Origin of the sequence: Sphingomonas sp. Leaf62 (assembly GCF_001421915.1) — a bacterium.
Classification (GTDB): Bacteria; Pseudomonadota; Alphaproteobacteria; order Sphingomonadales; family Sphingomonadaceae; genus Sphingomonas.
Map to the genome: position 1 here is coordinate 17,060 of NZ_LMLN01000012.1, position 55,238 is coordinate 72,297.

Genomic DNA, 55,238 nt, shown 5'->3' on the forward strand with positions numbered 1-55,238 from the left:
GTCGACGACGAATATATGTTCGGATCGGCGTTTCTCGTCGCGCCGGTCACGCAGTTCCGCGCGACCAGCCGGTCGGTGTATCTGCCGGCCGGGGCCGACTGGTACGACTTCACGACCGGTGCCTATGTGAAGGGCGGGCAGACGATCACCGCCGCTGCCCCGATCGCGGTCCTGCCGCTCTATGTCCGTGCCGGATCGATCGTGCCGACGGGCGCGGCGGTGCAGTCGACTGCCGAGAAGCTCGATGCGCCCTATGTGTTGCATGTGTTCACCGGCAAGGACGGGGCATACTCGCTGTTCGAGGATGACGGCCTGAGCGAGGGCTATCGCAAGGGGCAGTCATCGCAGATTCCGCTGACGTGGAACGAGGCGACAAAGACGCTGACGATCGGCGCGCGCAAGGGCAGCTTTGCGGGGATGGCGGCGAAGCGGTCGATGTCGGTGCGCTTCCACACGCCGGGCAAGGCGGTCGCGCCGGACTTCGCCGACAATGCGGCGACGGCGTTCGTCTATGACGGGCGGGCGGTGAGCGTGCCGTTGTCGGGGCGGCCGCAGACGCGATAAACCCCCCGTCCTTCCCGCGAAGGCGGGAATTCATATACGCTGTCGCTGCGCAAGGGTCGCATCGTCGGCGGCAATGGATCCCCGCCTGCGCGGGGATGACGGGCGGTTTGGGAGACGGGGTATGATGGACGCGAAACGCATTCCCTTCGGCACGCTGGACGGCGCGCCCGCCGAGGCGATCGAGCTTCGCGCGGGGTCGCTGTCGGCGCGTATCCTGCCGTTTGGAGCGACGCTGCAATCGCTGTGCGTGCCCGATCGCGACGGGGCGGTGGCCGATGTCGTGCTGGGGTTCGACGACGTGCAATCCTATCGCGACCGGCCGTCATGGTTCGGGGTGACGGTCGGCCGCTATGCCAACCGGATCGCGGGCGGGCGGTTCAGCCTCGACGGGCGGACCTACACCCTCGAAACCAACAACGCGCCCAACCATCTGCACGGCGGGTCGGACGGGTTCGACCAGCGGCTGTGGGACGTGGCCGAGATCGGCAACGACGACGATGCGGCGTGGGTGCGGCTGACGCTGACCAGCCCCGATGGCGATGCCGGCTATCCGGGCACGTTGCGGGCGGGCGCGACCTATCGCCTGACGTCGCAGGCGCTGACGATCGACTATGATGCGACGAGCGATGCGCCGACGGTCGTCAACCTGACCAACCACGCGTTCTTCGACCTGGGCGGGCGGGGCGAGGCGCTGCGCCATTTGCTGACGATAGAGGCGGACGCGTATCTGCCGGTCGATGCGACGTCGATCCCGACCGGCGAGCAGCGCGGCGTCGCGGGCACCCCGTTCGACTTCCGCACCCCCCATGCGATCGGCGACCGGGTGCGTGACGGGCAGGACGAGCAGATCGCGATCGGGCGCGGCTACGACCATAATTTCATCGTGCGCGGGGACGCGGGTACGTTACGTGCCGCCGCCGTGCTGGCCGATCCGGAATCGGGCCGGGTCATGACGCTGTCGATCACCGCGCCGGGGCTGCAACTCTATTCGGGCAATTTCCTCGGCGGGGCGGAGCCGGGCAAGGACGGGCGACTGTACCGGCAGGGCGATGCCGTGTGTCTGGAGCCGCAGGCATGGCCCGATACGCCGAACCGGCCGGAATTTCCGTCGGCGCGACTGGACCCGGGCGCGCGGTGGAACAGCGGCATGCGGTTCGCCTTTTCCGCCGCCTGACCGGGCGTGCCACGCCGCGACGGGCGGCCATTGCGCGGTGCACAACCCTGCTTGACGAAAACGTTTGCGTTTGCGAACGGCTTTAATCCTATGAAGCACCCCCTTCTCCTTGCCGCCACTGCCGCGGCCTTCGCCCTTTCGGCCTGCGGTCAGTCGCAGCCGGAACAGCTCGACACCCGCGCCGCCGATCCGCTGGCCGCCGAAGTCGCCAACCGCGCACCCGTGGAACTGCCGCCGCCCGTCAAGGCGAGCGTGACGTTCCGCTGCAAGGACAACACGCTCGTCTATGTCGACTTCTTCGATGGCGACACGCAGGCGAATTTCCGCAGCAAGCAGGGCGACATGCCTGTCCGCCTGAAGGCCGAGGAAAAGGGCAAGCCGCTGACCGCCGAGGGCGGCTACAGCCTGACCGGTAGCCCGAAGAGCATCACCCTGACCCAGCCGGGCAAGGCGGCGCAGGCCTGCAACGCATGATGTGATTGCCGATGCGGCCACCTTCCGGGCCGCAACTCGGAAACCGTGCCTGACGGCCGGCGGAGCGATCCGCCGGCCGTTTTCTTTTGGGGAGCTTTTACTCCCCTCCCTTGGCAGGGAGGGGGCAGCCTTCAGTACTTCACCCGCGTCGCCCGCAGCTTGTAACGCTTGAGCGCGTCCTGCACGCTGCCGGTGCCGGCCAGATGGCCCGCGCCGACCGCGACGAAGACGGTGCCGGGGCGCTTCATCCGTTCCTCGATCCACTTCGCCCAGCGGGCGTTGCGGTCGGTCAGCAGGACGCGGCGCAGTTCGGGGGAGACGGTCATGTCCTCGTTCATCGTCGCGGCGAGCGCGGCTGGATCGCCCTTGGCCCATTGGTCGACCATCTTGTCGATCTGTTCGCCGGCGGTCGGCAATTCCTTGATCGTTTCGCTCAAGAAAGTGACCTGCGCGGCATCGGACAGGGCGTCGAAGAAGCCGAACTGCTGTTCGAGCGTTTCGAGGCCGGTGACCGGCTTGCCCGCGACCTTCGCCGCCTGCGAGATGGTCTGTTCGGCACCGCTTTGGGGATCGTAGCCCTGCTTCTGCAAGGTCACGAGCGTGAGCGTCGAGGCAGCGAACCACGGATCGAGCTGTTCGAGCGCCCCCGCCGGCAGGCCGGCATCGGCCACCGCCCTGGCATAGGCGTCGCGTTCGGCGGCGGGCAGCTTTTCGCTGAGCTTCGGACCGGTCACGTTGACGGCGGACTTCATCACCGCCGCCTGCGCCTGTTCGGGCGTCGGCATCGGAATTTCGAGCACGACCTCGTTCGATTTGTCGAAGGCGGTCTTCACCGCTTCGTCGAACCACGACAGGCCGGGTTTCAGGACGTGGATCGTCCCGAACAGATAGATGGTCGTGTCCTTGTCCCTGACCACCCACAGCGCCGGATCGGCTTCGCGCGGGGCAGCGGCGGCGGGGTCGGCGGAGGTGGTATCGGCCGGGGCTTCGGCGGCCGGGGCCGGTGCGGTCTGCGCCATGGCGGGCAGGGCGGTCATCAGGCTGAACGCGGCGCCGAAGCGCAGCAGGATCGAGGGCATCGGCGTCTCCAAAGCACCGGCGAACCGGCAGTCCCGCTTGCATAGCAGCGGCCGGCCCCATGCGACAGGCCGCAGGAACGGACGCGGCAGACGCTTCGTTGGGTTTGCATCTCCGCCCGTCTTCAGGGCCTTGCCGGGACCTCCGCTATGCCGAACACCACCGCCGCCCCCGATCGACCCGATGCGAAGGGGGCGGAGGCCGCGATCGGACCCGTCGCGGCATTGCTGGCGGAAGAAATGGCGACGCGTTCGGTGCTGTTCATCGCCTCCGACGAACTGCGCGCCGGCGCGATCGCGGCGGCGCTGACCGCGTTCGCACCCGATGTGGAGGTGGTCCACCTGCAGTCCAGCGACGCGCTGCCCGGTGACGATGCTCCGGCATCGCCCGGCAATGCCGGTGCGCGGGTCGCGGCGCTGCGCCGGTTGCGGCGCGCATCGGTCACCAGTCGCCGCGTCGCGTGCATCACCACGCCGGAAGCGACGGCGGTGCGGGTTGCCGCCCCGGACGATTTCGACGCCGCGCCGCCGGTGCTGCGGATTGGTGATGCGATCGACATGACGGACTTTGCCGAACGCGCGGTCGAGCTGGGCTATGTCGTCGACGACCGGGTCGACGAACCGGGCGAGGTCGCGGTGCGCGGCGGGGTGGTCGACATCTTTCCCGCCGATGCGATCTGCCCGATCCGGGTGACCGTCGAGGACGGCGCGATCCGCACGATCCGGAGCTATGATCCGGTCACGCAGCGCGGCGATGCCGATCTGGGCGAGGTGACGATCGGCCGCGCCGCCGAGCCGGTGACGGCCGAGGGCGTGTCGCTGCTGGATCATCTGCCCGAAGCGGCGGTGGCGATGGACCCGGATGTCGAGCGCCGCAGGGCGCGTTTCCTCGATCTCGCCGAGGATGCGACGCGCCGGCGGCGGCGCGGTGCGGCGGCGCTGGTCGACCGGGCGGCATGGGAGCAGTTGCTCAAGGGCCGCGACCGGATCGAGGTGCCGGCGGATGCCGCGCCGCCGCCGCGCTTCGTCACCAGCCGGGCACCGACGCGTGCGTTCGGCAAGTTCGCCCGCGAGGTGCTCGACGGTGGACGGCTGGTGCTGGCCGGCAGTCCGCGCGACCTGCGTTTCCTGCGCAAGCGGCTGGCGACGCTGGGCCGGACCGAACCGGTGACGATCGGGTCGTGGGACGAAGCGGTTCGTGCCGAGCCGGGCAGCGCGATGCTGCTGGTCGCACCGATCGATCGCGGTTTCGTGGCCGATGGCGTGACGGTGGTGACCGGCGGCGACCTGCTCGGCGGGCGGGCGCGGGGTGACGAGCTGGCGGCGGCAAGCGCCAATCCGTTGTTCGCCGAAGCGGGCGAGTTACGGGTCGGCGACGTGATCGTCCATGAGGATTTCGGCATCGGCCGCATCGTCGGGCTGGAGCAACTGCCCGGCGAGGAAGCGGGCGACGCCGTCGTGCTGGAATATGCCAAGGGCGCGCGGCGGCTGGTGCCGGTGGCAGAGGCCGACCGCATCTGGCGCTATGGCGCGGACGGTGATGCGGTCACGCTCGATGCGCTCGACGGATCGAGCTGGCAGAAACGGCGCGGCGCGATCGACGCGGCGATTGCCGAGAGCGCGCGCGAACTGGCGGCGATCGCGGCGGCGCGCGATGCGATCGAGGTCGCGGCCGTGGAGGCCGATATCGCCACCTATGAACGCTTCGCCGCCGGCTTTCCGTTCACCGAAACCCCCGATCAGGCGCGCGCCATCGCCGCCGCCCGTGCCGATCTGGCTGCGGGGCGACCGATGGACCGGCTGGTCATCGGCGATGTCGGCTATGGCAAGACCGAGGTCGCGCTGCGCGCCGCCGCGATCGTCGCGCTGGCGGGGCGGCAGGTCGCCATCGCCGCGCCGACCACGGTGCTGGTCCGCCAGCATGTCGAAACCTTTCGCCGCCGGTTCGAGGGAACCGGGATCGAGGTCGCCGGCCTGTCGCGCCTGTCCGATGCAACCGAGAAGAAGCGGGTCAAGGCGGGGCTTGCCGACGGATCGATCGGCGTCGTGATCGGGACTCAGGCGGTGGCGGGCAAGGATGTCGACTATCGCGATCTGGCACTGGTGGTGATCGACGAGGAACAGCGGTTCGGCACCAAGGACAAGGCGCGCCTGCGCGACATTGCCGACCATGTCATGACGCTGTCGGCGACACCGATCCCGCGCACGCTGCAAAGCGCGTTGATCGGGTTGCAGCAATTGTCGGTCCTCGCCACCCCGCCGGCGCTGCGCCAGCCGATCCGTACCGCGGTGACCGCGTTCGACGAGGTGACGGTCCGCACCGCGTTGCTGCGCGAACGGACGCGCGGCGGGCAGAGCTTCGTCGTGGTGCCGCGGATCGAGGATATCGCGCCGCTGGAGGAACGGCTGCGCAAGATCGCGCCCGAACTGACCCTGACCGTCGCGCATGGCAAGATGCCGGCGGCGGAGATCGACGCGGCGATGGTCGGCTTCGCCAATGGCGAGGGTGACGTGCTGCTGGCGACCAACATCATCGAGGCTGGGCTGGACGTACCGCGCGCCAATACGATGATCGTCCACCATGCCGACCGGTTCGGCCTGTCGCAGCTGCACCAGTTGCGCGGGCGCGTCGGACGCGGCGGGCGGCGCGGGCAGATCCTGCTGCTGACCGATCCCGAGCATTCCATCGCCGAGGCGACGCTGAAGCGGCTGCGGACGTTGCAGGCGTTCGACCGGCTGGGCGCGGGCTTCGCGATCAGCGCGCGCGACCTCGACCTCCGCGGGGCGGGCGATCTGGTCGGCGAGGCGCAGGCCGGGCATATGAAGCTGATCGGCATCGATCTGTACCAGTATCTGCTCGGTCGTGCGCTGCGCGCGGCACGGGGCGAGGTGGTCGACCGGGTCGTGCCCGAACTGCATCTCGGCATTGCCGGGCGCCTGCCCGAGGGATGGATCCCCGAAACCGAGATGCGGCTGATGCTCTATGGTCGTCTTGCGCGGATCGAGGATGCCGGCACGCTCGATGCGTTCGAGGAGGAGCTGGAGGACCGGTTCGGCACCCTGCCCGAGGAAGCGCGGTTGCTTATCGATCTGGCGCGCATCCGGTTGCTGGCGCAGGCGGCGGCGGTGGCGAAGGTCGATGCCGGCCCGGCGGCGATCGCCCTGACGCCGCAGGGGGGCAGCGACGTGCCCGATGTGGACGGGCTGACCGAAAAGAACGGGCGGTGGATCGTCGCGGCGCGGATCGACGATGCCGGCGAACGGCTGACCAGGGTGCGCGACGTGCTGGAGACGGTGGCGGCCTGAGAATCGGTTCGAAAACGCGCGATTGCGCGTTTTGCGGGCCGGTACCGCCTTGAAACTCGCCCTTTTCGCGCGTTTCCAGACCGACGCTGAAAACCGTTGGCATCGTTGCCGTTCCTGTCCGATGCTGCGGGGATGAACGCGATATTCATCACCGGCGGCGGGTCGGGTATCGGGCGGGCGGTGGCGCAGTTGTTTGCCGGCCGGGGCTGGCGGATCGGGCTGGCGGACGTCAATGCCGCGGGACTGGCGGAGACGGCGGCGTTGTTGCCCGGCGGCGCGGCGACGTTCGTGTTCGATGTGACCGACCGTGCCGCGTGGGATGCGCCGCTCGCCCGCTTTGCCGGAGACGGCATTGACGTGCTGTTCAATAACGCCGGCATCGCGTCTGGCGGCGTCTTTGCGGAGATGACGCCCGCCGCGATCGAACGGACGATCGCTGTCAACCTGACCGGGGTCATCCACGGCGCCCATGCCGCGCATTCGTTTCTGAAGGCGAGCGGTGGCTGCCTGCTGAACACCGCATCGGCGGCGGGGATTTACGGGACGGCGGGGGCGGCGGTCTATTCGGCAACGAAGTTCGGGGTGCGTGGGCTGACCGAGGCCCTCGACGGCGAATGGGCGGCGGACGGCATCCGCGTACGCTCGCTGATGCCGGGGTTTATCGACACGCCGCTGCTCGACGCGCCTCTGGCGGGGAGCAATTACAACGTCCGCCAGCAGGTCCGCGCGGCGGGGCTGGAGTTTACGCCCCTAGAGGTGGTGGCGCAGGCGGCGTGGGACGCGGTCCATGGCGAGGCGATCCACACGCCCGTCGGGCCGACCGCGAGGCGGATGCGCTTCGCCGCGCGCTGGATGCCGGGGAAATTACGGCAGCAGATGCGGCGGCGATAGTATCGCACGATTTCCGTCATCCCCGCCTGCACGGGAATGACGATCTGCCTATTCCACCAGCGCGTCGATCGCCTGCGCCATGTCGATATCGCGGTCCGACAGCCCGCCCGCGTCGTGGGTGGTGAGCAGAATGTCGACGCGGTTGTAGACGTTCGACCATTCGGGGTGATGGTCGGCCTTTTCCGCCAGCAGCGCGACCTGCGTCATGAACGCGAACGCTTGGCTGAAATTGTCGAAGGTGAAGCTGCGCACGATCGCGTCCCGCCCGCCATCATGGTCCCAGTCGGGCAGGCCGTCGAGCGCATCGGCGCGTTCGGCTTGGCTCAGCGGTTCCATCGTCGCTCCCTTGTCTCGTGGTGGCGGCAAGGCCTATTGCGTGGACCATGTCCGATCAAGCGCGAACCGCCCCGAGTGCCGCCGAGATGGAAGCGTTGGCGCGCGCCGCGCTGGCGCGCATCCCCGAACCGTTCGCCGGCCATCTGTCCGACATCGTCCTGCTGGTCGAGGAATTTGCCGACGAGGAGACGCTGGCGGCGATGGAGATGGAGCCGTACGAGCTGACCGGCTTGTATCATGGTAGCCCGGTCGGCGAAAAATCGATGTTCGACGGGATGCGCCTGCCCGATCGCATCCATCTGTATCGCCAGCCGCTACTCGCCGAATGGTGCGAGACCGGCGTCGATCTGCGCGACCTGATCCGGCATGTCGTGGTGCACGAGGTCGGCCATCATTTCGGCCTGTCCGACGACGACATGCATGCGCTGGAAGATGCGGATTGAGCCTGCTGGCGTTCGACCGGGTCAGCGGGGCGCGGGGACAGTGGGTGCTGTTCGCCGACCTGTCGTTCGATCTGGGCGCAGGCGGCGCGCTGCTGGTGCAAGGGCCGAACGGGGTCGGCAAGTCGACGCTGGTGCGGATCGCCGCCGGGCTGTTGCCGCCGACCGAGGGTGACGTCACGCGCGGCGGAGCAGTGGCGTTGCTGGGGGAGGCGGCGGCGCTCGACCCGCAAGTGCCGCTGGCCAGGGCACTCGGCTTCTGGGCCGGGCTGGATGGGGCGCGGGACGGGGTTGCAGCGGCGCTGGCGTCAATGGGGATCGGGACGCTGGCCGAGGTGCCGGTGCGGATGCTGTCGACCGGGCAACGGCGGCGCGCGGCGATCGCGCGGGTGATCGCCAGCGGGGCACCGATCTGGTTGCTCGACGAACCGGCCAACGGATTGGACGCGGCATCGCTCGAACGGCTGGAGGCGGCGATCGCGGCGCGAAGAGCGGACGGCGGGGCGGTGCTGGTCGCCAGCCATGTGCCGGTGGCGTTGCCCGGTGCCGTCATGGTGACGCTGTGATCGCGCTGGTCGTCCGCGAATTGCGGATCGCGTGGAGCGGGGGCGGGCTGCTGTTGCCGGTCGCCTTCTTCCTGCTGGTCACGACGCTGTTTCCGTTCGCGATCGGGCCGGACGCGGCGCTGCTGGCGCGGATCGGCGGCGGGGTGGCGTGGGCGGCGGCGCTGCTGGCGGCGTTGCTGCCGATCGAGCGGCTGGTCGCGCCCGATGTCGACAGCGGGGTCGTCGATCAACTGGTCGTGCGCGGTTGGAGCGACAGCGGCATCGCGCTGGCCAAGACCATAGGCCACTGGCTGGGCTTCGCGCCCGCCGTGATGCTGGCGGCGGCTTTGTCGGCGGCGCTGCTGGGGATCGATGGCCGCACGCTGGTGATGCTGGAGGCGGGGTTGCTGATCGGCACGCCGGGGCTGGCGGCGCTGAGCGTGGCGACGGCGGCGCTGGTCGCCGGGCTGCGCGGCGGCGGCGCGGTGGCGGGGCTGGTGATGCTGCCGCTGGCGTTGCCGATCGTGATTTTCGGTGCGGGCGGGCTGGAGGGTGGCGCGGGGGCGATGAAGCTGCTGGCAGCGACCAGCCTGTTGCTCTGCGCGGGCGGGCCGGTGGTGGCGGGCGCGGCGCTGCGGATCGGGCGGACGTAAAAATCCCCCCCCGTGCCGGGGAGGAGTTAGTCTCTGCGCCACCGTGCGAAAATGGCAGTCGGCAGGGTCAGCCCGCGCGTTTCCTCACGCACGCCCAGCTCGCCGCATTCGACCCGCCCGCCCAGATCGCCGAGCGACTGGCGCAGCAGTTCGCCGATCGCCAGCGCCGACATCCGCACGGCATAGACGGTGAGGAACAGGAACCGCGACTCGCTGTCGAGCAATTGGCGACAGTCGGCGATCATCGCGGGCAGATGCTCCTCGAGCTTCCACACCTCGCCATTCGGCCCGCGGCCCCATTTGGGCGGATCGAGGATGATGCCGTCATAGCGCCGTCCGCGCCGCACCTCGCGCGCGACGAACTTCGCGGCATCCTCGACCAGCCAGCGGACCGGCTTGTCGGTCATCTCCGACAGCGCGGCATTGGCGCGCGCCTGTTCGACCGATTTCTTCGACGCATCGACATGGACGACGCGCGCGCCGGCCGCCGCCAGCGCCAGCGATCCGACGCCGGTATAGCCGAACAGGTTGAGACATTCGGGATCGTTCGCCCCGTCCAGCTGCCCGCGCATCCAGTCCCAGACCGGGGCCATGTCGGGGAAGAAGCCGAGATGGCGGAACGGCGTGTTGCTCGCCGAAAACCGCACCTCGCGCCATGTCAGCGGCCAGTCGCGCGGCGGTTGTTTGAAGAACTGCCAGCGGCCGCCGCCATCCTCGTCCGAACCGGGCACGAATTCGCCATGCGCGTCCCAATCGGCCAGCGCCGGTGCCCACATCGCCTGCGGTTCGGGCCGGATGAAGTGGAACGGGCCATAGCGTTCGAGCTTGCGACCATGGCCGCAGTCGATCAGCCCGTAATCACCCCATGGTTCGCCGATAAGTGCGATCGGGTCCATTATGCGCGGGGCGTCGCCCGTTCGGCGATCCAGCTGGTTACCGCCTCGAACGTCGCGGGCAGGGTGACATAGCGTTCCTCGCGATCGAACAGGTCGCCGACGCGCGACGGCAACGGCGCGCGGGTGCCGATCGCGCGTTCGACCGCGTCGGGGAATTTGGCCGGGTGCGCGGTTGCCAGCGTCACCATCGGTGCGTCGATGCCGCTGTCGAGCGCGGCTGCAAGCGCGATGGCGGTGTGTGGGTCGATGATCTGCGCGGCATGATCGCGTGCCCAGCGCATCGCCCGCGCCATGCCCTCGCCATCGACGCGCGCGCTCTGGAACAGCGATGCCGCACCCTGTTGCTGCGCATTGGTCAGCCGCATCGCACGGCTCGATTCGAACCCACGCATCTGGTCGCCCAGCGCTACGCCGTCGCGCCCGCCCAGATCGTAGAGCAACCGTTCGAAATTCGAGCTGACCTGGATATCCATCGACGGCGTCGCGGTCGGCGTGACCTCTGCGCTGGAATAGTCGCCGTTGGTGAGGGCACGGTGGAGGATGTCGTTGACGTTGGTGGCGACGATCAGCTTGGCGATCGGCAGCCCCATCTGCGCCGCAACGAATCCGGCGAACACATCGCCGAAATTGCCGGTCGGGACCGAGAAGGCGATCGCCTTGTCCGGGCCGCCCAGCCGCACGGCGGCGTAGAAATAATAGACGACCTGCGCCATCAACCGCGCCCAGTTGATCGAGTTCACCGCCGACAAGCGGAAGCGACCCGAGAAGCCGGGGTCGTTGAACATCGCCTTGACCAGCGCCTGCGCGGTGTCGAAATCGCCATCGATCGCGATATTGTGGACGTTGGGCGACAGCACGGTCGTCATCTGCCGCCGCTGCACGTCGGACACGCGGCCGGCGGGGTGCAGCATGAAGATGTCGATATGCGCGCGCCCGGCGACCGCATCGATCGCCGCCGATCCGGTATCGCCGCTGGTCGCGCCGATGATCGTCAGGGGATCGGTCGTGCCGGACAGGAACCGTTCGAAGAACAGCCCCAGCAATTGCAGCGCCACGTCCTTGAACGCCAGCGTCGGCCCGTGGAACAGTTCGAGCAACCACTGGTCATGGTCGATCTGTACCAGTGGGGTCACCGCCTTGTGGCTGAACCGGCCATAGGCGGTTTCGCACAGCGCAAGCAGTTCGGATCCGGACATCGCATCGCCGACGAACGGTGCCATCACCTTTGCCGCGGTCTCGGCATAGCTCAGGCCCGCCAGCGCGGCGATCGCTTCATGGGTCAGCGTCGGCCAGGCATCGGGCAGATACAGGCCGCCGTCGCTGGCCAAACCGGCCAGCGTCGCGCCGGCGAAGTCGAGGTCGGGCGCATGGCCCCTGGTGCTGACATACCGCATGGGCTGTGCGGTTAGCGGCTGCGACGGCGAAGTGCCAGCAAGTATATGATGACCGCGGCCAAGGCGAAGGCGAACCACTGGATCGCATAGGCGAGGTGGTTGTCGGGCAGGCTGGCGGGATCGGGACGGCGGCTGGCCTTCAGCTCGGGGGCGGGCGTGTCCGATACGATCATCGGCGCGGGGGGCGCGGCGCGGCCGGTCATCCGGTCGAGCAGCGTCGGCCCGCCCGGTGCGTGGCTGAGCGTGCCGGTCACCGCGCCACCGGACCACGCCGGATGCAGCTTCGGATCGGCAGCGACGCCCAGGTCGACGCGGAACACCTGACCGGTCGGACCGGTACACGTTGCGATATGACGATAGCCAGAGCTGTCATCGACCGCGCGGCCGGCACCCATCGTCCAGTCGCCGACCCGCGCACAGGTGGCGGTCACCCGCGCGAACAACAGGTCGTCGGTGATCTGCGCCGGCAGGGGCTGCACCGGCCGGTCGAGATTGGCACTGGCATGAGCGATCAGTGCCGCCTTTTCGGCACGGCGCTGCAACTGCCACAGCCCGAGTGCGATCATCGCCGCGACCGCCAGCAGCACGACCAGCGTGGAAAGGATCGGCAGGCGTTTCATGGGCGCGGGTCGATCCGGCCTTCGCCAGCGCCGCGCCGGTATTCGAGCGCGATCAACATACCCTTGGCGATGCGCAGGCTGCCGACCACGCCGAGGATGGTCAGCGGCACCCACAGCAGCACATGCACCCACCATGGCGGCCCCGCGGCGAGTTCGAGCCAGATGGCGAGGACAGTGATGATCGTGCCGATGCCGAGCGTCAGAAAGGCCGCTGGACTGTCACCGACGTTGAACGCGTCGAAATCGAGGCCGCAGACCGCACAGCGACCGGCGAAGGCGACGGGACTGCGGAACAGGGTCGGCGCGGCGCAACGTGGACACAGGCCGCGCACGCCGCAGTCGAAGGGCGCAGGGGCACCCGCGCCCGGTTGGCCGGGCATCAGCCGCCGTGGATCGGCGCGCCCCAGCCGCCCCAGACATAGATGACGACGAACAGGAACAGCCACACCACGTCGACGAAGTGCCAATACCATGCCGCCGCTTCGAAACCGAAATGCTGCTTCGGGGTGAAGTCGCCCTTATAGGCACGGATCAGGTTGACCGCGAGGAAGATGGTGCCGACCAGCACGTGGAAGCCGTGGAACCCGGTCGCCATGTAGAAGGCCGCGCCATAGTTCAGCCCTTTGAACGGCATCGGCGCATGGACATATTCATAGGCCTGGATGCACGAGAACAGCGCGCCGAGCAGGACGGTCAGCCACAGCCCCTTCTTCACGCCGTCATTCTCACCCACGCCGATCGCGCCCCACAGCCCCTTCATCGCGCCACCGCGCTGGTTGTGGATCAGCGCGTGATGCGCCCACGTCACGGTGGTGCCCGACAGCAGCAGGATGAAGGTGTTGAGCAGCGGCAGTTCGAAGGCGTTGAGCACTTCGAGGCCCGCCGGCGGCCATTGCGCGACGACGGCGGTATTGCCCGCCTCGATCAGCGAGACGCCGTCTTCGTGATTATACTGGACCGCGGCGGGGAAGAGCGAGAAGTCGAACCACGACCAGAACCAGCCGACGAAGAACATCACTTCGGACGCGATGAACAGGATCATGCCATAGCGCAAGTGCAGCTGCACCACCGGGGTATGATCGCCCGCCTTCGCTTCGCGGATCACGTCGGCCCACCAGAAGCCCATGCAGGACAGGGTTGCGATCAGGCCGGCACCGAACACGAATCCGCCGAGCGCCGCTTCGTTGAGATACATGACGCCGCCCGCCGCCATCATGAAGGCGGCCATCGAACTGGCAAGCGGCCAGATGCTGGGGGGCAGGATGTGAAAATCGTGGTTCTTCGCGCCTGCCATCATCCGTCCCTAAGCTGTTCGCGCCTTTTGCGGAGCGTGTTTGCGCGTGATCCTAGCTGGTCGTCGCGCCCGAATCCACCGGGTAAAATGTGTAGGAGAGGGTGATTGCGCGAATGTCCTTCGCGTCGGGATCGTCATGGATCTTGGGATCGACGAAGAAGATCACCGGCATGCGCACCTTCTCGCCCGGTTGCAGCGTCTGCTGCGTGAAGCAGAAGCACTGGATCTTCGTGAAATATTTACCCGCCTGGCTCGGCGTCACGTTGAAGGTGGCGGTGCCGGTGACCGGGCGACCCGACACGTTCTTCGCGGTGAAGAACGCCATGTCGCGTGCGCCGATATCGACGGTTTCCGACGCGCGTTCGGGCTTGAACTCCCATCCCAGCGCCGGATTGGTATTGGTGTCGAACCGCACCACGACCTTGTCGCCGATGCCGCCGGGGGCCACCTGCCCACGCTGGGTCGTGCCGTTGAAGCCGGTCGCCTGACAGAACATGCGGTACAGCGGCACGCTGGCGAAACCGACGCCGGTCATGCCGACCACGCCCGCCACCGCCAGCAACGCCACGCGCAGGTTGCGGGTCACGCGCCCAGCCCCGCCTGAATCTTGACGATGGTGATCGCGAACAGCAGCACGACGAACGCGCCGAGCAGCCACGCCATCACCTTGGCCCGTTCGCGCTGCCGGGCACGGATGCGGTCGTCGTATTCGCTCATGTCAACATCCACCGGTCGGCGACCAACGCGCCGAACATCGCGAAAAGATACAGGATCGAGAAGGCGAACAGCCGCTTTTCGGGCTTCATCCTGTCGTCGACCCCGGTCGAACGCAGCGCGACCTGCACCGCCAGCAACCCGAAGGTCGCGGTCAGCAGGCAGGCGGCGATGCCGTAGATCGGACCGGTCAGCCCCAGCGGCCACGGCGCGACCGCGACCGCCGCCATCGGAATGGTGTACAGCCCGATCTGGGTCCGCGTCGTCCGTTCGCCCGCCACCACCGGCAGCATCGGCACGCCGGCATTGGCGTAATCGGTCTTCACGAACAGCGCGAGCGCCCAGAAATGCGGGGGCGTCCAGAGGAAGACGAGGCTGAACAGCAGGAACGGCAGCAGCGCGACGTCGCCGGTCGCCGCCGCCCAGCCGATCAGCGGCGGAAACGCGCCCGCTGCCCCGCCGATCACGATGTTCTGCGGCGTCCGGCGTTTCAGCCACACGGTATAGACCAGCACGTAGAACAGGATCGACACGGTCAGGATCGTGGCGGAAGCGAGGTTCACCGCCAGCCCCATCAGCACGACCGAGAAGATCGCGAGGCCGACGCCGAAATGCAGCGCCGATTGCCGGTCCATCCGGCCGGCGGGAAGGGGCCGGCCCTGCGTCCGCTTCATCTTGGCGTCGAGATCGGCTTCGTACCACTGGTTCAGCGCCCCCGCCGCGCCCGCGCCGAGCGCGATGCACAGCACGGCGGTGAAGCCGATCACCGGATGGATCGCGACCGGCGCGGCCAGCATCCCGCACAGCCCGGTAAAGACGACCAGCGACATCACGCGTGGCTTGGTAAGAGCAAGGAAATCGCGCCATTCGGCGGGCAGGGTGATCGTCTGCGCGGTCATCGCCGTCGTATAGGCGGTTGTGGGGGCGGGGGAAAGCGGTGTGAGGCCATCCGACATTCCGCACCTACCAGGAAGGCGAGGAACCGACCTGCATCGGTGTCCGATTCACCACCGGTGCAGGCGTGGGCCCCCGGCCGGCGTGAGGCGGACGATCGAGGCGGCGGGACGCTTGCATCCTGCATCGCGTCCCGTCCTGGCCGAAAGGACGGGAAGGTGTCTCCCCCGCAGCGATCAGACGAACCCCTGGCCCCAGCTCGACTTGTCGTAATTGCCGATATTCGGAAGTACGGTCGACATGTCCCCGTCCGACACGCCGAACCAGCGCGCCAGCGTCGATGCATATTGGTCGACCGACATGGTCGGGATCAGCCGCCCCTGACCGACATCGTCGGTGGTGTTGGTGCCGACCAGCGGCGCGGTGCCGTAGAGCCGCTTGCCCTTGACCGCGCCGCCCATGACGAAGTGCATCGATCCCCAGCCATGGTCGCACCCATTGCCGTTCGACGGCAGCGTCCGCCCGAAATCCGAACCGGTAAAGGTCGTTACCTTGTCCGCGACGCCCAGCGCGGCGGTGGTGTCGTGGAATGCGCGCATCGCGTCGGCCAGTTTGCCGAGCAGGCGCGGCTGGTTCGACGCCAGATTATCGTGCAGATCGAACCCGCCCATCGACACGAAGAACACCTGGCGCTTCGTCCCCAGATCGCCCGAGATCGCGATCATCCGCGCGACCATCCGCAGCTGGTCGGCAAGGCCGTTGTCGTCGGGGAACAGCGGGAAATTCGCCTCCGGAACGCCGGCCAGACCGTTGGCGAGCTGGACCTGCGTATCCATCGCCCGCTTGTTGATCCGTGCATATTCGCCGCCGAACATATGCGGATTGGCGTCGGTCATCATCTGTCGCAGCGTCTGCGCAGCGACGCTCGACCCGTAGAGCGACGACGCGTTGCGCAGCAGCGGGACAGGCCCGCCGGTGCCGACGTTATACTGGATCGCGTTGCGACCCGACAGGAAGACGGCATTGCCCGATGCATTGATGCAGGTGACCGCCGACGTGCCGTTGCCCGACTGGAACAGATCGCCGATCCGGCCGCCCCAGCCCGAGCCGGCTCCTTCGGGGCTCGACGCCTGAAAGAAGCTCTGCTGGTCGTTATGGCTGAACAGCTTGGGCGGCAGGCGCACCGACCTGTTCTGATATTGCGCCTTGGTCGTCGGCTGGATCAGCGTGCCGACGTTCATCGCCACCGCCATCCGCCCGGCATCGAACAACGGGCTGAGCGGGGCCATTGCCGGCGCGAGCGCATAGGCCCGCCCGCCAAGATCGGCGGTCGGCAGCAGGACGGTGGGCGCCAGCGCCTCGCGCGAGAAGGCAAGCGCGCTGCGCAGCGACGCATATTTGGCGTGGCTGGTCGGGTCGTAGGGGACCAGCGTGTTGAAATGGTCGTTGCCGCCCGCGAGGAAGATGCAGACGAGCGCCTTGTAATCGCTGGCGGTGGCCGCCGCCGCCTCGCCGATCGCGCCGAGGCTGGTGACGAACGGGGCCGCGACCCCGGCCAAGCCGAACAGGGCGGAGCGTTGCAGGAACGCGCGGCGGGATACGTCGGTCAGGATGGTCGGAGCGTTCATTTCAGCACCAGATAATCGGGCGAGGCAAGGGTCAGCAGGATCGCGACCCCGGTTCGGTTGAGCGTGGCGTTGTTCGCGGTCAGCGGGATGCTGTCGACTGCGGCCCGGATCGACGCAACGGTCGCCGCGCGCAGCTGTCCGGCGGCAAGGATCAGGTTGACCTCGTCGACCAGCTTCGCGCTGTCCGACGCCAGCGCCATCATCGGCGCGTAATCCGCCTTGGTATCGCCGGTGCCGCCGCCGACCAGCGACTGCATGTAATTGATGTACGCGATGTTGGTCTGTTCGCTCGACATCAGGAATTCGGGTGCGGTCAGCCCGGCCTGCACCATCGCCGTGCCCGGCGGGGTAAAGCCCGGCCGGACGAAGCCGAATACGCTGGCGGCGCGCCCGATGCCCTGCCCCAGCCGGGTGGTCGTGCTGGTCGTATCGCCGATGGCCCATGCATCGCTGGGCGAGGTGACGCCGAACGCGCGCGCCCAGTTGGTCAGCCGCAGCACCGGCTCGCGCAGGCGACCGGCGGTGGTGCTGGCCAGCGCGGCGGCTTCGTCGCGGGCTTCGGGGTCGAGCAGGATCGCGCGGATCACCGCCTTCATGTCGCCGCGCACGCCGCTGCCGTTATTGGCGAAGGCGGCCGAGACGCGCCCGACATAGGCGGGACTGGGGTTGGAGGTGACCATCCGCTGGATCAGCTGCTTCGACACGAACGGCGCGACGTTGGGATGGCGGAAGATGACGTCGAGCGCCGCGTCGAGCGCGGCCATGCCGCCCCCCGAAACCGTCGCGCCGAGGAAGGTCGCCGATCCGGTTTCGTTGTTCGCCGCGTTCAGGATCAGCGGCTGGCGCATCCGGTCGGGGGTCGTCGTGTCGCTGCTCGCCAGCTGCAATCCGGTGAAGATGCGGGCCAACTGCGACACGTCGTCGAGCGTATAGGTTTCGAGCGCCTGTCCGTTCGACATGCGGACGGTGCCGTCCTGTTCGAGCTGATTCACGCCGAGCGTGAACAGCTGCATCAGTTCGCGCGCGTAATTCTCGTCTGGCAGGCTGCCGGTCGACGGATTGCCCTTCTTGCTGTTCACGAACGTCAGGAACATGCCCATCGCCGCGTTCCGGCTGATCGCGCCCAGCAGGTCGCGGTAATTGCCGAACGCGTTGTCGGCCAGCACGTCGGTGTACGCCGCGACCGCCAGCGACCGCCAGCCGATGTTCAGCGCGCCCATGCCGACCACCAGATAGTCGAGCAGCGCCACCGTCACCCGTTGGCGCAGCGCATCGGGGCCGGCGATCACCTGCCGCCAGACGCTGGCGTCATAGCCGCTCTGGACGTTGATCTTGTTCGCCTCGGCATAACCGTTGGCGACCATCCAGTCCCAGTGGCTGGTTGGGCGGGGGACCGCGAACTGTGTCTCGATCCACGCGGCGATCCCGGTGTTCAGCACCGAATCGATGCCGGTGCGGGTCGCGCCCATCGTCGCCTGCGCGAGGAAGCGGCTGGCGCTGCGGGCGTTCAGGGCGGCGATGGTCGGGGTCGGGGTCGGCGTGGGGGCGGGCGTCGGCGTGGGACTGGGGCCGGCGACGGTCACCGTGCCGGGGCCAGAGCCGCCTCCGCCGGAATCGCATGCCGCCAGCAAGGCGGCGGCGGCGACCATGCCGTGCTTCGCCGCGAAGCCCGAAGCGGGCGCGGCATCGACGGGCAGCGCCCGCGTCGTCTGTTCAGAAACCAGTGTCCGATCAGCGGTGTCGATGATCGTTTCGTCGCCCAACATGGCAATCCCCTGTACGCTGACGACGGGGATAGCGGCCTATGGTTGGGGAATGATTAACATGCGGGTTTTCCTGTGGATTCATGGTTTACCGGCCGTTAACGCGACAGTTGCGCAACCGTATCGAGCCCTGTGAAACCCACAAAAAAACGCCCCGGATCGCTCCGGGGCGTTGCTGTTTTGGGCCAGCCGTCGGGTCAGTCGACCTTGGGCAGGGTTTCGAACTGGTGGAAGGGCGGGGGCGAGGATAGCGTCCATTCCAGCGTCGTCGCGCCGTCGCCCCATGGATTGTCCGCCGCCTTGCGCCCGCCGATCAGCGAGATGACGACGTTGACGAAGAAGAACACCATGCCGATCGCCATGATGCCGTATCCGGCCGAGGCGATGTGGTTGAAGAAGGCATAGGCGTCCGGATAGTCCGGGTAGCGCCGCGGCATGCCCTGCGCGCCAAGGAAGTGCATCGGGAAGAACATGACGTTCACGCCGATGAAGAACACCCAGAAGTGCAGCTTGCCGAGCAGTTCGTTGTACATCTTCCCCGACATCTTCGGGAACCAGTAGTAGAAGCCGGCGAACAGCGCGAACACCGCCCCCAGCGACAACACGTAATGGAAGTGCGCGACGACATAATAGGTGTCGTGCAGGACGTCGTCGACACCGCCATTGGCCAGCACGACGCCGGTCACGCCACCGACCGTGAACATGAAGATGAACCCGATCGCCCACAGCATCGGCGTGGGGAAGCGCAGGCTGCCGCCCCACATCGTCGCGATCCACGAGAAGATCTTGATGCCGGTCGGCACCGCGATGATCATCGTCGCGGCGGTGAAGTACATCTTGGTATTTACGCTCAGGCCGGTCGTGAACATGTGGTGCGCCCACACGACGAAGCCGACCGCCCCGATCGCGACCATGGCATAGGCCATGCCGAGATAGCCGAATACCGGCTTGCGGCTGAACGTCGCGACGATGTGGCTGATGATACCGAAGCCCGGCAGGATCATGATGTACACTTCGGGGTGGCCGAAGAACCAGAACAGATGCTGGTACAGGATCGGATCGCCGCCGCCGGCCGGATCGAAGAAGGTGGTGCCGAACTTGCGATCGGTCAGCAACATGGTGATCGCCGCGGCGAGCACCGGCAGCGCGAGCAGCAGTAGGAAGGCCGTAACCAGCACCGACCACACGAACAGCGGCATCTTGTGCAGGGTCATGCCCGGCGCGCGCATGTTGAAGATGGTGGTGATGAAGTTGATCGCCCCCAGGATCGACGACGCACCGGCAAGGTGCAGCGACAGGATCGCCATGTCGACCGACGGTCCCGGTTCGCCATAGGTCGACAGCGGGGCATAGACCGTCCAGCCGGTACCCGCACCGCCGCCGAACATCGTGCTGCCCAGCAGTAGCGCGAAGGCGGGGATGAGCAGCCAGAACGAGATGTTGTTCATGCGCGGGAACGCCATGTCGGGCGCGCCGATCATGATCGGGACGAACCAGTTGCCGAAGCCCCCGATCATCGCCGGCATGACCATGAAGAACACCATGATGAGGCCATGCGCAGTGATCAGCACGTTCCAGAAATGGAGCGCCTGATCGCCCTCATGTCCCGACAGCCAGGGCAGCCACTGAATGCCCGGTGCCGCGAGTTCGAGGCGCATCACCCCCGAAATCGCCCCGCCGATGATCCCCGCGACGATCGCGAAGATCAGGTACAGCGTCCCGATATCCTTGTGGTTGGTCGACATGAACCAGCGGGCGAAGAACGCCGGCTTGTGGTCGGCATCGTGGTGATGCGCGTCGTGGCCGTGCCCGTGCGCGTCGAACGCGTGGTGGCCGGAAAGGGCGGAATCGGTCATCTTACTGGTCCACGTTGCCGACGCCGCCGCCGTTGCCGGTGGCGCGCTGGGTGGAGGGAGAGGCGGCTTCGGTCGCGTTGACGACCGGCGTCGACGCGTCGCTGGCGGTGTTGCCGGCTTCCGACGTGGCGTCGGCGGCATCGGCACCCGGCTGCGGGATCACGGCACTGGTGGGGGCGGCGGCCTGCGCGGGGTTGGGCAGCGTGCCGCCCTTGGCGCGGATCCACTGGTTGAACTGCGCGACCGGCACCGCTTCGACCGCGATCGGCATGTACGCATGGCGCGCACCGCACAACTCACTGCACTGGCCGAAATACAAACCCGGCTTTTCGATCGTGAAGCTGGTTTCGTTCAGCCGTCCCGGTACCGCGTCCAGCTTGATCCAGAAGGCGGGCATCGCCCAGCTATGGATCACGTCGGTCGCAGTGGTGATCAGGCGGATCGGCACACCGACCGGCAGCACGATGCGATTGTCGACCGCGAGCAGGCGGGGGCCGTCGGCATCGGTGCGGAACCGCTGGCCCGGACCGACTTCGCCCCGTTCCTTCAGCATGTTGGCGGTCACCGACACGCCGCCATAATCGGGATATTCGTAGGACCAGAACCACTGGTTGCCGATCGCCTTCAGCGTCACCGCATTGTCGGGCGCGGGCTTGAACTGGCGTGCGAGCAGCCCGATCGACGGCACCGCGATCGCGGCGAGGATCAGCACCGGGGCGGCGGTCCAGATGATTTCGATGACGGTGTTGTGAGACGTCTTCGACGGAACCGGGTTCGCCTTTTCGCGGAAACGGAACGCGACATAGCCGAGCAGGAACAGCACCAGCAGCGAGATAATGACGATTACCGGCATCAGGATGTGGTTGTGGAACGCTTTCCCCTCGCGCCCATTCGGCGTGACCTGCGTCTGAAGGTCGATCGTGCGGTCGGTCGGCTGGCCGACATTCGGCGTCGCGACCATCCGCGGCGATCCGTCAGCGTTCAGCGTCGGGTCCTGCACCGCGGGCGGCGTCGGCGCCGCGGCGGTCGCCGGCGGCGTCACCTGTCCGGTCGGATTGGCCTCCGCCGATCCGGGGGGCGGGGCCCCTGCCTGCGGCGCGGTCGCTACCGCGCCCGTGCCCGGCGTTACTGCCGCTGGCTGCTGCGCATAGGCGGTTCCCGCCAATGCCGCGGCGGCCGCGTAAACAAACATCCTCATCCCAATGCTTCGCATCGTGTCGTGTCACCCCGTTACAAGTTATGCTGCACGCTTCTTGACCGGCGTGGTCGCATAGGGCGGGCGTTTGGAAACCCTAACCCTCCGGGCTATACGCGGCATGTCGCCCGGCCTCAAGCGATGGTTGCGAACGTACCCGGTGCCGGACTAATGCGGCGCGCGACGGCAACCGGCGGGACGACAACCATGAACGACGACGCGATCCTCGATGAATTCCGGCAGGCGGAAGCGCTGCTGGAGGGACATTTCATCCTGTCGTCGGGCCTGCGCTCGTCCCGCTATCTGCAATGTGCGCGCGTGTTGATGGACCCGCGCCGTGCCGCACGGCTGTGCGACGAACTGGCGGCCCGCCTGCCCGCTGATGCGCGCGAATCGATCGATGTCGTGATCTCGCCGGCGATGGGCGGGGTGATCGTCGGGCATGAGATGGGCCGGTCGCTGGGCGTGCCTGCCATGTTCCTCGAACGGCCGACGGGCACCTTCGAACTGCGCCGCGGTTTCCGCATCGATGCCGGCACCCGCGTGCTGATGATGGAGGATGTGGTGACCACCGGCCTGTCGTCGCGCGAGGCGATCGCCGCGATCGGGGCGGCGGGCGGCAAGGTCGTGGCGGCGGCGTCGCTGGTCGACCGGTCGAACGGCGGTGCCGATCTGGGCGTGCCGTTCTTCCCGTTGATCCGTCTCGACGTGCCGAGCTACCAACCCGATGCGCTGCCCGCCGATCTGGCGGCGATCCCGGCGATCAAGCCGGGGAGCCGCGCGGCATGAGCGAGCCACTGCGCCTCGGCGTCAACATCGATCACGTTGCGACCGTCCGCAACGCACGCGGCTCGGGCTATCCCGATCCGGTACGCGCCGCGCTGCTGGCGGCCGAGCATGGCGCGGACGGGATCACTGCCCATCTGCGCGAGGATCGCCGCCACATCACCGACGACGATATCGCCCGGCTGTCGGCGGAACTGACCGTACCGCTCAACCTCGAAATGGCGGCGACCGACGAGATGCTGGGCATCGCGCTGCGCCATCGGCCGCACGCCGCCTGCATCGTGCCCGAAAAGCGCGAGGAGCGCACGACCGAGGGCGGGCTGGATGCGGCGGGGCAGCACAACACGCTGGCCCCGATGATGCGCGAACTGGGCGCGGCGCGGATCCGGGTGTCGCTGTTCATCGAACCCGATGCGGAGCAGATCGCCGCGGCGGTGGCGCTCGGCGCACCGGTGGTCGAGTTGCACACCGGCCGCTATGCCGAATTGTCCGGCGATGAACAGGTCGCCGAACTCCGCCGTATCGCCGATGCAGCGGCGCTGGCGGCAAAGAACGGGATTGAGGTTCATGCCGGCCATGGCCTGACCTTCGACAATGTCATTCCGATCGCCGCGATCCCGCAGGTGCGTGAACTCAATATCGGCCATTTCCTGATCGGCGAGGCGATCTTTGGCGGGTTGGGGCCGATGGTGCGGCGGATGAAGGACCTGATGGAGACTGCACGGTGAGAGCCGTGCAAATCCTCCCCAAGCGTGCTTGGAGAGGGGGACCGCCGCCGAAGGCGGTGGTGGAGGGGCGGCGCGTAGCGCCGGCTGCGCCGACGCCCCCTTCACCATGCTACGCATGGTTCCCCTCCCCATCGGCGATGGGAAGGATCTGCGCATGATCGTCGGTCTCGGTTCGGACCTCTGCAACATCGACCGCATACAGTCGTCGCTCGACCGGTTCGGCGATCGCTTCCTCCAGCGGGTCTTCACCGACGTCGAACAGGCAAAGGCCGCCAGGCGTCCCTTCACCCGCGCCGGTACGCTGGCCAAGCGGTTCGCCGCCAAGGAAGCCTTTTCCAAGGCGGTCGGCACCGGCTTTGCGCAGGGCGTGTTCATGCGCGACATCGGCGTCGTCAATGCCGCGTCGGGCGCGCCGACGCTGGCATTGACCGGTGGCGCGAAAGCGCGGCTTGACGCGATGATGCCGGCGGGCCACGTCGCGAAGGTGCATCTGACGATGACCGACGATCACCCCTGGGCGCAGGCGTTCGTCATCATCGAAGCGGTGCCGGCAACAGAGTAGGACGTTCGATGGCCGATCATCTGGCGCTGGAGAACCAGGGAGTTCCCGCGTCGTCGCCGACCCCGGCGCCCGCCCACCATCATCCGCGCCGCGCGCGGCTCGACTGGAAGGGCGAAGTGCGCGGGCTGTTCTGGCTGTTGCTGGTGGTGCTGGGCTTTCACAGCTTCATCGCCAAGCCTTTCTACATCCCGTCCGAATCGATGCTGCCGGGGCTGCGCGTCGGTGATCGGCTGGTGGTGAGCAAATATGCCTATGGCTGGTCGTTCGTGTCGCCGACCATCCCCAATCCGGTGGCGATGTTCCGCGACATCGTCCTGCACCAGCCGCAGGATACGTGGAGCGTCCAGTTGCCGGCATGGCATGGCCGGCTATGGGGTTCGTTGCCGGAGCGGGGGGATGTGGTCATTGTCAAGCCTCCGGGAAGCAACACCGACCTGATCAAGCGTGTCATCGGCCTGCCGGGCGACCGGCTGGAGGTGGCGGGGGGCGTCGTCTACATCAACGACGTGGCCATTCCGCGCAAGGCGATGGGCGACGCGATGATCCCGGTCGACGCCAATACCCGCTGCGATCCGGACCAGTATCCGGGCGCGCTGGTGCAGACCGACAAGGGGGCGTTCTGCCGCCTGCCGATGTACCGCGAGACGCTGCCGAACGGGCGGCGATATGACACGATCGACTTCCGCTATTCGCAGGGGGACAATTTCGCGCCGATCGTGATCCCGGCCAACCATGTCTTCCTGATGGGCGACAATCGCGACAACAGCGCCGACAGCCGCTTTTCGGAAGCCGAGCGGGGCTTGGGCGGACCGGTACCGTGGGAGAATATCGGCGGACGGGCCGAGTTCATCACCTTCTCGCTCGACGGCACGACCAGCCTGAACCCGGCGACATGGTTCAGTTCGTTCCGGAGCGGCCGCGCGGGTACCTCGCTGGTGCCGGCGAGCGGCGCCGCGCAGTGAGCGACGTGACGCTGTACGACTATTTCCGGTCGTCGGCGGGGTATCGCGTCCGCATTGCGCTCAACCTCAAGCGCGTCGCCTATGACCGGGTGGAGATTTCGCTGGTGCAGGGTGAACAGCGCCGGGCCGAGCATCTGGCGCGCAACCCGCAGGGACTGGTCCCGGCGCTGGCGTTGTCCGACGGTACGGTGCTGACCCAGTCGCTGGCGATGCTCGACTGGCTCGACGGCACCTGTCCCGAACCGCGCCTGTTTCCGTCCGATCCGCTCGCTCGTGCTCAGGCGATGGCGCAGGCGCTGGTGATCGTCGCCGACATCCACCCGATCGACAATCTGCGGGTATTACAGCGGCTCGAAAGCCAGTTCGGGGCCGATGCCGGGGCCAAGGCGGACTGGTATCGCCACTGGATCGCGCTGGGGCTGGATGCGCTGGAGGCGAACGCGCCAACCGACGGCTTTTTCGGAGGCGCTGCGCCGGGCGTGGTCGATTGCTGCCTCGTGCCGCAACTCTATAATGCGCGGCGGTTCGAACTGGACCTGTCGCCATGGCCGAAACTGGTCGCGATCGACGCGCGGGCGGCGTGCTTGCCCGCCTTTGCCGCCGCGCATCCCGACCGGGTGGCCGACCGGATGGCGCCCGCGGCATGATGCTGGCGAACGCCGGGCCAGGCGCGTAGGACGTCGCGCGACATGGTAAGCGATACCGAGGCCGTACGGGGTGGTCCCGACCTTGCCGGGCTGGAGCCGCTGGAGCGGTTCCGCCCGCGCTGGCCGCGTATGCTGGGTGCGGCGCTGTCGGCGCTGATGATCGTCGGGCTGGCGTGGGAGCTGTTCGACCATGGCTGGGCCGGGGTCGGACTGGCCGCGCCGGATTCGCCGTGGTTCTATGCGTTCTTCGCGCTCGCCTATCTCTCGCCGCCGCTGTTCGACTTCGTCATCTTCCGCGCGCTGTGGCGGTTGCCGTTCGACGGCTTCGGGGCGTTGGTGCGCAAGCGGATCGCGAACGACGTCGTCATCGGCTATTCGGGCGACGTATTCTTCTATGCATGGGCGCGTGCCCGGCTGAAGATGGTAACGGCGCCGTTCGGTGCGGTGAAGGACGTGACGATCCTGTCGGGGATCGCCGGCAATATCGTGACCGTGGCGATGCTGGCGGTGGCGCTGCCCTTTGCGTTCGAATTGTTCACGCCGCCGCAATTGCGGATGCTGGCATGGTCGGCGGCGGTCGCGGTCGGGATTTCGGGCGTGCTCCTGTTGTTCTCGCGGCGGGTGTTTTCGCTGTCGGCGCGGACGCTAGGCTGGATCTTCGGCGTGCATTGCGCGCGCCTGATCCTCGGGTCGCTCGCCTTCGGCATCGCCAGCTATTTCGCGATGCCGCTGGTATCGATCAAATGGTGGCTGTTCCTTGCCGCCGGGCGTCTCGTGGTGGCACGGCTGCCGCTGTTGCCGAACAAAGACCTTCTTTTCGCCAACTTCGCGATTATGTTCATCGGGCATGGCGAAGCCTTGTCCGACCTCGTCGCGTTCGTCGCGACACTCACCCTGTTTACCCACGCGGTGTTGATGGCGGCATTCGGGCTTCCTGCGCTCGCAAGGAAAGAATGATGCAATTGCCCATGACGCTGCTCGGTGCGGCGTTGCTCGTCGCGACGCCCGCCGCCGCGCAATCGATCGGCAGCGACGCCGCCGCCTGCAACAGCGGGCAGGGGCCGGCGATCCGCGTCAACGTCGTCGGGCTGAAGGACCGTACCGGCCGGCTGAAGCTGGAGCTGTACCCGGCCAATGACGACGATTTCCTGAAGGACGATCGCGACCTGCGTGCCGAGGGCAAGTTCTTTCGCCGCGTCTGGGCCGACATGCCCGCGTCCGGGGCGGTGCAGCTGTGCATCCGCGCGCCATCGCCCGGCCGCTATGCGTTGCTGTTCACCCATGATCGCGATGGCCGCAACAAGTTCAATTTCATGCGCGACGGCGCGGGGTTTCCGGGCGCGGGGAAGCTCGGGCGCGCCCGGCCGAAACTGGCCCAGGCGATCGTCAACGTGCCGGCGGGCGTGACGACGACGACGGTGCGCGCCCAATATCTGCGCGGACTGGGCGGTTTCGCCCCGCTGGGCTGAACGATCCGATGCGCGTCGTCGACGTCAACGAATTCTATTCGCCCACCGGCGGCGGGGTCCGCACCTATATCGATCACAAGATGACGATCATGGCCGAACTGGGCCATGAACTGATCGTCATCGCCCCCGCCAAGCACAATGCGGTCGAGGAACGTCCCGGCGGCGGTCGCATCCATTGGGTGAAGGCACCGACGCTGGTCCTCGACCCCAATTACGGCATCTTCCTGCGCGGCGGGGCGATCCACGCGCTGCTCGACGAACTGCATCCCGACGTGGTCGAGGCGTCGAGCCCGTGGCGTCCCGCCACCATCGTCGCCGACTGGCCGGGCGATGCGGTAAAGGTCTATTTCGCGCATAACGACAATGTCGGCGCCTATCCGCTGCGCTGGTTCGAACGCATGGCCAGCCGCGAGCGGATCGAGGAGGCGTTCATGTGGTGGACGCGCTATATGGCGCGGTATCTGGCCAAGATGGATGCGTTCGTCACCAACGGCCCGGCGCTGGAAAAGCGGCATGCCGCGCGCGGGCTGACGGTCCATGCGTCGATGCCGCTCGGCATTCAGCGCGGCTTCTTCTCGCCCGAACATCGCGACGAACAACTGCGTGCGTCGCTACTCGAACAGCTGGGCCTGCCGCCCGAGGGTCATTTGCTGCTCGGGCTGGGGCGGCACCATGCCGAGAAACGCTGGCCGATGATCTTCGACGCGGTCGAGATGGCGGGCGAGCATCTGCCGGTGGGCATGATCCAGATCGGCAGCGGTGTGCATACCCGCCGACTGGAGCACCGGTTGCGCAACAGCCCGCATATCAGGCTGTTCCGGCCGGTGTACGACCGGGTGCGCCTAGCGCGGATCATGGCCAGTTGCGATGCGCTGATCCACGGATCGGATGCCGAACCGTTCGGACTGGTCGGGCTGGAGGGTCTGGCATCGGGCCTGCCGCTGATCGTGCCCGACGAGGGCGGCTGCGCGGAGATCGCCGAGCCGGGCTTTGCCGAAACCTACGCCGCGCGCGATCCCCGATCGGCGGCGGACGCGATCGCGCGGCTGTTCGCGCGCGACTATGATGTGGTCAAGGCGGCGGCGAACGAAGCGGCGGCGCGAGTCAGGACCGATCGCGACCATACGATCGACCTGATGCGTTATTATGAAGGGCTGGTAGCGGAGAAGGCACAGCGTTTCCCGGCATGGTTCGCGCGATAATTCCTCCCCGTGCCGGGGAGGATTTAGGTCAGGCTCTTCCCCACCTGTTCCAGCATATCCTTCGACAGCCCCGGCATCGACAGGATCCGCTCCAGTTCCGCGCGCATCAATACGCCGCGCGCACGGTCGAACCGCCGCCAGCGGGCGAGCGGCGGCAGCATCTTCGCCGCCGTCTGCGGATTGATCCGGTCGAGGGCGATCAACTGGTCGGCGAGGAAGCGATAGCCGGCGCCATCGGCTCGGTGGAACGCCTTCTGATTCATGCTGAACGCGCCGAGCAACGCGCGGGCACGGTTTGGATTGGTCAGCGTGAAGTCGCGATGGCCGGCGAGGTCGGCGACCTGTTCGAACGCATCGGCCCGCGTCGACAGCGCCTGGGTCGTGAACCATTTGTCTAGCACCAGCGCATTGTCGCGATAGCGGTTGTAGAAGATGTCGAGCGCGGCGACGCGGCTGTCCGAGTCCGAGTTGACCAGCGTCATCAACGCGCCCTGCCGGTCGGTCATGTTGTCGGCCTGCCGGAACTGGGCAAAGGCGAGGTCGTCGGCATCGCCCGCCCCCGATGCCGCGATATAGCCCAGCGAGACGGTACGCAGCCGGCGCTTGCCCTTGGCATCGGGGGTATACTCGAACGCTTCCGCCTCGGTCCCGGCATAGGCGGCGCGCCATTCGGTCAGCAGCGCGCGGCCGATATCGGCGCGGAGCGCCTCGCGCGCGGTGAAGATCGCGTCGGGATCGACCACCCCCATCTGATCGCCGACGAAGCTGTCGGAGGGGAGCAATACTGCCTCTGCGACGAATGCCCGGTCGAGCCGGTCGTCGGCCAGCGTGTTGCCGACCGCCTCGATCACCGCCGCATGGTCGCCGTGCCCGCTCGCGACCGAAGCGACCAGCGTGTCGAGCATCAACTGCTGCATCGCTTCGTAGCGGGCGAAGGGATCGTCGTCCTGCGCGCTGAGGAACGCGAGGTCGGCCGATCCGCGATCGGTCTCGACGATGACCGGTGCCGAAAAGCCGCGATTGATCGACAGGACCGGGCGTTCGGTCACGGTTTCGAAGGTGATCGATCCCTGTTCCTCGTCGAGGATGAAGAGATGCTCGTCGCTGAGCGCGCGGCCCGTCTCCGCCCCGAACAGGCGAACGCGCAACGGCAGCACCATCGGCAGCTTGGTCGGCTGCCCCGGCGTCGGCGGCACGGTCTGGGTCAGCGACAGCGTCGCCCGCCCGCCGCCGGCTTCGTGCGCCAGCGTCGCGACGACGCGCGGGGTGCCGGCCTGTTCGTACCAGCGGCGGAACCGGGACAGGTCGATGCCCGACGCATCTTCCATCGCCACCACGAAATCCTCGCAGGTCGCCGCCGTCCCGTCATGGCGGCTGAAATACAGGTCGGTGCCGGCGCGGAACGCGGTCTCGCCGAGGATCGTCGCGATCATGCGGACGACCTCCGCCCCCTTGTTATAGATGGTGGCGGTGTAGAAGTTGCTGATTTCCTGATAGGCGTCCGGCCGGATCGGATGGGCGAGCGGACCGGCATCCTCGGGGAACTGCGATGCGCGCAGCGACCGGACATCCTCGATCCGCTTGACCGCCGCCGACCCCTGATCGGCGGAGAATTGCTGATCGCGCAGGACCGTGAAGCCCTCCTTCAACGACAGCTGGAACCAGTCGCGGCAGGTGACGCGGTTGCCCGACCAGTTGTGGAAATATTCATGGGCGACGACGGCGGCGATGCCGTCATAGTCGTAATCGGTCGCGGTGTCGGGGTCGGCGAGGATGTAGCGACTGTTGAAGATGTTCAGCCCCTTGTTCTCCATGGCGCCGAAATTGAAATCGTCGACCGCGACGATGTTGAACACGTCCAGATCATATTCGCGGCCGTACACGCGCTCGTCCCATGCCATCGACGTCTTGAGCGCGCGCATCGCATGGTCGGTCTTGGCCAGATCGGGTGCGCGGACCCAGATGCCGATTTCCACCTCGCGCCCCGACGCGGTCACGAACCGTGCGCGATTGGCGACCAGATCGCCGGCGACCAGCGCGAAGAGATAGCAGGGCTTGGGGAAGGGATCGGACCATTCGGCCCAGTGGCGTCCATCGTCCAGATCGCCCGCCGCCATCGGATCGCCATTGGCGAGCAACACCGGAAACCGTGCCTTGTCCGCCGTCAGCTTCACCCGGTAGCGGCTGAGGATGTCGGGGCGGTCGGGGAAGAAGGTGATGCGGCGAAAGCCCTCCGCCTCGCACTGGGTGCACAGATTGCCGCCCGATGCATAGAGGCCCATCAGCTGGGTATTGGCCTGCGGTTCGAGCTCGACCTCGGTCGTGATTTCGTGCGCGTCGCCGGGCAGGTCGAGGACCAGCGCGCCGTCCTCCAGCCGCCAGTCGTTGCGCGGCGTGCCGTCGACCGCGACCGACAGCGGCGTCAGCCCGTCGCCGTCGAGGCGCAGCGGGCCGGTGCCGTTCCGTTCGACCGACAGCGTGGCGCGCACGCGCGTGCTGCGGGGATCGAGATCGAATTCCAGCGCGATCGAGGGGACCTGCCATTCGGGCGAACGATAGTCGCCGCGACGGATGATCGGCGGGGCCATCGGAGTACGCGTCGCATCGACCATCATCTTCTCACCCGTTTCAATCGCGTTCGTGCCGTCGTTGCGTGGGGTCACGGCATTGGCTACGCCTGTATCTATGATCGCTTGTCGAAGGATTCCAATGTTCCGTCCAGCCTTGTTGCTCGGTCTCTTCATCAGTACCGCCGGAATTGCGCAGGATGCGCCGATCGCGCCGGCTCCCGCCCCCACTGCCGCCGAGCTGACGGCGCGTAACGCAGCGGTGAACGCCGAGCTGCCGGCGGCACAGGCAGCGATGAAGGCGCATGTCATGTTCCTGGCGAGCGACGCGATGCGCGGGCGCGATGCCGGGTCGCCGGAATATGCCATTGCCGCCAATTATGTCGCTTCGCAATTCTATGCGGCCGGGCTGCGTCCGGCGGGCGATGACGGCAGCTATCTGCAGAACGTGCCGCTGATCCGCATGAACGCCGCCGACAAGGGGCAGGTCAGCCTGAACGGCCAGGCGCTGACCTTTGGCGAGGAATATCTGCCGGGCATCAATCCGCAGGCACCGGAATCGATGACCGAGGGCAAGGTCGTCTATGTCGGGTACGGCATCGTCCGGCCGGGTCGCGACGATTATGCCGGCGTCGATGTGCGCGGCAAGATCGTGGCGGTGGTGCGCGGCGCGCCGCAAGGCCTCGACAGCGAGGAATCGGCGCATTTCGGCGGCATCGCGACCAAGGCGGCGATCGCCAGGGCCAAGGGCGCGGTCGCGGTGATCTCGCTCCAGACGCCCGAGGCGGCACAACGTTCGCCGCTGTCGAAGAGCGCGGCGGGCTATGACAGCCCGAGCGTCAGCTGGGCCGCACCCGATGGCGTCGGCCATGTGATGGGCGGCGGCGTGCCGACCATCGCCACCCTCGGCGCGGCGGGCGCGGAGAAGCTGTTCGCCGGATCGGGGACGAGCTGGGCCGGGGCGGCGGCTGCGCTGTCGGGCAAGGGCAAGTTCCGTGCGGTCGCGCTGAAGCCGACCATGGCCGTGACGATCAAGACCGCGATCACGCCGCTGCCCAGCTACAATGTCGCCGGCATCCTGCCGGGCAGCGACCGTTCGGTCGCGGCCGAAACCGTGGTATTGTCGGCGCATCTCGACCATGTCGGCGTCGGCAGCCCCAATGCGAAGGGCGACACGATCTATAACGGCGCGATGGACAATGCGGTCGGCATCGCCTCGCTGATAGAGGAGGCCAAGCGTTTCAAGGCGGCGGGCAAGCCGCCGCGCCGCTCGATCCTGTTCCTCGCGGTTACCGCCGAGGAGAAGGGGCTGGTCGGCTCCGATTACTTCGCCAACCACCCGACGATCGACAAGGCGCGCATCGTCGCCGACGTCAATCTCGACATGCCGATCATCACCTACAAATTCACCGACGTGATCGCGTTCGGTGCGGCGCGATCGACGCTGGGCGATATCGTCAAGCGGGCAGCGGCGCAGGCGGGGGCCAGCTTTTCGCCCGATCCGATGCCCGAAATGGCGCTGTTCGTGCGTTCCGACCATTACCGCTTCGTGCAGCAGGGGGTGCCGTCGGTGTTCCTGTGGCCGGGCACGTCGGGGCCGGGCAAGGCGGCGGTCGATGCGTTCTTCGCCAACAACTACCACAAGCCGTCCGACGAAGTGGTGCAGGGGCCGCCGATCGACTGGCAATCGGGCGAACGCTTCATCAACGTGAATTACCAGATCGCCCGCGACATCGCCGACGCCCCCGCGCGCCCGGCGTGGAACAAGGGCGATTTCTTCGGGACGCTCTATAACGGGTATGGCGCGAAATAGGCGTTCGCCGTTCTTCGTCATCCCGGCGCAGACCGACGTTCGCGGACCCCCGGATCCCGGGCTGCGCCGGGATGACGACTATCTTTGAATGACAAGGACACCGATGCGCCTCTTTCCGCTCGCACTGTTGCTGGCTTCCACCGGCGCGCTCGCCCAGACCGCGCCGATGACTCCGGACGAGGCGGCGATGCGGGCGCATGTCGCGTTCCTCGCCGCCGACGACATGAAGGGGCGCGAACCCGGTACGCCCGAATATGACCGCGCCGCCGCCTATGTCGCGCAGCAGATGCGTGCCGCCGGATTGCAGCCCGGCGGCGACGATGGCAGTTATCTGCAACGCGTGCCGCTGATCTCGGCGGTACCGGCGGGCAAGGGGCGGCTGACGGCGGCGGGGCGGCCGGCGCTGACCTTCGGCACCGATTATCTCACCTCGACCAGCTTTCTCGAACCCGATCTGCGCCGGTCGGGCGAAGTGGTGTTCGTCGGGCAGGGGGTGGCCGACGCGGCGAACGGCATCGACGATTATGCCGGGCTGGACGTGCGCGGCAAGATCGTCGCCTATCTCTATGGCGCGCCGCCGAAGCTGCCGAGCGAGATCCGCGCGCATCTGGGCAGCGGCGATACCAAGCGTGCGAACGCGGCCGCGCATGGCGCGATCGGCGTGATTCAGATCGAGACCGACGAACAGTCGAAACGCTATCCGTTCAGCTATCTGATGTCGCTGTATCGCAGCCCGCGCATGACGTGGGTCGGGAAGGACGGGCGCGCGCAGGTTGCCGGTAGCGCCGCGCCGTCGATCGGGTGGCTGAGTGCGTCGGGTGCGGCCAAGCTGTTCGCCGGGTCGGCGATCGACTGGCCGGCGGTGTTGAAGGCGGAGGCGGCGGGTACGCCCGTTCCGCGCGGACCGACGGGCGTGCAGGTGACGACGCGTCAGCGTTCGACGACCAAACGCTTCGACAGCAGCAATGTTATCGGCGTCCTGCCGGGCAGCGATCCCGCCTTGCGTGGTCAATATGTCGCGTTGTCGGCACATCTCGACCATATCGGCGTGTCGACCGATCCGACACTGCCCAAGGGCGCCGACGTCATCAACAATGGCGCGATGGACAATGGCGTGGGCACTGCGGCGATGATCGAGGTCGCGAAACAATTCGCCGCCGATCCGCGCAAACCGCGCCGCAGCCTGATCTTCGTCAGCGTGACGGCGGAGGAAGCGGGGCTGATCGGCAGCGAATATTTCGCCCTGAACCCGACCGTTCCCAAGGGGGCGATCGTCGCCGACGTCAATCTCGACATGCCGATCCTGTCCTATCGCTTTCAGGACATGGTCGCGATCGGTGCCGACCATTCGACCGTCGCGCAGGCCGTGGCGCGCGCGGCAGGCAAGCGCGGCATCGCGCTGAGCCCCGATCCCGAGCCGGAAGAGGCGATCTTCGTCCGGTCGGACCATTACAGCTTCGTCAAGGCAGGCGTGCCGTCGGTGTCGCTCGACACCGGCTGGGCTGGCCCCGGCAAGGCGGCGGTCGCCGATTTCCTTGAACATCGGTATCACCAACCGGGCGACGACATGCGCCAGAAGTTCGACTGGACGGCGGGGCGGGTGTTCGTCGCGATCAACCACGATATCGCGCTCGATCTGGCCGATGCCGATGACCGGCCGCGCTGGAACAAGGGCGATTATTTCGGGCTGTTATACGACGGTTACGGGGCGAAATGAGCCGCCTGCTGATCTTTGGGTTGGGCTATACGTCCCGCGCAGTCGCCGCGCATCTGGAGCCGCGGGGGTGGCGGGTGGTCGGGACAACGCGAGATGGGCGGGATGACAGCATCGCCTTTGCCGACCGCGACCGGGTGCGGTTCGAGGCGGCGCAGGCGACGGCAATCCTGTCCAGCGTGCCGCCCGACGGCGATGGCGACCCGGTGCTGGAACGCTATCGTGACGTGCTGACCGGCCGAACGCTGGCTTATCTGTCGTCGACCGGGGTGTATGGCGATGCCGATGGCGGCTGGGTCGACGAAAGCACGCCGATCGCCGGGCGTCGGGCCAACCGCAACGCGGCCGATGCGGCGTGGCTGGGGCTGGGGGCGCGGGTGTTTCGGTTGCCCGGAATCTATGGGCCGGGGCGCTCGCCGCTCGAACGGGTGGCGGCGGGGGAGGCGCATCGGGTCGAGCAGCCGGGGCAGGTGTTCAGCCGCGTGCATGTTGCGGATGTTGCCAAAGGTGTCACGTACGGACTGATTGCACCGGCAGGTTCGTATAATTTATCCGACGATCTGCCAGCTTCGCAGAATGATGTTGTCGAATATGCGGCGCACTTGCTGGGGCTGGAGCCGCCGCCGTTCGTCGCGCTGGAGACGCTGAGTCCAATGGCGCGCGCCTTTTATGGCGAGAACCGGCGGGTGGCGAACGGCAAGGCCAGACGGGTGCTGGGCTGGCGGCCCGATTTTCCCGATTACCGGTTTGGCCTGCGCGCCTTGAGCGCCACCACCAGCCCGGCCATCGCGAGCAGCGCCCCGGCCCCGGCGAGCGGCGACCAGCGATAATTCTCGAACAACGTCGACAACAGCATCGCGATCACCGGCACGACGACGCCGTTATACGCCGCCTTGGCCGGGCCGATCGTGCGGATCAGCCCGAAATACAGGGTGAAGGCAACCGCCGAGGCGACGATGCCGAGATAGAGCAGCCCGCCAACATAGGACCAGCGCCAGTCGAACACCGGCGCGCCGACGGTAAGGGCCGCATAGGTCGCATCGATCGTCGCGCCGATCAGCATCGCCAGCCCGAGCAGCGGCACCATCGGATAGGCCTTGGCGGTCGGGGTCGCCTGCATGACGTTGGCGACCGAGGCGGAGAAGACCCCGGCCAGCGCGATGCCAAGGCCGATCAGCACCGCCGCGCCGTTTTCGGGATGCTCGCGCGCCTCATGGACGAACAGCAGCGCAACACCAGCGAGCGCGATCGCCGATCCGACCAGCAATTGCCGCCCCATCCGCTGACCCAGAAAAATGCGGGCGAGGATCGAATTGGGCACGATCAGCAGCGCGTACATCAGCGCGACCAGCCCCGACGTGACATATTGTTCGGCGCGGTAGACGAAATTGAAGTTGAGGCAGAATTGCGCGAGGCCGAGGCCGGCGGCGAACAACAGTCCGCGCCGGTCGACCGCGATCCGGTCACCGCGCCGCCATGCCCAGAGCAGCATGACCGTGCCGGCGATCAGGAAGCGATAGGTCACCGACCACGATGCGGGCACCACGCCCAGTTGATCGCGGATCACGATCCACGTCGATCCCCAGATCAGGGTGACGATGCCGAACGGGACCAGCACCGCCGGCGTGGCCGAACGCGGCGCGTCGGTCATAGCGCGGCGATCGCCGTCGCCAGCGGGCGGACGGTCGCTGCATCCTGATCCCATGCGACGACCAGCCGTGCCTGTCCGACACCCCAGTCGTAAAAGTCGAAGCCCTGCGCGCGAAGCCGGGCGGCTTCGTCGGCGCTCAAGCGGAGGAATACCTCGTTCGCCTCGACCGCGTGGATCAGCCGGTCGCCCGCCGCCTGTGCCAGCATCTCCGCACCGGCATTGGCGGCGCGGGCATTGGCCAGCCAGACATCACCGTCGAGCATCGCCAGCAACTGCGCGGCGAGGAAACGCCCCTTCGACGCGAGCAGCCCGGCGCGCTTGCGGCGATAGCGGGCGACCTTCGCCAGTTCAGGGCGGAAGAAGACCAGCGCCTCGGCCGACATGCCGCCATTCTTGATGAAGCCGAACGACAACGCGTCGACCCCGGCTTGCCACGTCACCTCGGCGGGCGTGCAGCCGAGATGGGCGACGGCATTGGCGAACCGTGCGCCGTCCATGTGCAGGCCGAGACCGCGCGCGCGGGCGACGGCGCCGATCGCGGCGACTTCCTGCGGGGTGTAGACGCGACCGGCTTCGGTCGCCTGGGTGATCGAGATCGCGTGCGGCTGTACCTGATGCACGTCGTCGCGGATCGTCGCCAGATAGGCCTCGATGGCGTCGGGCGCGAGCTTTGCGCCGTCGCCACCCAGCAGCATCAGCTTCGCCCCATGGGTGTAGAATTCGGGGGCGCCGCCTTCGTCATTCTGGATATGCGCTTCGTGGTGACAGACGATGCCGCCATGCGGCGGGCACATTGCGGTCAGCGCGAGGCAGTTGGCGGCGGTGCCCGACGGCACCCACAACACTGCGACCCCGCAGCCGAACAGTTCGCCGAACCGCGCGTCGAGCCGCTTGCTGAGCGCGTCGCCGTCATAGGCGGTATCCTGTCCGTTGGCGGCGACGATCGCGTCGAGCACGGCGGGGCAGGCGGGGGCGGCGTTGTCGGAAAAGAAGCGCATGGCAATGCCTTGGCGGCGTGGGGGGCGGGGGTCAACCGGGGAGCCGCTGCGGTTCGTCATCCCGGCGCAAGCCGGGATCCTTCGTGCCGCAGGATCGATGGCTTCGGTGTTTGGGGAGGGATGGATCCCGGCCTGCGCCGGGATGACGGGAGGGGTGAGCGGTCGCCAATTTCGTCCCTCCCGCGAAAACGGAAATCCATGGACGCTGACGTTCGTGATGGGAGCGCAGGCGTTGCGTGTATGGGTCCCCGCCTGCGCGGGGACGACGGCGGGGGGGCGTTCCCCTTCTTCGTCACTCCCGCGTAGGCGGGAGTCCATAGACGCTGTCGTTCATGACGGGAGCGCCGGCGGTTCGTGCCTCGGGCCTCGCCGCCGATCGTGGATCACGCGCCTACGGCGGCTATTGCTCGTCCTCTTCCGGCGGCCGGCGATCCTCTGGCGGGACCGGTTCTTCCTCGCGGCGGCGGCGGTCGTTGGGGCCGAAGCGGACCTGGCCGTCGGGGTCGACCGAGACGTCGAAGCCGGGGCCTTCGACCCGCATCGGCCCTTCGTCGGGGATGCCGAGCACGTCCTGCACCGCGTCGATCGCATTGTCGATCGGTTCGGGTTCGGGCGCCGCCACCGGCACCGGATCGCGCAGGTTCAGCGCCTGTCGCATGAAGTCGCGCCAGATGCGCGCGGGCAGGCCGCCGCCCGCCAGCCCCGGATTGGTGCTGTTGTCGTCATTGCCGAGCCACACGCCCGCGACGATCCCGCCGGCATAGCCGACGAACAGCGCGTCGCGATTGTCCTGCGTCGTGCCGGTCTTGCCGAACGCCTCGACCGGCAGGTTGGCTGCGATGCCGGTGCCCGACCGGATCGACGCGGCGAGCAAGGTGCGCATCCCCTCCAGCTCTTCGCGCGACAGCGTCTTGCGGGTCGAGCGCAGCCGGTCGAGCCAGGTCGGTTCGTCCTGTTGCGCCAGCCCGCGCGGAATGACCGGCGCTTCGCCGGCGGCGATCGCGGCATAGGCGCTGGTCAGTTCGAGCAGCGAGACGGTCGAGGTGCCGAGCGCGATCGAGGCTTCGTTGGCGATCGGTGTCGAGATGCCGAGGTCGCGGGCGGCACGGATCACGTTCTTGACGCCGACTTCCTTGGTCAGGCGCGCGGCGGCGACGTTGCTCGACCGCTGGAACGCGCGTTCGAGGGTGATTGCGCCGAGATAGCGGCCGTCGCTGTTCTTGGGGCTCCATTCGCCGATCGTGACCGGTTCGTCGAGCACCTGGCTCTGCGGGGTCAGGCCCGATCGCATGGCGGCGAGATAGACGAACAGCTTGAAGGTCGATCCGGGTTGCCGCCGCGCCTGTACCGCGCGGTTGAACGGGCTGGCGCGATAATCCTTGCCGCCGACCATCGCGATCACTCGGCCGTCGGGCCGCATCGCGACGATCGCGACCTGGGTCTGGCGCAGACCGGCGTTGCGGACGGCGCGTTCGGCGGCGCGCTGCATCCGGACTTCGAGCGTGGTCGCGACCTTGCGGTCGGCACCGATGCCGCCCGCCCGGTCGCGCGCCTGCGGCAGCACCCAGTCGGCGAAATAGGTGCCCGATGGCAGCGTGCTGTTGTCGGTGACGCGCAGGATGGCGGGTTTGACGCGGCGCGCCTCGGACGGGGTCAGATAGCCGGCATCCTCCATCGCGCCGACCACGACCGCCTGCCGGGCGCGCGCACCCTTCAGATTGCCGGTGGGGGCAAGCCGCGAGGGAGCCTTGACCAGCCCGGCCAGCATCGCCGCCTGTCCGACGGTCAGATCCCTGGGCGCGCGGCTGAAATAATGGCGGGCGGCGGCGTCGAGGCCGTACGCATTGTCGCCGAAATAGGCGTTGGACAGATAGCGCGAGAGAATCTCGTCCTTGGTCAGCCATGCCTCCAGCCAGAAGGCGATCAGCACCTCGCGCAGCTTGCGCGCCGCTGTCCGGTCCGAATCAAGGAACGCGTTCTTGGCGAGCTGTTGCGTGATCGTGCTTGCGCCCTGTCGCACGCCGCCCGCCTGGGTATTGGTCCACATCGCGCGGACGATGCCGCGCGGGTCGATGCCCCAATGGGTGCGGAAGCGGCGGTCCTCGATCGCCATGAAGGCTTGCGTGACATGCGCGGGCAACTTGGTCGCGTCGACCGGCTTGCCGATATTCGCGCCGCGCTCGGCGATCGGGGTTCCTTCGGCCGACAGCAGCGTGATCGACGGCGGGGCGGGCGGTTCGAGCGATTTCGACAGCGGCGCAGTGAATGCCAGCCACGCGATCGCGATCACCAGCAGGACGATGAGGATGCCGAAGCCGCGCATGACCCAGCGCAGCCACCAGCGTAAGGGGCGACCGCGGCGGGCGGTCTGCGGTGCGTCGGGGCCGGGCGGCGGGGGTGGCGGCGGACTACCCGCGCCGGGAAAGCTGCGATCATAGTCCGCCAGCGCATCGTCGAACGCGGCCAGCCGCCGTCGCCGTTCCAGTGCGTCCCCCGACAAGGGGGTCGTCAGACGCCCGATCCGGCTGGGATCGATCGGGCCGGAGGGCGGGGACGGGGGGTCATAAGCCATGATACCGGTCGTGTATTACCGTTCTGATACAGCCTCGGCAAGCGCGGTTGCGGCGGGGCGAGGGTGCGCTGTGCACCATTGCCGGAACCGCTTGGGCCTCCGCGCGCTAGGTGCCGGACAGCCAAGGAGAAACGGCGTGGACGACGATCGCATCTGGAGTTTCGAGGAAAGCCTGTGGACCGCCGACGCGGCGCATTACGAGGAATCGATCGACGATGAATGCCTGATGGTGCTGCCGACGCCGCCGTTCGTCTTTACCGGCAAGCAGGCGATCGAGGCGGTGAAGGATACGCCGCGCTGGGAACAGGTGTCGCTGACCGAGCGGCAGGTCGCCCGGCCGCAGGAAGGGCTGATCGTCGTCGCGTACAAGGCGGAGGCGCATAAGGGCGGCGAGGCGTATCTGGCCTATTGCACGTCAACCTATCGCTGGATCGAACATGGTGTGTGGACCGTGGTCCAGCACCAGCAGACGCCGCCGCTGACGTCGAAGGGCGAGTAGGTCGCAGCCGTCGTCATTCCCGCGAAGGCGGGAATCCATAGCCGCTGCCGTTCGTGTTTCGATCGCTGCCGTTGCGCCTATGGGTCCCCGCCTGCGCGGGGATGACGACGGCGGGTGGTTTCATCGGTTTGGCTTCGGCATCAGCTGCATCCCGCCTGTCGTTCGAGGTATGTCGAACGTCATCGGATCATGCCCTTCTGCCGGGTGGTGCACCTTCGACACGCGGCCTTCGTCCCGCATCCGGCGATCGGCCTCGTGCCAGTCGGGCAACGCGTCGTCGTCCTGCGTCCAATGGGCGATGCTGGCTTGATCGCACCAGCGCATCAGCTTCGGCATGGCGCGGCGATGCGCGCCCGAGGTCATGTAGGCGCGCATCGCCGCCGCATCGTCCCATGCGGTCATCGTCCAATAGGCGCGATCACGATCGGCGAGCAGCGCGCCGCCCCGATAGCCCGCCGCCCGCTTGACCTGCCGCATCGACAGCCATGTATCGATCAGGAACGCCGGCAGAAACCGCGCGGCGCGGATGCGCAGCCGGGTGACGCTGATGAAGGTCACGCGTCGAGCTCGACATCCCAATAGAGCCAGTCGTGCCATGTCTCGTGCAGATGGCCCGGCGGAAAGCGGCGGCCCTGTTCCTGCAACTGCCAGCTGGTCGGTCGGGTCGGCCGGACATGCAGCGGCATCGCCGCCTGTTTCGGAGTGCGCCCGCCCTTGCGCAGGTTGCACGGCGCGCAGGCAGTGGCGACGTTCTCCCACGTCGTCCGGCCGCCCTGTGCGCGGGGAATCACATGGTCGAAGGTGAGGTCATGCGTCGCGCCACAATATTGGCAGCTGAACCGGTCGCGCAGGAACAGGTTGAAGCGGGTGAAGGCCGGAAATTCGGACGGCTTCACATATTGTTTGAGCGCGATGACCGACGGCAATTTGATGCGCGCGGTCGGGCTGCACACTTCGCGGTCATATTGGGCGACGATGTCGACCCGGTCGAGAAACACGGCCTTTACCGCAGTCTGCCATGGCCAGACGCTGAGCGGATAATAGCTCAACGGCGTATAGTCCGCGTTGAGCACCAGCGCGGGACAGCCATCGGGATGGCGGAGGCGATCGGGATGGTACATGAAGTCCCCCTCGCGTAAACGTCGTCGCCGATATGATCGGCAACGATGACGGGCACATGACAGCACGGGGCAATGCCGAAAGTCAAACGGGCAGGGTCGTCACCCGCTTTGCGCCGAGTCCCACGGGGGCACTCCATGCCGGCCATGCACTGGCCGCGATCGAATCGCACGATCGCGCGCGCCGGGATGGCGGGCGGTGGCTGCTGCGGATCGAAGATATCGACGGTGGGCGCAGCCGGCCCGAGCATGTCGCGGGGATATTGGCCGATCTGGCGTGGCTCGGGCTGCGATGGGACGGGGAGGTGGTGTTCCAGTCGGCGCGGATGGCGCTGTACCGCGCCGCACTCGACCGGTTGCGGGCGTTGCGGCTGGTCTATCCCTGTTTCTGCACCCGCGCCGATATCGCGCGCGAAGTCGCGGCGAGCGCGTCGGCACCGCATGGGGTCGATGGTGTCGTTTATCCGGGAACGTGCCGGGCGATCCCCGAGGACGTCGCGGCGGCGCGGCTGGCCGAGCCGCATGCGTGGCGGATCGACATGACGCGGGCGGTGGCGCTGTTGGGGCCGCTCGATTGGGTCGATGAACTCGCCGGGCGGGTCCGCGCCGATCCGCTGGCGCAGGGCGATGTCGTGCTGGCGCGCAAGGATGCCGGGACCAGCTATCATCTCGCGGTCACCGTCGATGACGCCGCGCAGGGGGTGACGCATGTCGTGCGTGGCATCGACCTGTTCGCGGCGACGCATGTCCACCGGCTGTTGCAGGCGCTGCTCGACCTGCCCGTACCCGTGTGGCGGCATCATCCGCTGCTGCTGGGTCCCGACGGGCAGCGGCTGGCCAAGCGCAACGGTGCACCGACGCTGGCGGCGTTGCGCGAAGGTGGCATCGACGGGCGGGCGCTGGCCGACGATCTGCGCGAAGGGCGACTTCCCACTGGATTCGCGCTGGCGAATGCTTAGCTTGATGGCATGAACACCTTTCTGGTCCTGTTGCTGATCGCGGCGATGATCGCGGTCGTCGTCGCGCTGATCCGCGGCATCGTGTCGTTCCTTGCCGAAGGAACCGCCACTGCACGGGGCGAAGGGCCGAGCGAACAGGCGCTGAAATCGAACAAGATGATGCAGGCGCGGGTGTTGTTTCAGGCGATCGCGATTCTGATCGTCGTCGTTCTCCTGTTCCTGTCCGGGCGCACCTGACGCCGTGGTCAAGCTGAACAGGATCTACACCCGCACCGGCGATGCCGGGACCACCGGACTGGTCGACGGATCGCGCGTCGCCAAGGACGCGGCGGTGATGCAGGCGATCGGCGATGTCGACGAAGCCAATTCGGCGATCGGCGTCGCGGCGGTCGCGCTGGGCACCGGTGAGGAAGGCGCGCTGTTGCGCAGGGTACAGAACGACCTGTTCGACTTCGGCGCGGACCTTGCCACGCCGCCGGGCATCGCCGGGGCGCTGCGCATCGTGCTGGGGCAAGTGACCGCGCTGGAAGAAGCGATCGACCGGATGAACGCCGATCTGTCGCCGCTGACCAGCTTCACCCTGCCCGGCGGGACAGCAGCGGGCGCGGCACTGCATCTGGCGCGGGCGATCGTCCGGCGGGCCGAACGAGCGGTGGTCACCGCTTCGTACGGAGCGGACCTAAACCATAATTTATTGTCCTATATCAATCGCTTGTCGGATTTTCTGTTCGTGTATGCCCGATGGGTGAACCAAAGCGGAGGCGGGGACGTTTTGTGGGTGCCAGGCGGGGATCACCAGCCGGCATAGGAGTTTTCGATGCGAGCGACACCGGTCAACCTGCCCGACCAGGCGCTCGTATCCCGATATGCCAAAGTCCGTGCGCTCACCGACGCGCTGACCGCGCCACTGTCCGACGCCGACGCGACCGTGCAGTCGATAGACGATGCGTCCCCCGCCAAATGGCATCTGGCGCACACCACCTGGTTCTTCGAGATCTTCGTTCTGCGCGATCACGTGCCAAAATACACGCTGCACGACGAACGCTTCCCGTTCCTGTTCAACAGCTATTACGAAGCCGAGGGCCGGCGTCATGCGCGCGGACGGCGCGGCATGGTGACGCGTCCCAGCCTCGACGAAGTACGCGCCTATCGCGCGGCGGTCGATGCCGCACTGCTGACGGCGCTGCCCGATCTGCCCGACGAAGCGCAGCAACTGGTGGCGCTCGGCTGCAACCATGAAGAGCAGCATCAGGAATTGCTGCTGACCGATATCCTGCATCATTTCAGCGAAAACCCGCTGGAGCCGGCGATGTTCGCGCCCGAGCCGAAGCGCCCGGTGGCGATGCCGGCGCCGACCGGCTGGATCGAGCATGGCGGCGGCATCGCACAGGTCGGTCATGACGGCAGCGGGTTCGCGTTCGATTGCGAAGGGCCGCGCCACGACGTGCTGCTACACGCTCATGCGATCGCCGACCGCACCGTCACCAATGGCGAATGGGCAGCGTTCATCGCTGATGGCGGCTATGCCGATGCCCGGCTGTGGCTGGCCGATGGCTGGGCATGGGTACAGGCCAACCGGATCGAGGCACCGCTGTATTGGGAGCGCAAGGGCGAGGTCTGGACCCGCTTCGGTCTTGATGGACGGCGCGCGATCGATCCGGCCGCGCCGGTTACGCATGTCAGCTTCTTCGAGGCCGACGCCTATGCGACGTGGGCCGGGGCGCGACTGCCGACCGAGTTCGAATGGGAGGCGGCCGCCGCCGCTCATGACCCGGCGGGCGGCAACCAGCTGGATCATGCCCATGCCGTCGAACCGCGCCCGTCGACCGGTGGACCGGCCTTTTTCGGGGACGTGTGGCAATGGACCGGCAGCGCCTATCGCCCCTATCCGCGCTTTCGCACGGTCGATGGCGCGGTCGGCGAATATAACGGCAAGTTCATGAGCGGGCAGTTCGTGTTGCGTGGGAGCTCTTGCGCCACGCCGCGCGGCCATGCGCGCGCCAGCTACCGCAATTTCTTCTACCCTCACCAGCGCTGGCAATTCACCGGCGTCCGGCTCGCAAAGGACCTGTGATGCTGCGTAGCGATGATGTGCCGATGGCGACCCGCGCCGATCCCGCCTTTCGTGCCGATGTGCTGGCTGGGCTGACGCTCGGGCAAAAGGCGATTCCGGCGCGCTGGTTCTATGACCGCAAGGGGTCGGAACTGTTCGAGGACATCACCGCGCTGCCCGAATATTATCCGACGCGCGCGGAAACGGCGATCCTGAAGACGATCTGCCCCGAACTGGTCGGGGCGGTCGGCGAAGGCGTGGCGGTGGTCGAGTTCGGATCGGGGTCGTCGGTGAAGACGCCGATCGTGCTCAACTGCATCGAACCCGCCGCCTATGTCCCGATCGATATTTCGGGCGATTTCTTGCGTTCGTCGTCAGCGGTGCTTGCCAGCCAATTCCCCGGATTGCCGGTGCTGCCGGTTGAGGCTGATTTCATGCATCCCGTGCCGCTTCCGCCGCAAGTGGCGGACATGCCGAAGCTGGGATTCTTTCCGGGATCGACGATCGGCAATATGGAGCCGCTCGCCGCCGGCACGTTGCTGCGGGCGATGCGCGACTGGCTGGGTGAGGGGGCGATGCTGTTGATCGGCATCGACCGGATCAAGGACCAGGGCACGCTGGTCGCCGCCTATGACGACGCGGCGGGGGTGACGGCGGCGTTCAACCTGAACCTGCTCGACCGGATCAACCGCGAGCTGGCGGGGACGATCCCGGTCGAGGCGTTCGCGCACGAAGCCCGCTGGAACGACGATGCCGCCCGGATCGAGATGCATCTGCGCGCGACGCGCGACGTGTCCTTCACGGTCGATGGCCGTTCGTTCGCGATGCAGGCGGGCGAGACGATCCACACCGAGAACAGCCATAAATATGGCGACCGCGACGCCCGGCTTTTGCTACGCAGCGGTGGATGGACTCCGGTACAACAATGGTGTGGCGACGGCACGTTCTGCGTGATCCTCGCCGAAGCAAGGGCAATGCCGATCGCGCCGTGATCCGCGTTGTTGCGGCATTGCTGGCGATGCTGACGGTCGTCGCGCCGGCATCGGCCCGCGACTTGACGGTCATGAGCCTCAACATCCGGCTGCCGTCCCCCGACGACGGCGCGAACCGATGGGAATTGCGCCGCGATCTGACCGCCGCGACGATCCGCCGCGCCAGCCCGGACGTGATCGGGACGCAGGAATTGTTCAAACGGCAGGGGGACGATATCGTCGCGCGCCTGCCGCGCTATCGCTGGATCGGGGTCGGGCGCAGCGGCGCCGGAAGCCCCGATGACGAGCATATGGGCATCTTCTATCGCGCCGACCGGTTGCAGTTGGAACGCTGGGGCAATTTCTGGCTGTCCGATACGCCCGGAGTGCCGGGCAGCATCAGTTGGGGCCACCCGCTGCCGCGTATGGTGACATGGGCGGTGTTTCGCGAGAAGGACGGCACACGCTTCGCGATGTTCAACACGCATCTGCCCTATCGTGCCGAGGATGAGGCAGCGCGCGAGAAGGGCGCGGCGTTGCTGGCGGCGCAAATCCCGGCGATCGCCGGGGATTTGCCGGTGGTGGTGACCGGCGACTTCAACACCGTGCCCGACACCCCGACCTATCGCCGGATGGCGCAGGCGTTGCGCGATGCGTGGGTCGCGGCACCGGTACGGACCGGTCCCGAGGCGACGTTCCATGGCTTTACCGGCAAGCCCGATCGCCGCATCGACTGGATTTTCACGCGGGGGTTCGCGGTGAAGCGGGCGACGACGATCGATACGCGGCGGGGTGACGTGTTTCCGTCGGATCATTATCCGGTGGTGGTGACGTTGGCGCGGTAGGGGCTTCCGTTCGGGCCAGTTCACCCTCACCCTTCCGCGGGTGCGACGCTCCCTCCTGTCTCAGCAGGAGAGGGTGTTCGTTAACGGATCAGCCGTGCGGTCCAGGTGCGGATATAGTCGATATTGCCACGGCATTGCTCCATCTCGCGCTGTTCGATCAGGCGGAAACGGCTACCGTCCCATGCGTAACGCTGCTTGACGCCGCAGTCGCCGAGACCGCGCGCGAGCGCGTCGGCGGTAAGGATGCCGTCGGCAAAGACGGCATTGAAGACCAGCGACTGTTCGTCGGGCGCGTCGCCGGCCGGCGGCGCGTCGAAGGTCGCCGCGACCGCTGCCCCGCGCGTCACCACGGACAGCGCCGACAGCACGTTATAGGCACCGACCGTGCAGGGCACGATCGCCAGCGTCTGCCCGTCGCCGAGCGGTTTGGTCGTCGCGTCGGGCAGGTCGTCGGTATCGCACTTCGCCGCCGCGCGCATCTGGGTGACCAGCAGCGGGTCGAGCAATGCCGATTCGCCCCGGATTACCGGCGCGCGGACGCCCGGGAGCGCGGGGGCGGGGCGGGTATCGGGACGTGGACCCCGGGCGACCAGTGCGCCGGTGGTGCCGTCGCGCCCCTGTTGCGCGTCGATCCAGCGCAGGGCGGCGGCGGCACCCTTCAGCGGGAGGGTGGCGAGCGCCCGGCCGGCGGCGTCGACGATGGTGACCGTGCCGCCATTCGCCAGTTTGCGGGCGAGGGCCAGGGCGGGTTCACCGGTCAGTTCGGTCGTATCGTCGTGCGCCGTCCCGCCGCGCGCGACTGCTTCGCCATCGACTTGGGCGGTGAGCGGCAAAGCGGGGGCTTCGCCGCGCAGGCGGATCGTGACGCTGCCGTCGGGACCGGCGGCGCGCTCGATCGACAGCGTCAGTGCTGGCGGGGTGCTGTCGTCGGGGACCAGCGATCCCGCCTGACAGGTGGCACCATTGTCGCAGCCCGCCGCCCAGTCGCCAAAGGTCTTCAGCGGCAATGGCTTGGGCCGGGCGGCGGTGTCGGTCGGCGGTGCGGGCGACTCGGTCGGCGCGGGCGTCGGTTCCGGCGTCGGCGCGCCGGCGTTACAGGCGGGGAGCAGCAGCGGCAGGGCAAGGGGCAGGAAACGGCGCATGGGCGTGCGATACCGGCATGGACGGCTGACCGAAACCCGCTATTCCCGCGTTCAGGACGCGAAAGTCGTAACGAGAGGACGTTCAGGATGAAGACGATTGGCGTGATCGGCGCGGGCCAGATGGGGGCGGGGATCGCTCAGGTCGCGGCGCAGGCGGGCTATCGCGTGCTGCTGTCGGACGTATCGGCCGACCGCGCGCAGGCCGGTAAGGACGGCATCGCCAGGCAACTGGCGCGGGCGGTTGCCAAGGAAAAGATCGCACAGGACGATGCCGATGCCGCGCTCGGCCAGATCGAGCCGATCGGCGATCTGGCCGCGATGGGACCGTGCGATCTGGTGATCGAGGCGGCGACCGAGCGTGAAGCGGTGAAGCGGCAGATTTTCGAGAGCGTCGGCAAGGCGCTGTCGGACACGGCGATCCTCGCGAGTAACACGTCGTCGATCCCGATCACCCGGCTGGCGCAGGCCGCGCCCGATCCGGCGCGGTTCATGGGGGTGCATTTCTTCAACCCGGTGCCGGTCATGGGCCTGATCGAGCTGATCCGCGGCCTTGCCACCAGCGACGCGACGGTCGCGGCGGTCGAGGCGTTCGGGCAGAGCCTGAACAAGCGGATCGTCCATGCCAATGACGCGCCGGGTTTCATCGTCAACCGCGTGTTGATGCCGATGCTGAACGAGGCGTGCTTTGCGCTGGGTGAGGGCGTGGCGACGATTTCGGATATCGATGCGGCGTGCCAGCTGGGGCTCAACCACCCGATGGGGCCGTTCACGCTGGCCGATTTCATCGGGCTCGACACCTGTCTGGAAATCACGCGCGTGCTGTTCGAGGGGACCGGCGATCCCAAGTTCCGGCCCGCGCCGCTGCTGGTCAAATATGTCGAGGCCGGCTGGTACGGGCGGAAGGTGAAGCGCGGCTTCTACGATTATTCGGGCGAGGAACCGGTGCCGACGAGGTAAAGGACGCTTGACGTAAAGCGAGCTTGTCATGTAAAGCGTCCTTCACAATAGTGGAGGACGCTCATGGTGAATAAACGCAATCCAGCCCAGCGGCGCTACCTGATCCGGCTCATGCCGTTGATGGTTTCCTACGCGATCATTCTGATCGGGGTGAACGCGGCGCAGCGGGGCGTCAGTATCTCGGGCGCGACGCTGGGGGTAATGTCGGTGCTGCCCGCGATCCGGCTGGTCGGGGTGATGATCGTCATGGGAATGTATCTGTGTGAGGAACGCGACGAGTTCGTCCGCAACCGCCTCGTCATGGCGATGCTGGGTGGCACCGGCATCCTGCTCGCCGCGACAACGGTGTGGGGATCCCTCGAAAACCACGGCGTGGTCGGCCATCCGCCGACGTTCCTCGCCTTCCCCTTCTGGTGCGGTGCGATGGGGATCAGCCAGTGCGCCATGGCGCTGCATGACCGGTTTACGAGCCCCGCGGAATGAACAATCACCTGAAGGCGCTGCGCGCCGAGCGGGGCTGGTCGCAACAGCATCTGGCCGAGCGACTCGACGTGTCGCGGCAGAGCGTCAACGCGATCGAGACGGGCCGCTACGACCCGTCGCTGCCGCTGGCGTTCCGGATCGCCGAACTGTTCGGGCTGCCGATCGAGGCGGTCTTCGTCAGCCCGAGCCAAAATTAGATGAAGGTGCCCTGCGTCGCGCGACCGATCGCCGGCAGGACGATGCCCTGCAGGATGCCGATCAGCACCAGCACCACGAACGGCGCGAAGTCGAGCGCGCCGAAATCGGGAAGGATCTTCCGGATCGGGCGATAGACCGGCTCGGTCGCGGTCATCAGCCCGCGATACAGCGAGCGGATGAAGTCGTTATGGGTGTTGATGACGTTGAACGAGATCAGGATCGACAGGATCGCCTGCACGACGATGATCCACCACAGAACGTTCAGCAGCACCTGAATGATATCGAGCAGGACGTTCAACGCTTGGCCTTTCGCGAATGGTTCTCGACTATAGGGACGCGCGCGCCCGGCTCCAAGCCTTCAGCGGTCGGATCGCGGCGCGATCCGGTCCCGTTTCAGGCGCGGACCAGCGTTCCTGCACCCTGTTCGGTAAAGATTTCGAGCAGCATGGCGTGCGGCACGCGCCCGTCGAGGATGACGGCGGCATCGACGCCCTGCGCGACCGCGTTGACGCAGGTCTCGACCTTCGGGATCATCCCGCCCTTGATCGTGCCGTCGGCCTTCAGCTCGGCGATGCGGGCGGGGTTGAGGTCGCTCAGCAATTCGCCGGTCTTGTCGAGCACGCCCGCGACATCGGTCAGCAGGAAGAAGCGCGACGCGCCCATCGCGCCCGCAATGGCACCCGCCATGGTGTCGGCGTTGATGTTGTAGGTCTCGCCATCGGCCCCCAGCGCGACCGGTGCGACGACCGGGATGAACCCGTCGCGCGCGAGGCTGTGGAGGATGGTCGGGTCGACCGCGACCGGCGTGCCGACGAAGCCCAGATCGACATGGCGCTCGATCCCCTGCGACCGATCGGGTTCGCTGCGTCCGACCTTTTCGGCGGTGACCAGCCGGGCGTCCTTGCCGGAAATGCCGACCGCCTTGCCGCCGGCCTGCGCGATCCACGCGACGATTTCCTTGTTGATCTTGCCCGCCAGCACCATTTCCGCGACCTCGGCGGTCGCCGCATCGGTGACCCGCAGGCCATCGACGAAGCGTGATTCGACGCCGAGCCGCTTGAGCATCGCCCCGATCTGCGGGCCGCCGCCATGGACGACGACCGGATTGATGCCGACCTGCTTCAGCAGCACCACGTCCTCGGCGAAATCGCGCGCCAGTTCGGGATCGCCCATCGCGTGTCCGCCATATTTCACCACGAAGGTGCGCCCGGCATATCGTTGCAGATACGGCAGCGCCTCGGTCAGCGTTTCCGCCTTGGCGAGCATCTTCGGATCGGGAGCGTGGGTCATGACCGCGCCTTTAGCGGGGTGTCGTTCAAGAAGAAAGAATTGGGTTCACGCGAAGGCGCGAAGGCGCGGAGAAAGAGAAAGGGCCTTTTCGCGCAGAGGCGCAGAGGCGCGGAGGGGTTGCGACCGCTCCGACCGCTCTCTGACCGGCGAAGCCTCTCTCCCGCTGAGCCCGATGAAGGAAGCCGCTGTCGCGGCGAGCACGCCCTCTCTGCGCCTTCGCGGCTCTGCGCGATCAAATTCTTCTTCTCCGCGTCTCCGCGCCTTCGCGTGAAACCGAATCCTGCTTACCTCGCCCGATCCAACCGCCGCCCCAATGCGACGAACGCGTAGATCAGCGGCGGGACGAGGACGATCGACAACGTGACCTTGGCCAGCATCTGCCCGACGACCAGCTGCCCGATCGGAAATACGCCGTAAAAGGCGACCGAGATGAAGATCAGCGTGTCGACGATCTGCGACAGGACGCTGGCGATCGCCGCGCGCAGCCAGAGCAGCTTGCCCTGCCCCCGCTTCAGCCAGCCGAAGATGGTGACGTTCAGCGTCTGCGACACGCCGTACGCGACGATGCCCGCCATCCAGATGCGCAGGTTGGAGCGCATGACGAGGTCGAAGGCGGCGAGCCGGTCAGCCTCCATGCTGGGGGCGGCGGGCAATTCGAGGACGATCGCGACCAGCAGCATCGACGCCAGCAGCGGCAGGAACCCGAACCAGACCAGATGCTTGGCACGCGACGCGCCGTACAGTTCGGCGACCGCGCTCGACACCACGACCAGCAGCAGGAAGGCGAAGATGCCCGCCTCCACCGCCAGCGGGCCGATCGCGACCTGTTTGTTGCCGAGCACGCCGGCGATGCAGACCATGCCGCCGTAGAAGATCGAAAAGATGAACAGCGCGCGGGGCATGGTGATCGTCGCCGGCGCGGGCGTTGCAGCTATCGTCGTTGCAGGTGTCGTCATGGCCCTTGCTAGTCCCGAAAACCGCCGATGGCAAAAGCGTTTGTCACCGCTGGCCCCCGCGACACCGGCATGGCATATCGCGACGGTTTGGGGCCGTCCGGGCGGGCGGCGGGGCAGGGTACTTCGCTTACATGACACGTTTCCTCATCGGCATCGCCGGCATCGTCGTGATCCTCGGCATCGCCTTTGCGTTATCGACCAACCGCCGCGCGATCCGGTTGCGCGTGGTCGGCGCGGCGTTCGCGTTGCAGGTGGGGATCGCGGTACTGGTGCTCTACACGCCATGGGGGAAGGGCGTGCTGGGGTTCCTGTCGGGGGGCGTCGCCAACCTGCTCGCCTATGCCAATGCCGGCACGTCGTTCCTGTTCGGCCCGCTGGCGCGTCCGGAAATCGGCGGGACGAGCTTCGCCATCGCCGCCTTGCCGGTCATCATCTTCTTCGCGTCGCTGGTGTCGATCCTCTATTATCTCGGCATCATGCAGCTGGTGGTTCGCTGGATCGGCGGCGGCATCGAAAAGGTGATCGGCGTCAGCAAGGTCGAATCGCTGTGCGCTGCCGCCAATATCTTCGTCGGACAGAGCGAATCGCCGCTGGTGATCCGGCCCTATCTGGCAGGTCTGACCCCGGCGCAGCTGTTCACGGTGATGACCAGCGGCATGGCGGGCGTCGCCGGCACGATTTTGGCGGCGTACGCATCGATGGGCATCCGCATCGATTTCCTGCTGGCGGCCAGCTTCATGGCGGCACCGGGCGGCATCCTGATGGCCAAGATCATCATGCCCGACACGCCCGAGCCACCCGCCGGGGAATTGCCGCTGGGCGATGCCGACCGTATCGGGCGCGAGGCGGATTCGATCGCGCTGGCAGAGGCGACGCATGACGAGGAACGTCCGGCCAACATCATCATGGCGGCGGCGCAGGGTGCGCAGACCGGCGTGAAGCTGGCGGTGGCGGTCGGCGCGATGGTGCTGGCGTTCGTCGCGCTGGTGGCACTGGCCAACGGCCTGCTCGGCGGGATCGGCAACTGGTTCGGGATCGCCGACCTCAGCTTCCAGCGGTTGCTCGGCTATGTCTTCGCGCCGCTGATGTTCATGCTGAACGTGCCGTGGAACGAAGCAGGGATCGCGGGCGGGTTGTTCGGGCAGAAGGTCGTGCTGAACGAATTCGTCGCCTATATCTCGCTCGGGGAAGCCGGCGGACAATTGTCGATGCGGACGATCGCGATCATCACCTTCGCCCTGTGTGGCTTCGCCAATTTCTCGTCGATCGCGATCCAGATGGCGGTGACCGGCAGCCTTGCCCCCAATCAGCGGCCGATGATCGCGCGGCTGGGCATCCGCGCGCTGATCGCGGGCAGTCTGGCGAACCTCATGTCGGCGGCGCTTGCGGGGCTGTTACTGGCTTGAAAAAGCGGCGGTGACCCGGCCCGTCAACCGTCTGTTTACGCCATTTCAATACGGGTGCTCGTCCATGCCGGACACGGCGTGCGACTTGGGTGACGGGGATGGCCATGAACGACGGACTGATCGATCAGCGGGTACTGACGCAGACGCGGGCGGAACTGGGCGCGAATTTCATCCGCATTCTCGGATACTTCCGCGAGGATGGGCTGAAGTCGCTGCTGGCGATCGAACAGGCGATGCGCGAACAGAATGCGGTGGCGATGGTCCTGCCGGCGCATACGCTGAAGGGTGAGTCGCGGCAGTTCGGCGCGGAGACGCTGGCCGATATGGCGGAGGGCATCGAGCTGATCGCCCGCAAATGCGTCGAGACGCATGACAAGCCGACCGAAGCGCTGGAGCATGTCGCGCGGCTGCGCCCGACGTTTCAGGCGACGCTGGCGTCGCTAGACCGCGACAGCAACCCGCTGGCGCAGCGCAAGTCGACCGGGTTCGGCAAGCGGCCGGTCGCACTGTAAGAACGGCGTTTCCGACCGTCCGTTGTTTCGAAAAAGCCGACCGCGACGATGCGCGGCCGGCCATCGGCGTTACAGCCCGTGCTTGTCGTATTCCGATTTGGCGTTGAGCTGAATGTAGTTCTGGATGCCCATCCGCTCGATCATCTCGAACTGGGTTTCGAGCGTGTCGACATGCTCTTCCTCGTTCATCAGGATTTCCGCGAACAGATCGCGGCTGACGAAATCGCGGATGCTCTCGCAATAGGCGACCGCATCGCGCAGCTGCGCGACCGCTTCGACTTCGATCGCGAGATCGGCCTTGAGGATCTCCTCGACCGTTTCACCGACGCGCAGGCGACCGAGCAGCTGGAAGTTGGGCAGGCCGTCGAGGAACAGGATACGCTCCGCCAGACGGTCGGCATGCTTCATCTCGTCGATCGATTCGTGGCGTTCGAACTGGGCGAGCTTGTAGACGCCCCAATGGTCGAGCAGGCGATAGTGCAGCCAATATTGGTTGACCGCGGTCAGCTCGTTCCGGAGCGCCTCGTTGAGAAATTCGATGACCTTTGCGTCGCCCTTCACGTCGTTCGTCCTTATCCTGTGATGGACGGCGTCTACGCGGTTTGACGCGACAGGGACAGCATCAACGTGGCTGATTTCCGCCGATTTCGATAGCTGCGAACGCTACGCAGCCGCGCGCTCCGCGTCGATAATGGCTCGCGCGAACGGCACGCATTGACCGCATTTCGCCTGACATCCCAGCGCGCGATACGCCTGGCAGGCGCTGTTCGCGCCACCGCGCGCAGCCTCGCGCACATCGCGTTCCCGAATGGCATTGCAGACGCATACGACCATGTTCGACCCTCGCTCCGTTGGGTCGGTTCATACTGGTAGTGAAAATCGTTCGCAACAATTATTGCGGATCATTCGCATCAATTCGTCGTGTTCAGGTCGTCGACGAACTGCGCATCGGTTGCCATTGCCGGCGTGCGAGTGACCGCCACAGCCATTCGAACGGCCCGTAGCGACAGCGGGCCAGCCACCATGGCGACCAGAGCAGCATCGCGGCGCACATCGCGAACACCGGTAGATAGAGCGACGCGCGCGACCAGTGGCCGAACTGGCCGAGGCCCCATCCGTAGAAGACGAAACACATGACGATGCTGGTGGCGAGATAGTTGCTGAGCGCCATCCGCCCGGCAGCGGCGAATCGGCGCGCGATGGGACCGCCGCCGGCGGCCAGCAGCACGATCGTGGCCGCCCAGCCGGGGATCATGATCGCGCGGACCGGGGTGGCCAGCGCGATCGGCCCGGCGACGATGGCCAGCACGTCGAGGTCGCGCGACGCCATCCAGACCGCGATCGCCCCATAGCCGAGCAGGCCGATGCCCGTCCCGCCGATCGCCCATCGCCACAGCCGGCGACGCGACCAGCGGCCGTCGAGCATCCCGCTGCGCAGCGCAGCCATGCCGAACAGCATATAGGCAATGGTTTCGAAGCCGATGATCAGCGTGTTGCTGAGGCTTTCGGCGATCTCCGCCAGATTGTGGGCGAGGATTCCGGCATAGCTTCCCCGGTACACGGCAAACTCCCGTGCAAGGACGGCGGGGGCGGGGACGCCGAACGCGTCCTGGAAATCGCGCAGGTTCTGCACGGCCTTCGCGCCATCACTCGCCCGTATCGACAGATAGGCGAGCGGGATCGAGCCGATGAGCAGCGCATCGATCAGCGCGAAGGCGATACCGAACGCCAGCAGCCGTCCGGGGCCGAGCGAGCGGAACGCATAGGCAGCCGACCCGATCAACGCATAATGGGCGAGGATGTCGCCACGCCAGAGCAGGGCGGCATGGGTGAGGCCGAGTACGAACAACCAGCCCATACGCGCGTAGTGAACCGCCGCCGGATCGCGCCCGGCGGCCTCCGCCCGGTCGGTGACCAGCAGCAGCGACGCGCCGAACAGGAACGAGAACAGTCCGCGCATCTTGCCGTCGAACAGGATCAGTACGGCGTAATAGGCGACGCGGTCGGCCGCGCCGTTCAGGCCATAGGCGCGCGGGCTGATATAAGCCGCTTCGGGCAGGGCGAAGGCGAGGATGTTGAGGAACAGGATCCCCATGACGGCGACGCCCCGGACCGTATCGATCGTCGCGATACGGCCCATGGGCGTCGGTTCAGGCAATTGCGGCGTCGCCGTTCATCAGTGCCGGGAAAAAGCCTTCATGCGCCTTGCGCAGATCGTCGAGCGAGACGGCGAAATCGCCATCGGTCAGTTCGAAGATGATGCGGCTGCCGATCGTCCGGCCGATCGGTTCGGCATCGACCCCGGCCTTTTCCGCGCCCTGCAGGAATTCGAGCAGCGCATGGTCGTGGACGGTGACGATATAGACGCCCTGATCCTCGGCAAAGAGCGAGCGGGCGATGTCGTCGAACGGCAGCTTGCGGTCGAGGATCGCGCCGACATTGCCGGCCAGCGCCATTTCGGCGAC

General features: G+C 67.2%; 59 protein-coding genes (1 of these 59 cut by a window edge). 31 read left to right on the forward strand and 28 right to left on the reverse strand.

The window, feature by feature from the left end; genetic code table 11:
* The 3 genes from ASE91_RS19260 to ASE91_RS07030 all read left to right on the forward strand — a co-directional run.
* Positions 1–564: DUF5110 domain-containing protein (locus tag ASE91_RS19260; protein WP_156357716.1), on the forward strand; the 564-nt coding region annotated here is incomplete at its 5' end.
* 121 nt (positions 565–685) lie between these two features.
* The gene (locus ASE91_RS07025; RefSeq protein ID WP_056624291.1) at positions 686–1,738 is read left to right on the forward strand and encodes an aldose epimerase family protein; all 1,053 of its coding nucleotides are present in this window, start codon (positions 686–688) and stop codon (positions 1,736–1,738) included.
* Positions 1,739–1,828: 90 nt separating this feature from the next.
* A complete protein-coding gene (locus tag ASE91_RS07030) occupies positions 1,829–2,212 on the forward strand; it encodes a hypothetical protein (RefSeq protein WP_056501235.1) in 384 nt (127 codons plus the stop codon).
* Between the two features lie 131 nt (positions 2,213–2,343).
* Here the strand turns inward: ASE91_RS07030 and ASE91_RS07035 are convergent, their stop codons facing one another.
* Positions 2,344–3,291 carry a TraB/GumN family protein gene (locus ASE91_RS07035; RefSeq protein ID WP_056501237.1) on the reverse strand — a complete coding sequence of 316 codons (948 nt, stop codon included), beginning with the start codon at positions 3,289–3,291 and terminating at the stop codon, positions 2,344–2,346.
* A gap of 147 nt (positions 3,292–3,438) precedes the next feature.
* Here ASE91_RS07035 and ASE91_RS07040 point away from each other — a divergent pair, with 147 nt between their 5' ends.
* Together ASE91_RS07040 and ASE91_RS07045 are read left to right on the forward strand one after the other, a co-directional pair.
* The gene (locus ASE91_RS07040; protein ID WP_082453874.1) at positions 3,439–6,594 is read left to right on the forward strand and encodes a DEAD/DEAH box helicase; all 3,156 of its coding nucleotides are present in this window, start codon (positions 3,439–3,441) and stop codon (positions 6,592–6,594) included.
* Between the two features lie 132 nt (positions 6,595–6,726).
* Entirely contained in the window at positions 6,727–7,485 is a 759-nt protein-coding gene (locus ASE91_RS07045; RefSeq protein WP_056624631.1) for an SDR family oxidoreductase, read from the forward strand.
* A 48-nt stretch (positions 7,486–7,533) separates the two neighbouring features.
* Here ASE91_RS07045 and ASE91_RS07050 read toward each other — a convergent pair whose 3' ends face one another.
* The gene (locus tag ASE91_RS07050; protein WP_055996701.1) at positions 7,534–7,821 is read right to left on the reverse strand and encodes a 4a-hydroxytetrahydrobiopterin dehydratase; all 288 of its coding nucleotides are present in this window, start codon (positions 7,819–7,821) and stop codon (positions 7,534–7,536) included.
* A 47-nt stretch (positions 7,822–7,868) separates the two neighbouring features.
* On the opposite strand from ASE91_RS07050, the gene ASE91_RS07055 reads away from it, so the two are divergent.
* From ASE91_RS07055 to ASE91_RS07065, 3 genes are read left to right on the forward strand one after another with little or no spacing between them, the layout of a single operon-like run.
* A complete protein-coding gene (locus ASE91_RS07055; RefSeq protein ID WP_056624294.1) occupies positions 7,869–8,264 on the forward strand; it encodes a metallopeptidase family protein in 396 nt (131 codons plus the stop codon).
* Positions 8,261–8,827: a heme ABC exporter ATP-binding protein CcmA gene (ccmA, locus tag ASE91_RS07060; protein ID WP_056624296.1), complete on the forward strand. Its 567-nt coding sequence runs from the start codon at positions 8,261–8,263 to the stop codon at positions 8,825–8,827. The genes ASE91_RS07055 and ccmA overlap by 4 nt, the downstream gene beginning before the upstream one ends.
* A complete protein-coding gene (locus ASE91_RS07065; protein WP_056624301.1) occupies positions 8,824–9,459 on the forward strand; it encodes a heme exporter protein CcmB in 636 nt (211 codons plus the stop codon). Before ccmA ends, ASE91_RS07065 begins: the two co-directional genes overlap by 4 nt.
* Before the next feature lie 26 nt (positions 9,460–9,485).
* On the opposite strand, the gene ASE91_RS07070 is transcribed toward ASE91_RS07065, so the two are convergent.
* The 12 genes from ASE91_RS07070 to coxB form a co-directional block, all read right to left on the reverse strand.
* Complete coding sequence (locus ASE91_RS07070) at positions 9,486–10,355, reverse strand: class I SAM-dependent methyltransferase (protein ID WP_056624305.1); 870 nt, start codon at positions 10,353–10,355, stop codon at positions 9,486–9,488.
* Positions 10,355–11,749, reverse strand: coding sequence for a threonine synthase (thrC, locus tag ASE91_RS07075; RefSeq protein ID WP_056624308.1), 1,395 nt, complete (start codon positions 11,747–11,749; stop codon positions 10,355–10,357). The genes ASE91_RS07070 and thrC overlap by 1 nt, the downstream gene beginning before the upstream one ends.
* An 11-nt stretch (positions 11,750–11,760) precedes the next feature.
* The gene (locus tag ASE91_RS07080) at positions 11,761–12,369 is read right to left on the reverse strand and encodes an SURF1 family protein (RefSeq protein ID WP_056624311.1); all 609 of its coding nucleotides are present in this window, start codon (positions 12,367–12,369) and stop codon (positions 11,761–11,763) included.
* On the reverse strand, positions 12,366–12,749 hold the full coding sequence (locus tag ASE91_RS07085) for a DUF983 domain-containing protein (protein WP_056624314.1): 384 nt from the start codon (positions 12,747–12,749) through the stop codon (positions 12,366–12,368). Before ASE91_RS07085 ends, ASE91_RS07080 begins: the two co-directional genes overlap by 4 nt.
* Positions 12,749–13,663, reverse strand: coding sequence for a cytochrome c oxidase subunit 3 (locus ASE91_RS07090; protein WP_055997369.1), 915 nt, complete (start codon positions 13,661–13,663; stop codon positions 12,749–12,751). Before ASE91_RS07090 ends, ASE91_RS07085 begins: the two co-directional genes overlap by 1 nt.
* A gap of 52 nt (positions 13,664–13,715) precedes the next feature.
* Positions 13,716–14,249 (reverse strand): cytochrome c oxidase assembly protein, encoded by a 534-nt coding sequence (locus tag ASE91_RS07095; RefSeq protein ID WP_055996676.1) that lies wholly within the window; start codon positions 14,247–14,249, stop codon positions 13,716–13,718.
* Positions 14,246–14,380: a hypothetical protein gene (locus tag ASE91_RS20835; RefSeq protein WP_268795949.1), complete on the reverse strand. Its 135-nt coding sequence runs from the start codon at positions 14,378–14,380 to the stop codon at positions 14,246–14,248. The genes ASE91_RS07095 and ASE91_RS20835 overlap by 4 nt, the downstream gene beginning before the upstream one ends.
* Entirely contained in the window at positions 14,377–15,276 is a 900-nt protein-coding gene (locus tag ASE91_RS07100) for a heme o synthase (protein ID WP_056624318.1), read from the reverse strand. Before ASE91_RS07100 ends, ASE91_RS20835 begins: the two co-directional genes overlap by 4 nt.
* Before the next feature lie 231 nt (positions 15,277–15,507).
* Positions 15,508–16,899 (reverse strand): DUF1501 domain-containing protein, encoded by a 1,392-nt coding sequence (locus ASE91_RS07105; protein WP_056624320.1) that lies wholly within the window; start codon positions 16,897–16,899, stop codon positions 15,508–15,510.
* Positions 16,896–18,665 carry a DUF1800 domain-containing protein gene (locus tag ASE91_RS07110; RefSeq protein ID WP_082453876.1) on the reverse strand — a complete coding sequence of 590 codons (1,770 nt, stop codon included), beginning with the start codon at positions 18,663–18,665 and terminating at the stop codon, positions 16,896–16,898. Before ASE91_RS07110 ends, ASE91_RS07105 begins: the two co-directional genes overlap by 4 nt.
* Before the next feature lie 194 nt (positions 18,666–18,859).
* Entirely contained in the window at positions 18,860–20,518 is a 1,659-nt protein-coding gene (ctaD, locus tag ASE91_RS07115; RefSeq protein ID WP_056624323.1) for a cytochrome c oxidase subunit I, read from the reverse strand.
* 1 nt (position 20,519) lies between these two features.
* On the reverse strand, positions 20,520–21,716 hold the full coding sequence (gene coxB / locus ASE91_RS07120; RefSeq protein WP_056624326.1) for a cytochrome c oxidase subunit II: 1,197 nt from the start codon (positions 21,714–21,716) through the stop codon (positions 20,520–20,522).
* 204 nt (positions 21,717–21,920) lie between these two features.
* On the opposite strand from coxB, the gene pyrE reads away from it, so the two are divergent.
* From pyrE to ASE91_RS07160, 8 genes are all read left to right on the forward strand, one after another.
* Positions 21,921–22,502 (forward strand): orotate phosphoribosyltransferase, encoded by a 582-nt coding sequence (gene pyrE, locus ASE91_RS07125; RefSeq protein ID WP_056624646.1) that lies wholly within the window; start codon positions 21,921–21,923, stop codon positions 22,500–22,502.
* Positions 22,499–23,227: a pyridoxine 5'-phosphate synthase gene (locus tag ASE91_RS07130; RefSeq protein ID WP_055996661.1), complete on the forward strand. Its 729-nt coding sequence runs from the start codon at positions 22,499–22,501 to the stop codon at positions 23,225–23,227. The genes pyrE and ASE91_RS07130 overlap by 4 nt, the downstream gene beginning before the upstream one ends.
* A 154-nt stretch (positions 23,228–23,381) precedes the next feature.
* Entirely contained in the window at positions 23,382–23,789 is a 408-nt protein-coding gene (acpS, locus tag ASE91_RS07135; RefSeq protein WP_056624649.1) for a holo-ACP synthase, read from the forward strand.
* Positions 23,790–23,797: 8 nt separating this feature from the next.
* A complete protein-coding gene (gene lepB, locus ASE91_RS07140; protein ID WP_056624329.1) occupies positions 23,798–24,751 on the forward strand; it encodes a signal peptidase I in 954 nt (317 codons plus the stop codon).
* Positions 24,748–25,398 carry a maleylacetoacetate isomerase gene (gene maiA, locus ASE91_RS07145; protein WP_056624332.1) on the forward strand — a complete coding sequence of 217 codons (651 nt, stop codon included), beginning with the start codon at positions 24,748–24,750 and terminating at the stop codon, positions 25,396–25,398. The genes lepB and maiA overlap by 4 nt, the downstream gene beginning before the upstream one ends.
* 42 nt (positions 25,399–25,440) lie before the next feature.
* Complete coding sequence (locus tag ASE91_RS07150; protein ID WP_056624333.1) at positions 25,441–26,355, forward strand: hypothetical protein; 915 nt, start codon at positions 25,441–25,443, stop codon at positions 26,353–26,355.
* The gene (locus tag ASE91_RS07155; protein WP_056624652.1) at positions 26,355–26,867 is read left to right on the forward strand and encodes a DUF2141 domain-containing protein; all 513 of its coding nucleotides are present in this window, start codon (positions 26,355–26,357) and stop codon (positions 26,865–26,867) included. The genes ASE91_RS07150 and ASE91_RS07155 overlap by 1 nt, the downstream gene beginning before the upstream one ends.
* A gap of 8 nt (positions 26,868–26,875) precedes the next feature.
* Entirely contained in the window at positions 26,876–28,069 is a 1,194-nt protein-coding gene (locus tag ASE91_RS07160) for a glycosyltransferase (RefSeq protein WP_055996650.1), read from the forward strand.
* Between the two features lie 23 nt (positions 28,070–28,092).
* Here ASE91_RS07160 and pepN read toward each other — a convergent pair whose 3' ends face one another.
* Positions 28,093–30,681 carry an aminopeptidase N gene (pepN, locus tag ASE91_RS07165; RefSeq protein WP_056624656.1) on the reverse strand — a complete coding sequence of 863 codons (2,589 nt, stop codon included), beginning with the start codon at positions 30,679–30,681 and terminating at the stop codon, positions 28,093–28,095.
* A 97-nt stretch (positions 30,682–30,778) separates the two neighbouring features.
* Between pepN and ASE91_RS07170 the strand changes: the two genes are divergently transcribed.
* From ASE91_RS07170 to ASE91_RS07180, 3 genes are all read left to right on the forward strand, one after another.
* On the forward strand, positions 30,779–32,449 hold the full coding sequence (locus tag ASE91_RS07170) for a M28 family metallopeptidase (protein WP_082453878.1): 1,671 nt from the start codon (positions 30,779–30,781) through the stop codon (positions 32,447–32,449).
* A 103-nt stretch (positions 32,450–32,552) separates the two neighbouring features.
* Positions 32,553–34,166 (forward strand): M28 family metallopeptidase, encoded by a 1,614-nt coding sequence (locus tag ASE91_RS07175; RefSeq protein WP_056624336.1) that lies wholly within the window; start codon positions 32,553–32,555, stop codon positions 34,164–34,166.
* Positions 34,163–34,993 (forward strand): hypothetical protein, encoded by an 831-nt coding sequence (locus ASE91_RS07180; protein WP_056624339.1) that lies wholly within the window; start codon positions 34,163–34,165, stop codon positions 34,991–34,993. Before ASE91_RS07175 ends, ASE91_RS07180 begins: the two co-directional genes overlap by 4 nt.
* Here ASE91_RS07180 and ASE91_RS07185 read toward each other — a convergent pair.
* The 3 genes from ASE91_RS07185 to ASE91_RS07195 all read right to left on the reverse strand — a co-directional run bounded on the left by ASE91_RS07185 (position 34,903) and on the right by ASE91_RS07195 (position 39,384).
* A complete protein-coding gene (locus ASE91_RS07185) occupies positions 34,903–35,814 on the reverse strand; it encodes a DMT family transporter (RefSeq protein ID WP_056624344.1) in 912 nt (303 codons plus the stop codon). The genes ASE91_RS07180 and ASE91_RS07185 overlap by 91 nt on opposite strands.
* Positions 35,811–36,812 carry a threonine aldolase family protein gene (locus ASE91_RS07190; protein ID WP_056624347.1) on the reverse strand — a complete coding sequence of 334 codons (1,002 nt, stop codon included), beginning with the start codon at positions 36,810–36,812 and terminating at the stop codon, positions 35,811–35,813. The genes ASE91_RS07185 and ASE91_RS07190 overlap by 4 nt, the downstream gene beginning before the upstream one ends.
* 400 nt (positions 36,813–37,212) lie before the next feature.
* The gene (locus tag ASE91_RS07195) at positions 37,213–39,384 is read right to left on the reverse strand and encodes a transglycosylase domain-containing protein (RefSeq protein ID WP_082453880.1); all 2,172 of its coding nucleotides are present in this window, start codon (positions 39,382–39,384) and stop codon (positions 37,213–37,215) included.
* A gap of 136 nt (positions 39,385–39,520) precedes the next feature.
* On the opposite strand from ASE91_RS07195, the gene ASE91_RS07200 reads away from it, so the two are divergent.
* The gene (locus tag ASE91_RS07200; protein ID WP_056624357.1) at positions 39,521–39,883 is read left to right on the forward strand and encodes a hypothetical protein; all 363 of its coding nucleotides are present in this window, start codon (positions 39,521–39,523) and stop codon (positions 39,881–39,883) included.
* 120 nt (positions 39,884–40,003) lie between these two features.
* Here ASE91_RS07200 and ASE91_RS07205 read toward each other — a convergent pair whose 3' ends face one another.
* Positions 40,004–40,441: a DUF3291 domain-containing protein gene (locus ASE91_RS07205; RefSeq protein WP_156357718.1), complete on the reverse strand. Its 438-nt coding sequence runs from the start codon at positions 40,439–40,441 to the stop codon at positions 40,004–40,006.
* Positions 40,438–41,004: an HNH endonuclease gene (locus tag ASE91_RS07210; protein ID WP_055996628.1), complete on the reverse strand. Its 567-nt coding sequence runs from the start codon at positions 41,002–41,004 to the stop codon at positions 40,438–40,440. The genes ASE91_RS07205 and ASE91_RS07210 overlap by 4 nt, the downstream gene beginning before the upstream one ends.
* Before the next feature lie 56 nt (positions 41,005–41,060).
* Here ASE91_RS07210 and gluQRS point away from each other — a divergent pair, with 56 nt between their 5' ends.
* Genes gluQRS through ASE91_RS07240 form a run of 6 tightly spaced genes read left to right on the forward strand, consistent with a single transcriptional unit; the run spans position 41,061 to position 45,829 of the window.
* A complete protein-coding gene (gluQRS, locus tag ASE91_RS07215) occupies positions 41,061–41,960 on the forward strand; it encodes a tRNA glutamyl-Q(34) synthetase GluQRS (RefSeq protein WP_056624659.1) in 900 nt (299 codons plus the stop codon).
* Between the two features lie 9 nt (positions 41,961–41,969).
* Positions 41,970–42,197, forward strand: coding sequence for a twin transmembrane helix small protein (locus ASE91_RS07220; protein WP_055996626.1), 228 nt, complete (start codon positions 41,970–41,972; stop codon positions 42,195–42,197).
* A 4-nt stretch (positions 42,198–42,201) separates the two neighbouring features.
* On the forward strand, positions 42,202–42,768 hold the full coding sequence (locus tag ASE91_RS07225; RefSeq protein ID WP_056624362.1) for a cob(I)yrinic acid a,c-diamide adenosyltransferase: 567 nt from the start codon (positions 42,202–42,204) through the stop codon (positions 42,766–42,768).
* A 9-nt stretch (positions 42,769–42,777) separates the two neighbouring features.
* Positions 42,778–44,034: an ergothioneine biosynthesis protein EgtB gene (gene egtB, locus ASE91_RS07230; protein WP_056624365.1), complete on the forward strand. Its 1,257-nt coding sequence runs from the start codon at positions 42,778–42,780 to the stop codon at positions 44,032–44,034.
* Entirely contained in the window at positions 44,034–45,005 is a 972-nt protein-coding gene (gene egtD / locus ASE91_RS07235; protein ID WP_056501652.1) for an L-histidine N(alpha)-methyltransferase, read from the forward strand. Before egtB ends, egtD begins: the two co-directional genes overlap by 1 nt.
* Entirely contained in the window at positions 45,002–45,829 is an 828-nt protein-coding gene (locus ASE91_RS07240) for an endonuclease/exonuclease/phosphatase family protein (RefSeq protein ID WP_235530369.1), read from the forward strand. The genes egtD and ASE91_RS07240 overlap by 4 nt, the downstream gene beginning before the upstream one ends.
* Positions 45,830–45,909: 80 nt before the next feature.
* Here ASE91_RS07240 and ASE91_RS07245 read toward each other — a convergent pair whose 3' ends face one another.
* Positions 45,910–46,971 (reverse strand): DUF1176 domain-containing protein, encoded by a 1,062-nt coding sequence (locus ASE91_RS07245; RefSeq protein ID WP_056624368.1) that lies wholly within the window; start codon positions 46,969–46,971, stop codon positions 45,910–45,912.
* An 87-nt stretch (positions 46,972–47,058) separates the two neighbouring features.
* Here ASE91_RS07245 and ASE91_RS07250 point away from each other — a divergent pair, with 87 nt between their 5' ends.
* The 3 genes from ASE91_RS07250 (at position 47,059) to ASE91_RS07260 (ending at position 48,608) form a co-directional block, all read left to right on the forward strand.
* Entirely contained in the window at positions 47,059–47,928 is an 870-nt protein-coding gene (locus ASE91_RS07250; RefSeq protein WP_056624370.1) for a 3-hydroxyacyl-CoA dehydrogenase NAD-binding domain-containing protein, read from the forward strand.
* A gap of 63 nt (positions 47,929–47,991) precedes the next feature.
* A complete protein-coding gene (locus ASE91_RS07255) occupies positions 47,992–48,411 on the forward strand; it encodes a hypothetical protein (RefSeq protein ID WP_056624375.1) in 420 nt (139 codons plus the stop codon).
* On the forward strand, positions 48,408–48,608 hold the full coding sequence (locus ASE91_RS07260) for a helix-turn-helix transcriptional regulator (protein ID WP_056624379.1): 201 nt from the start codon (positions 48,408–48,410) through the stop codon (positions 48,606–48,608). Before ASE91_RS07255 ends, ASE91_RS07260 begins: the two co-directional genes overlap by 4 nt.
* Here ASE91_RS07260 and ASE91_RS07265 read toward each other — a convergent pair.
* The 3 genes from ASE91_RS07265 to ASE91_RS07275 all read right to left on the reverse strand — a co-directional run bounded on the left by ASE91_RS07265 (position 48,605) and on the right by ASE91_RS07275 (position 50,855).
* A complete protein-coding gene (locus ASE91_RS07265; RefSeq protein ID WP_055996605.1) occupies positions 48,605–48,907 on the reverse strand; it encodes a YggT family protein in 303 nt (100 codons plus the stop codon). The genes ASE91_RS07260 and ASE91_RS07265 overlap by 4 nt on opposite strands.
* Before the next feature lie 95 nt (positions 48,908–49,002).
* Complete coding sequence (gene argB / locus ASE91_RS07270; RefSeq protein ID WP_055996602.1) at positions 49,003–49,899, reverse strand: acetylglutamate kinase; 897 nt, start codon at positions 49,897–49,899, stop codon at positions 49,003–49,005.
* 284 nt (positions 49,900–50,183) lie between these two features.
* Positions 50,184–50,855 (reverse strand): queuosine precursor transporter, encoded by a 672-nt coding sequence (locus ASE91_RS07275; protein ID WP_200911212.1) that lies wholly within the window; start codon positions 50,853–50,855, stop codon positions 50,184–50,186.
* 131 nt (positions 50,856–50,986) lie between these two features.
* Between ASE91_RS07275 and ASE91_RS07280 the strand changes: the two genes are divergently transcribed.
* Positions 50,987–52,261 (forward strand): NupC/NupG family nucleoside CNT transporter, encoded by a 1,275-nt coding sequence (locus ASE91_RS07280; RefSeq protein WP_056624382.1) that lies wholly within the window; start codon positions 50,987–50,989, stop codon positions 52,259–52,261.
* 104 nt (positions 52,262–52,365) lie between these two features.
* Complete coding sequence (locus tag ASE91_RS07285; protein ID WP_235530370.1) at positions 52,366–52,773, forward strand: Hpt domain-containing protein; 408 nt, start codon at positions 52,366–52,368, stop codon at positions 52,771–52,773.
* A gap of 69 nt (positions 52,774–52,842) precedes the next feature.
* Here the strand turns inward: ASE91_RS07285 and bfr are convergent, their stop codons facing one another.
* From bfr to purL, 4 genes are all read right to left on the reverse strand, one after another.
* Positions 52,843–53,334 (reverse strand): bacterioferritin, encoded by a 492-nt coding sequence (gene bfr / locus ASE91_RS07290; RefSeq protein WP_056624393.1) that lies wholly within the window; start codon positions 53,332–53,334, stop codon positions 52,843–52,845.
* A gap of 102 nt (positions 53,335–53,436) precedes the next feature.
* Positions 53,437–53,607 (reverse strand): (2Fe-2S)-binding protein, encoded by a 171-nt coding sequence (locus ASE91_RS07295; protein ID WP_055996590.1) that lies wholly within the window; start codon positions 53,605–53,607, stop codon positions 53,437–53,439.
* Positions 53,608–53,698: 91 nt separating this feature from the next.
* Positions 53,699–54,913: a DUF418 domain-containing protein gene (locus tag ASE91_RS07300; RefSeq protein ID WP_056624395.1), complete on the reverse strand. Its 1,215-nt coding sequence runs from the start codon at positions 54,911–54,913 to the stop codon at positions 53,699–53,701.
* 10 nt (positions 54,914–54,923) lie between these two features.
* Positions 54,924–55,238 carry the 3' end of a phosphoribosylformylglycinamidine synthase subunit PurL gene (gene purL, locus ASE91_RS07305; RefSeq protein ID WP_056624398.1) on the reverse strand. Its footprint extends 1,908 nt past the window's final position, so only the last 315 of its 2,223 coding nucleotides appear in the window; its start codon lies beyond the right edge, outside the window; it ends in the stop codon at positions 54,924–54,926.

What these genes read in the sequence shown, in the direction of transcription:
- ASE91_RS07050 (WP_055996701.1), bottom strand. Translation starts at nt 7,821, where the DNA reads ATGGAACCGCTGAGCCAAGCCGAACGCGCCGATGCGCTCGACGGCCTG.
- ASE91_RS07150 (WP_056624333.1), top strand. Translation starts at nt 25,441, where the DNA reads ATGGTAAGCGATACCGAGGCCGTACGGGGTGGTCCCGACCTTGCCGGG.
- ASE91_RS07055 (WP_056624294.1), top strand. Translation starts at nt 7,869, where the DNA reads ATGTCCGATCAAGCGCGAACCGCCCCGAGTGCCGCCGAGATGGAAGCG.
- ASE91_RS07245 (WP_056624368.1), bottom strand. Translation starts at nt 46,971, where the DNA reads ATGCGCCGTTTCCTGCCCCTTGCCCTGCCGCTGCTGCTCCCCGCCTGT.
- ASE91_RS07105 (WP_056624320.1), bottom strand. Translation starts at nt 16,899, where the DNA reads ATGAACGCTCCGACCATCCTGACCGACGTATCCCGCCGCGCGTTCCTG.
- ASE91_RS07170 (WP_082453878.1), top strand. Translation starts at nt 30,779, where the DNA reads ATGTTCCGTCCAGCCTTGTTGCTCGGTCTCTTCATCAGTACCGCCGGA.
- ASE91_RS07160 (WP_055996650.1), top strand. Translation starts at nt 26,876, where the DNA reads ATGCGCGTCGTCGACGTCAACGAATTCTATTCGCCCACCGGCGGCGGG.
- egtB (WP_056624365.1), top strand. Translation starts at nt 42,778, where the DNA reads ATGCGAGCGACACCGGTCAACCTGCCCGACCAGGCGCTCGTATCCCGA.
- ASE91_RS07220 (WP_055996626.1), top strand. Translation starts at nt 41,970, where the DNA reads ATGAACACCTTTCTGGTCCTGTTGCTGATCGCGGCGATGATCGCGGTC.
- ASE91_RS07255 (WP_056624375.1), top strand. Translation starts at nt 47,992, where the DNA reads ATGGTGAATAAACGCAATCCAGCCCAGCGGCGCTACCTGATCCGGCTC.
- ASE91_RS07260 (WP_056624379.1), top strand. Translation starts at nt 48,408, where the DNA reads ATGAACAATCACCTGAAGGCGCTGCGCGCCGAGCGGGGCTGGTCGCAA.
- ASE91_RS07070 (WP_056624305.1), bottom strand. Translation starts at nt 10,355, where the DNA reads ATGGACCCGATCGCACTTATCGGCGAACCATGGGGTGATTACGGGCTG.
- ASE91_RS07110 (WP_082453876.1), bottom strand. Translation starts at nt 18,665, where the DNA reads ATGTTGGGCGACGAAACGATCATCGACACCGCTGATCGGACACTGGTT.
- thrC (WP_056624308.1), bottom strand. Translation starts at nt 11,749, where the DNA reads ATGCGGTATGTCAGCACCAGGGGCCATGCGCCCGACCTCGACTTCGCC.
- ASE91_RS07295 (WP_055996590.1), bottom strand. Translation starts at nt 53,607, where the DNA reads ATGGTCGTATGCGTCTGCAATGCCATTCGGGAACGCGATGTGCGCGAG.
- acpS (WP_056624649.1), top strand. Translation starts at nt 23,382, where the DNA reads ATGATCGTCGGTCTCGGTTCGGACCTCTGCAACATCGACCGCATACAG.
- gluQRS (WP_056624659.1), top strand. Translation starts at nt 41,061, where the DNA reads ATGACAGCACGGGGCAATGCCGAAAGTCAAACGGGCAGGGTCGTCACC.
- ASE91_RS07040 (WP_082453874.1), top strand. Translation starts at nt 3,439, where the DNA reads ATGCCGAACACCACCGCCGCCCCCGATCGACCCGATGCGAAGGGGGCG.
- pyrE (WP_056624646.1), top strand. Translation starts at nt 21,921, where the DNA reads ATGAACGACGACGCGATCCTCGATGAATTCCGGCAGGCGGAAGCGCTG.
- ASE91_RS07155 (WP_056624652.1), top strand. Translation starts at nt 26,355, where the DNA reads ATGCAATTGCCCATGACGCTGCTCGGTGCGGCGTTGCTCGTCGCGACG.
- ASE91_RS07195 (WP_082453880.1), bottom strand. Translation starts at nt 39,384, where the DNA reads ATGGCTTATGACCCCCCGTCCCCGCCCTCCGGCCCGATCGATCCCAGC.
- ctaD (WP_056624323.1), bottom strand. Translation starts at nt 20,518, where the DNA reads ATGACCGATTCCGCCCTTTCCGGCCACCACGCGTTCGACGCGCACGGG.
- ASE91_RS07100 (WP_056624318.1), bottom strand. Translation starts at nt 15,276, where the DNA reads ATGACCGCGCAGACGATCACCCTGCCCGCCGAATGGCGCGATTTCCTT.
- ASE91_RS07280 (WP_056624382.1), top strand. Translation starts at nt 50,987, where the DNA reads ATGACACGTTTCCTCATCGGCATCGCCGGCATCGTCGTGATCCTCGGC.
- pepN (WP_056624656.1), bottom strand. Translation starts at nt 30,681, where the DNA reads ATGGTCGATGCGACGCGTACTCCGATGGCCCCGCCGATCATCCGTCGC.
- ASE91_RS07190 (WP_056624347.1), bottom strand. Translation starts at nt 36,812, where the DNA reads ATGCGCTTCTTTTCCGACAACGCCGCCCCCGCCTGCCCCGCCGTGCTC.
- ASE91_RS07045 (WP_056624631.1), top strand. Translation starts at nt 6,727, where the DNA reads ATGAACGCGATATTCATCACCGGCGGCGGGTCGGGTATCGGGCGGGCG.
- coxB (WP_056624326.1), bottom strand. Translation starts at nt 21,716, where the DNA reads ATGAGGATGTTTGTTTACGCGGCCGCCGCGGCATTGGCGGGAACCGCC.
- ASE91_RS07090 (WP_055997369.1), bottom strand. Translation starts at nt 13,663, where the DNA reads ATGGCAGGCGCGAAGAACCACGATTTTCACATCCTGCCCCCCAGCATC.
- ASE91_RS07250 (WP_056624370.1), top strand. Translation starts at nt 47,059, where the DNA reads ATGAAGACGATTGGCGTGATCGGCGCGGGCCAGATGGGGGCGGGGATC.
- ASE91_RS07085 (WP_056624314.1), bottom strand. Translation starts at nt 12,749, where the DNA reads ATGCCCGGCCAACCGGGCGCGGGTGCCCCTGCGCCCTTCGACTGCGGC.
- ASE91_RS20835 (WP_268795949.1), bottom strand. Translation starts at nt 14,380, where the DNA reads ATGAGCGAATACGACGACCGCATCCGTGCCCGGCAGCGCGAACGGGCC.
- ASE91_RS07285 (WP_235530370.1), top strand. Translation starts at nt 52,366, where the DNA reads ATGAACGACGGACTGATCGATCAGCGGGTACTGACGCAGACGCGGGCG.
- egtD (WP_056501652.1), top strand. Translation starts at nt 44,034, where the DNA reads ATGCTGCGTAGCGATGATGTGCCGATGGCGACCCGCGCCGATCCCGCC.
- ASE91_RS07185 (WP_056624344.1), bottom strand. Translation starts at nt 35,814, where the DNA reads ATGACCGACGCGCCGCGTTCGGCCACGCCGGCGGTGCTGGTCCCGTTC.
- ASE91_RS07275 (WP_200911212.1), bottom strand. Translation starts at nt 50,855, where the DNA reads ATGACGACACCTGCAACGACGATAGCTGCAACGCCCGCGCCGGCGACG.
- ASE91_RS07030 (WP_056501235.1), top strand. Translation starts at nt 1,829, where the DNA reads ATGAAGCACCCCCTTCTCCTTGCCGCCACTGCCGCGGCCTTCGCCCTT.
- argB (WP_055996602.1), bottom strand. Translation starts at nt 49,899, where the DNA reads ATGACCCACGCTCCCGATCCGAAGATGCTCGCCAAGGCGGAAACGCTG.
- ASE91_RS07130 (WP_055996661.1), top strand. Translation starts at nt 22,499, where the DNA reads ATGAGCGAGCCACTGCGCCTCGGCGTCAACATCGATCACGTTGCGACC.
- ASE91_RS07175 (WP_056624336.1), top strand. Translation starts at nt 32,553, where the DNA reads ATGCGCCTCTTTCCGCTCGCACTGTTGCTGGCTTCCACCGGCGCGCTC.
- ASE91_RS07300 (WP_056624395.1), bottom strand. Translation starts at nt 54,913, where the DNA reads ATGGGCCGTATCGCGACGATCGATACGGTCCGGGGCGTCGCCGTCATG.
- ASE91_RS07210 (WP_055996628.1), bottom strand. Translation starts at nt 41,004, where the DNA reads ATGTACCATCCCGATCGCCTCCGCCATCCCGATGGCTGTCCCGCGCTG.
- ASE91_RS07180 (WP_056624339.1), top strand. Translation starts at nt 34,163, where the DNA reads ATGAGCCGCCTGCTGATCTTTGGGTTGGGCTATACGTCCCGCGCAGTC.
- lepB (WP_056624329.1), top strand. Translation starts at nt 23,798, where the DNA reads ATGGCCGATCATCTGGCGCTGGAGAACCAGGGAGTTCCCGCGTCGTCG.
- ASE91_RS07025 (WP_056624291.1), top strand. Translation starts at nt 686, where the DNA reads ATGATGGACGCGAAACGCATTCCCTTCGGCACGCTGGACGGCGCGCCC.
- ASE91_RS07035 (WP_056501237.1), bottom strand. Translation starts at nt 3,291, where the DNA reads ATGCCCTCGATCCTGCTGCGCTTCGGCGCCGCGTTCAGCCTGATGACC.
- ASE91_RS07080 (WP_056624311.1), bottom strand. Translation starts at nt 12,369, where the DNA reads ATGAAACGCCTGCCGATCCTTTCCACGCTGGTCGTGCTGCTGGCGGTC.